General features: G+C 57.6%; 44 protein-coding genes and 3 pseudogenes. 14 read left to right on the top strand and 33 right to left on the bottom strand.

Annotated elements, in window-relative coordinates:
* Positions 1 to 772 precede the first annotated feature (772 nt).
* From HNR55_RS14745 to HNR55_RS14755, 3 genes are all read right to left on the bottom strand, one after another.
* Positions 773 to 997: a hypothetical protein gene (locus HNR55_RS14745; protein WP_166116644.1), complete on the bottom strand. Its 225-nt coding sequence runs from the start codon at positions 995 to 997 to the stop codon at positions 773 to 775.
* An 85-nt stretch (positions 998 to 1,082) separates the two neighbouring features.
* On the bottom strand, positions 1,083 to 1,739 hold the full coding sequence (locus HNR55_RS14750; RefSeq protein WP_166116646.1) for a hypothetical protein: 657 nt from the start codon (positions 1,737 to 1,739) through the stop codon (positions 1,083 to 1,085).
* The gene (locus tag HNR55_RS14755) at positions 1,736 to 2,092 is read right to left on the bottom strand and encodes a hypothetical protein (protein ID WP_166116647.1); all 357 of its coding nucleotides are present in this window, start codon (positions 2,090 to 2,092) and stop codon (positions 1,736 to 1,738) included. Before HNR55_RS14755 ends, HNR55_RS14750 begins: the two co-directional genes overlap by 4 nt.
* A 167-nt stretch (positions 2,093 to 2,259) precedes the next feature.
* Here HNR55_RS14755 and HNR55_RS14760 point away from each other — a divergent pair, with 167 nt between their 5' ends.
* The gene (locus HNR55_RS14760; RefSeq protein WP_166116649.1) at positions 2,260 to 2,649 is read left to right on the top strand and encodes a hypothetical protein; all 390 of its coding nucleotides are present in this window, start codon (positions 2,260 to 2,262) and stop codon (positions 2,647 to 2,649) included.
* On the opposite strand, the gene HNR55_RS14765 is transcribed toward HNR55_RS14760, so the two are convergent.
* From HNR55_RS14765 to HNR55_RS14805, 9 genes are all read right to left on the bottom strand, one after another.
* Positions 2,574 to 3,500 carry an ArdC family protein gene (locus HNR55_RS14765; protein WP_166116651.1) on the bottom strand — a complete coding sequence of 309 codons (927 nt, stop codon included), beginning with the start codon at positions 3,498 to 3,500 and terminating at the stop codon, positions 2,574 to 2,576. The genes HNR55_RS14760 and HNR55_RS14765 overlap by 76 nt on opposite strands.
* 246 nt (positions 3,501 to 3,746) lie before the next feature.
* Complete coding sequence (locus tag HNR55_RS14770) at positions 3,747 to 4,004, bottom strand: DUF2312 domain-containing protein (protein WP_059025006.1); 258 nt, start codon at positions 4,002 to 4,004, stop codon at positions 3,747 to 3,749.
* Positions 4,005 to 4,078: 74 nt separating this feature from the next.
* A complete protein-coding gene (locus tag HNR55_RS14775) occupies positions 4,079 to 4,531 on the bottom strand; it encodes a transcriptional regulator (protein ID WP_166116653.1) in 453 nt (150 codons plus the stop codon).
* A 79-nt stretch (positions 4,532 to 4,610) separates the two neighbouring features.
* Positions 4,611 to 5,957: a DUF1173 family protein gene (locus tag HNR55_RS14780; protein ID WP_166116655.1), complete on the bottom strand. Its 1,347-nt coding sequence runs from the start codon at positions 5,955 to 5,957 to the stop codon at positions 4,611 to 4,613.
* The gene (locus HNR55_RS14785; protein WP_166116657.1) at positions 5,950 to 6,480 is read right to left on the bottom strand and encodes a hypothetical protein; all 531 of its coding nucleotides are present in this window, start codon (positions 6,478 to 6,480) and stop codon (positions 5,950 to 5,952) included. The genes HNR55_RS14780 and HNR55_RS14785 overlap by 8 nt, the downstream gene beginning before the upstream one ends.
* 21 nt (positions 6,481 to 6,501) lie before the next feature.
* Positions 6,502 to 7,164 (bottom strand): HD-GYP domain-containing protein, encoded by a 663-nt coding sequence (locus tag HNR55_RS14790; protein ID WP_166116659.1) that lies wholly within the window; start codon positions 7,162 to 7,164, stop codon positions 6,502 to 6,504.
* 47 nt (positions 7,165 to 7,211) lie between these two features.
* Positions 7,212 to 9,239 (bottom strand): ATP-dependent helicase, encoded by a 2,028-nt coding sequence (locus HNR55_RS14795; RefSeq protein WP_166116661.1) that lies wholly within the window; start codon positions 9,237 to 9,239, stop codon positions 7,212 to 7,214.
* The gene (locus HNR55_RS14800) at positions 9,217 to 9,930 is read right to left on the bottom strand and encodes a hypothetical protein (RefSeq protein ID WP_184382759.1); all 714 of its coding nucleotides are present in this window, start codon (positions 9,928 to 9,930) and stop codon (positions 9,217 to 9,219) included. The genes HNR55_RS14795 and HNR55_RS14800 overlap by 23 nt, the downstream gene beginning before the upstream one ends.
* 103 nt (positions 9,931 to 10,033) lie before the next feature.
* Entirely contained in the window at positions 10,034 to 10,999 is a 966-nt protein-coding gene (locus tag HNR55_RS14805) for a DUF3991 and TOPRIM domain-containing protein (protein WP_166116665.1), read from the bottom strand.
* Between the two features lie 701 nt (positions 11,000 to 11,700).
* Between HNR55_RS14805 and HNR55_RS14810 the strand changes: the two genes are divergently transcribed.
* Positions 11,701 to 11,964, top strand: coding sequence for a WGR domain-containing protein (locus tag HNR55_RS14810; RefSeq protein ID WP_166116667.1), 264 nt, complete (start codon positions 11,701 to 11,703; stop codon positions 11,962 to 11,964).
* A gap of 4 nt (positions 11,965 to 11,968) precedes the next feature.
* Here HNR55_RS14810 and HNR55_RS14815 read toward each other — a convergent pair whose 3' ends face one another.
* From HNR55_RS14815 to HNR55_RS14880, 14 genes are all read right to left on the bottom strand, one after another.
* Complete coding sequence (locus HNR55_RS14815; protein WP_166116669.1) at positions 11,969 to 12,232, bottom strand: hypothetical protein; 264 nt, start codon at positions 12,230 to 12,232, stop codon at positions 11,969 to 11,971.
* A gap of 4 nt (positions 12,233 to 12,236) precedes the next feature.
* Positions 12,237 to 13,217 carry a DNA/RNA non-specific endonuclease gene (locus HNR55_RS14820; protein WP_242005631.1) on the bottom strand — a complete coding sequence of 327 codons (981 nt, stop codon included), beginning with the start codon at positions 13,215 to 13,217 and terminating at the stop codon, positions 12,237 to 12,239.
* Positions 13,214 to 13,450: a hypothetical protein gene (locus HNR55_RS14825; RefSeq protein ID WP_059024887.1), complete on the bottom strand. Its 237-nt coding sequence runs from the start codon at positions 13,448 to 13,450 to the stop codon at positions 13,214 to 13,216. The genes HNR55_RS14820 and HNR55_RS14825 overlap by 4 nt, the downstream gene beginning before the upstream one ends.
* An 83-nt stretch (positions 13,451 to 13,533) precedes the next feature.
* Positions 13,534 to 13,914, bottom strand: a complete 381-nt coding sequence (locus HNR55_RS14830) for a hypothetical protein (RefSeq protein ID WP_166116671.1) — start codon at positions 13,912 to 13,914, stop codon at positions 13,534 to 13,536.
* A 20-nt stretch (positions 13,915 to 13,934) separates the two neighbouring features.
* Positions 13,935 to 14,111: a hypothetical protein gene (locus tag HNR55_RS14835; RefSeq protein ID WP_157065392.1), complete on the bottom strand. Its 177-nt coding sequence runs from the start codon at positions 14,109 to 14,111 to the stop codon at positions 13,935 to 13,937.
* Complete coding sequence (locus tag HNR55_RS14840; RefSeq protein ID WP_166116673.1) at positions 14,108 to 14,380, bottom strand: hypothetical protein; 273 nt, start codon at positions 14,378 to 14,380, stop codon at positions 14,108 to 14,110. Before HNR55_RS14840 ends, HNR55_RS14835 begins: the two co-directional genes overlap by 4 nt.
* A 184-nt stretch (positions 14,381 to 14,564) precedes the next feature.
* Entirely contained in the window at positions 14,565 to 14,870 is a 306-nt protein-coding gene (locus HNR55_RS14845) for a DUF5983 family protein (protein WP_166116675.1), read from the bottom strand.
* 107 nt (positions 14,871 to 14,977) lie between these two features.
* On the bottom strand, positions 14,978 to 15,331 hold the full coding sequence (locus tag HNR55_RS14850) for a hypothetical protein (RefSeq protein ID WP_166116677.1): 354 nt from the start codon (positions 15,329 to 15,331) through the stop codon (positions 14,978 to 14,980).
* 14 nt (positions 15,332 to 15,345) lie between these two features.
* Positions 15,346 to 15,750: a DUF6876 family protein gene (locus HNR55_RS14855; protein WP_242005632.1), complete on the bottom strand. Its 405-nt coding sequence runs from the start codon at positions 15,748 to 15,750 to the stop codon at positions 15,346 to 15,348.
* A 225-nt stretch (positions 15,751 to 15,975) separates the two neighbouring features.
* Positions 15,976 to 16,356, bottom strand: a complete 381-nt coding sequence (locus HNR55_RS14860) for a DUF6915 family protein (protein WP_166116679.1) — start codon at positions 16,354 to 16,356, stop codon at positions 15,976 to 15,978.
* A gap of 16 nt (positions 16,357 to 16,372) precedes the next feature.
* Positions 16,373 to 16,534 carry a DUF6878 family protein gene (locus tag HNR55_RS14865; protein WP_337250300.1) on the bottom strand — a complete coding sequence of 54 codons (162 nt, stop codon included), beginning with the start codon at positions 16,532 to 16,534 and terminating at the stop codon, positions 16,373 to 16,375.
* The gene (locus tag HNR55_RS14870) at positions 16,500 to 16,811 is read right to left on the bottom strand and encodes a DUF6878 family protein (RefSeq protein WP_166116683.1); all 312 of its coding nucleotides are present in this window, start codon (positions 16,809 to 16,811) and stop codon (positions 16,500 to 16,502) included. The genes HNR55_RS14865 and HNR55_RS14870 overlap by 35 nt, the downstream gene beginning before the upstream one ends.
* Before the next feature lie 65 nt (positions 16,812 to 16,876).
* A complete protein-coding gene (locus HNR55_RS14875) occupies positions 16,877 to 17,245 on the bottom strand; it encodes a hypothetical protein (RefSeq protein ID WP_166116642.1) in 369 nt (122 codons plus the stop codon).
* 167 nt (positions 17,246 to 17,412) lie between these two features.
* Entirely contained in the window at positions 17,413 to 19,380 is a 1,968-nt protein-coding gene (locus HNR55_RS14880; protein ID WP_166116685.1) for a ParB/RepB/Spo0J family partition protein, read from the bottom strand.
* 589 nt (positions 19,381 to 19,969) lie between these two features.
* On the opposite strand from HNR55_RS14880, the gene HNR55_RS14885 reads away from it, so the two are divergent.
* From HNR55_RS14885 to HNR55_RS14900, 4 genes and pseudogenes are all read left to right on the top strand, one after another.
* Positions 19,970 to 21,571 carry a B12-binding domain-containing radical SAM protein gene (locus HNR55_RS14885; protein ID WP_166116687.1) on the top strand — a complete coding sequence of 534 codons (1,602 nt, stop codon included), beginning with the start codon at positions 19,970 to 19,972 and terminating at the stop codon, positions 21,569 to 21,571.
* 315 nt (positions 21,572 to 21,886) lie between these two features.
* Positions 21,887 to 22,974, top strand: a protein-coding gene (locus HNR55_RS14890) for an IS3 family transposase (protein ID WP_166116689.1) whose coding sequence is annotated in 2 segments (ribosomal slippage) — positions 21,887 to 22,148 and positions 22,148 to 22,974 — 1,089 coding nt in all. Because the reading frame shifts where the segments join, the coding sequence is not laid out codon by codon here.
* A 65-nt stretch (positions 22,975 to 23,039) separates the two neighbouring features.
* Positions 23,040 to 23,764, top strand: a protein-coding gene (locus HNR55_RS14895; RefSeq protein ID WP_373318160.1) for an IS5 family transposase whose coding sequence is annotated in 2 segments (ribosomal slippage) — positions 23,040 to 23,327 and positions 23,330 to 23,764 — 723 coding nt in all. Because the reading frame shifts where the segments join, the coding sequence is not laid out codon by codon here.
* A gap of 289 nt (positions 23,765 to 24,053) precedes the next feature.
* Positions 24,054 to 24,803, top strand: a pseudogene (locus tag HNR55_RS14900) (IS5 family transposase); the annotation flags it as partial.
* Positions 24,804 to 24,903: 100 nt separating this feature from the next.
* On the opposite strand, the pseudogene HNR55_RS14905 reads toward HNR55_RS14900, so the two are convergent.
* The 3 genes and pseudogenes from HNR55_RS14905 to HNR55_RS14915 form a co-directional block, all read right to left on the bottom strand.
* Positions 24,904 to 25,335 (bottom strand): annotated as a pseudogene (locus HNR55_RS14905) (transposase); the annotation flags it as partial.
* A 32-nt stretch (positions 25,336 to 25,367) separates the two neighbouring features.
* A complete protein-coding gene (locus HNR55_RS14910; protein ID WP_124296705.1) occupies positions 25,368 to 26,705 on the bottom strand; it encodes an IS110 family RNA-guided transposase in 1,338 nt (445 codons plus the stop codon).
* Positions 26,706 to 27,020: 315 nt separating this feature from the next.
* Positions 27,021 to 27,686, bottom strand: a pseudogene (locus HNR55_RS14915) (transposase); the annotation flags it as partial.
* A 205-nt stretch (positions 27,687 to 27,891) separates the two neighbouring features.
* Between HNR55_RS14915 and HNR55_RS14920 the strand changes: the two are divergent.
* Together HNR55_RS14920 and HNR55_RS14925 are read left to right on the top strand one after the other, a co-directional pair.
* On the top strand, positions 27,892 to 29,373 hold the full coding sequence (locus HNR55_RS14920) for a glycosyltransferase family protein (protein ID WP_166116693.1): 1,482 nt from the start codon (positions 27,892 to 27,894) through the stop codon (positions 29,371 to 29,373).
* 397 nt (positions 29,374 to 29,770) lie between these two features.
* Positions 29,771 to 30,717, top strand: a protein-coding gene (locus tag HNR55_RS14925) for an IS630 family transposase (protein WP_231866541.1) whose coding sequence is annotated in 2 segments (ribosomal slippage) — positions 29,771 to 30,110 and positions 30,110 to 30,717 — 948 coding nt in all. Because the reading frame shifts where the segments join, the coding sequence is not laid out codon by codon here.
* Positions 30,718 to 31,210: 493 nt separating this feature from the next.
* Here HNR55_RS14925 and HNR55_RS14930 read toward each other — a convergent pair.
* Positions 31,211 to 32,185: a phosphoadenosine phosphosulfate reductase domain-containing protein gene (locus tag HNR55_RS14930; protein ID WP_242005633.1), complete on the bottom strand. Its 975-nt coding sequence runs from the start codon at positions 32,183 to 32,185 to the stop codon at positions 31,211 to 31,213.
* An 83-nt stretch (positions 32,186 to 32,268) separates the two neighbouring features.
* A complete protein-coding gene (locus tag HNR55_RS14935) occupies positions 32,269 to 37,398 on the bottom strand; it encodes a DEAD/DEAH box helicase family protein (RefSeq protein ID WP_166116697.1) in 5,130 nt (1,709 codons plus the stop codon).
* Here HNR55_RS14935 and HNR55_RS14940 point away from each other — a divergent pair.
* The 3 genes from HNR55_RS14940 to HNR55_RS14950 all read left to right on the top strand — a co-directional run bounded on the left by HNR55_RS14940 (position 37,397) and on the right by HNR55_RS14950 (position 39,133).
* Positions 37,397 to 37,690 (top strand): hypothetical protein, encoded by a 294-nt coding sequence (locus HNR55_RS14940; RefSeq protein WP_166116699.1) that lies wholly within the window; start codon positions 37,397 to 37,399, stop codon positions 37,688 to 37,690. The two genes, HNR55_RS14935 and HNR55_RS14940, sit on opposite strands and share 2 nt — an antisense overlap.
* A gap of 95 nt (positions 37,691 to 37,785) precedes the next feature.
* Positions 37,786 to 38,433, top strand: a complete 648-nt coding sequence (locus HNR55_RS14945; protein WP_025827921.1) for a ParA family protein — start codon at positions 37,786 to 37,788, stop codon at positions 38,431 to 38,433.
* Entirely contained in the window at positions 38,426 to 39,133 is a 708-nt protein-coding gene (locus HNR55_RS14950; protein WP_166116701.1) for a hypothetical protein, read from the top strand. The genes HNR55_RS14945 and HNR55_RS14950 overlap by 8 nt, the downstream gene beginning before the upstream one ends.
* A 47-nt stretch (positions 39,134 to 39,180) precedes the next feature.
* On the opposite strand, the gene HNR55_RS14955 is transcribed toward HNR55_RS14950, so the two are convergent.
* The gene (locus tag HNR55_RS14955; RefSeq protein ID WP_025827923.1) at positions 39,181 to 40,104 is read right to left on the bottom strand and encodes a replication protein RepA; all 924 of its coding nucleotides are present in this window, start codon (positions 40,102 to 40,104) and stop codon (positions 39,181 to 39,183) included.
* Between the two features lie 464 nt (positions 40,105 to 40,568).
* The gene (locus tag HNR55_RS14960) at positions 40,569 to 42,002 is read right to left on the bottom strand and encodes a tyrosine-type recombinase/integrase (protein ID WP_166116704.1); all 1,434 of its coding nucleotides are present in this window, start codon (positions 42,000 to 42,002) and stop codon (positions 40,569 to 40,571) included.
* A gap of 192 nt (positions 42,003 to 42,194) precedes the next feature.
* Between HNR55_RS14960 and HNR55_RS14965 the strand changes: the two genes are divergently transcribed.
* The 3 genes from HNR55_RS14965 (at position 42,195) to ahpF (ending at position 45,812) form a co-directional block, all read left to right on the top strand.
* Positions 42,195 to 43,345 (top strand): IS3 family transposase gene (locus tag HNR55_RS14965; RefSeq protein ID WP_166116706.1). Its coding sequence is split into 2 segments (ribosomal slippage): positions 42,195 to 42,453 and positions 42,453 to 43,345, totalling 1,152 coding nucleotides; the frame shifts between segments, so codons are not numbered across the junction.
* A gap of 202 nt (positions 43,346 to 43,547) precedes the next feature.
* Positions 43,548 to 44,111 carry an alkyl hydroperoxide reductase subunit C gene (gene ahpC, locus HNR55_RS14970; RefSeq protein ID WP_011252874.1) on the top strand — a complete coding sequence of 188 codons (564 nt, stop codon included), beginning with the start codon at positions 43,548 to 43,550 and terminating at the stop codon, positions 44,109 to 44,111.
* Positions 44,112 to 44,240: 129 nt separating this feature from the next.
* Entirely contained in the window at positions 44,241 to 45,812 is a 1,572-nt protein-coding gene (gene ahpF / locus HNR55_RS14975; RefSeq protein ID WP_166116708.1) for an alkyl hydroperoxide reductase subunit F, read from the top strand.
* Positions 45,813 to 46,161 lie beyond the last annotated feature (349 nt).

Genomic DNA, 46,161 nt, shown 5'->3' on the forward strand with positions numbered 1-46,161 from the left:
AAGCATTGTGTTTGAACGGCCGTCCACATAAATCCATAGGAGGGACCCGAGGGCCGTGCGACACGACCGCCAAGAGTCTGGTGGCGCGCGGCCCTTGGGAGGTCCCTGTGGAGTTGTGGGCAGCACACGGGAACACGGTGCTCCATACCCGCGCAAGGCACGCCAGACAGGCGTCACAACCGGTTGCGTCAGACTGCAAGAGCGAGCGGAACTGCCCTCGTACAAACAGAAAGAACAACCAATGATGTCACCGACTGAAACTACTCGCACACCTAAGGAAAACCCTCGTCAGCCTGATCAGGCCGCCTGTATGCGGTCCGCTTCTTCTTCCCTGCGCGAAAGCCTTACAAATCTGATGCGGGGGTTAGTCTGTTTCTTCTTCGAACTCACCGAAATATGTCTCAAGGCGTTTTTCATTTTCCTGTTTGTGATTTTATGCGCTTTATTCATTTTCTTTTTGGGAGATTACATTTTCTGTAATAGCGCACACACAGAGCGCTTCGGTACCATTCTCAGTATTATCGCTCACTGTATAACTGCGCAGGGCGTTCTTTTCTTTGTGGTTCTGTACGGAATTGCATCACGCTGCAGGAGATTCCGGACTGATCTCGACTCAGTCGCCTCAATAACCGTTGGTAGAACCCAGACCCACACCCCGGACTGACCCAGCCGTTGCCGGTGTCCTCTGGACAACCGGCAACACCTGCTCGACCTTTTCCAAACACAGGAGCCAGACATGGCACGACAGAGCGACCTGTTCGGATGGAAGCGGTCACGCAGTGCGCCGCGCATCCTCGCTCACCTGACCGATTGCGGCGATCACGGCTGTGTTTACCAGTCGGGTATGCGCATGGTCGCACTCTTCACCTGCCCCCGCTGTGAGTGGGAAAGCCGCTGGATCGAAATGCCCAGCGTTACAGCCTGTCGCAAAGGCATCGCCTGTGAGCCGTGCAATGCTGAACGGGCCAAAACCCGGAACAGCGTTGGACGGCCTCACGAACCATCTAATAGCGCGCCTGCGCGTCAGCATCCTCTGCGTAGGCCCGCCAGCGCGCGCACCAGTTCGCCAGTTCCGGAAAACGCTAAGGCAGTTCATCCACATCGAGCCACGCCTTCGCTCCGATCCGGCCATACGCGGTAATGTCGCTCATAACCGTCACCTGCGTAGAGACAGTATGAAGCACGATATTGCGGACGGGATCATACAAAGTATTCGGCCGCTCCCGCACCCACGCCTCCAGAACACGCCACGGGCCGATGTCGCGCGGACCCGGCGGGATGCCACGAAGCCCTGAACCCACCCGGGCAAAAGGCCGGATGTCGGCGATGCTGTCATCGGATTCAAACAGCATAACACGGGTGGTTCTGCGCCCCGGCCGGTTCCGTGTCACACCCAGCAGAGCAGCGAAATACCCACTCCTGCACACGCGGCCTGCCTGCCAGATCTCAAGACCCGTTTGCGCATAGCGCGACGTGTCATCAGGGTTATCCCATATCAGGGTATGCACCAGCCGGGGATACCGGCGCGTCAGGCGGGTCATCAGCGGCACATGGAAACTCTGGTGCATGGGCTCCAGCCCGAAAGACAGCAGCGTTCGGGTCGTGCGGATCCCAAAGACCGGGGGTGGCCAGCCCCCCGTATCGCGACACGCCGCACGTAACCAGTCCCGTAATGCCGCACGATCGCGCGCAGGCCCACGCACCTGTACGCGCACATCAGGTAGCCCCATGTCGCTCATACGCTGCCCTCCCTGCGGGTAACGGCAAACCAGTGACAATACCATTCCCCGTCACCCTGCGGCGGGGGCGGGGCATTGCGCTGCACATGCTGGCCCGGCAGGCCGGGAACCGCCTGTTCAACCAGAATACGCATCATGCAGGCCAGTGCTGTACGATTATGCTCGGGTATGTCTCTGCCATAGCAGACACGCACCAGTTCGTCGGCCAGACGCTCCCGCGCGCTCCAGACCCTGTCGCACGGAGCAATCGAAACCGAGATCAGGGCGGCCTGTTGGCCCCTTACCAGCACGTCGGCGGGCATGTTTGAGGGAACACCTCTCCACAGCGGAGTGACGGCGATCTGTTTGTGCATTGTTCTGTTTCTCCTTCACCCCTCTGCCGCTGCATGGGATCGGGGCGGGGGCAACGGGCGCGCGAAGCGCGAGCCTGCGACCGTTGCGGCCGCCCCGATCCCATGCGAGGCGTCACAACGCTTTGTGGCACCCTATTCGCCTGTTCTTTTCTGCTATGGTTTTTCTGATGCTTGTCCTGCGCACCTTTATTGCCCGTACCCGTCCTGTCGTTTTACTCTGCTGGTATGGGGTATCCGTTTTCGGGCTGAGCCTGCTCGTGCTTTACGGCATCCTCGGCATCGGCCTTCAGGCCAGCCTGATGGTTGTCGCCAACACGCCGCGCCTGAGCCTGCCCGCCCTTTACTGGCTTTCGCATCAGAGCAGCGCGCAGCTGCTCGATGCGATTGCCCGCAAGAGCCAGATCATCGACCAGCTCTTTCGCGGGATCAGCGGCGTCATTGCCCTGGGTGCTATGGCGCTGCGCCTCTGGCGTCACCGCCGTCACGCCGCAAGCCGCGTGTCCACGGGCGACGCTTGCGCTGCGGCCAGCAAAAACTCCACGGCAGTCGATGCGTGACGCGCCGCTGTAAAAATAGCCCGCTTGTCCGCCTTCATGATTTTGATCCAGCTCTGAAGATACGCCGCATGACGCGTGGTCGGCGGCACACCCTTCACAGCACAGATCTGTGCCGCAGCCAGTTCGGCGACAAGCTCTTCCATCTGGTATGCCGCATCACCAAAACGCTGGCCGAACGTCCTGTCCAGACGGTGCGCGGCACCTGTCCAATGCGCCAGTTCATGAGACTGAACCCGGAACAGGTCAAAGGCGTTTTCAAAGGCCTGCGGCTGCGGACACTGGATGTAATCGCGTGAGGGAACGTAATAGGCTTCATCGCCCCCAAACCGGATGTCAGCCCCGGTCGCGGCGACAAATGCGTCCAGTGTCGCATTGGCGACAATCGGCGTGCTGATGACATGCTCCGGCACGTCGACCCCCTCGATCTGGTCGAGATTAAAGACGGTGTAACGCTTCAGAAACGGTACCGCACGCGGATCTTCCTCACTCCCCTCGGAGCGCTCACGCTCACTCTGCGGGACATAAGTGGATGCTTTCACGATCATGGTGCCACGTTCACCGCGGCGCACATGCCCACCCACCTGCATGGCCTGTCGATAGGTCATCCAGCGGCTACTCGAATAGCCCTTCATCGCGCCAGAAAGCCACAGCAGGATGACATTGATCCCCGAATACCGGTTCGTCGTCAGGGCGTTTGTGGGCAGACCGGCAGCCCCCGTTGTCTTCCATGGCCGTGTCCAGGGCAGCGTGCCACTTTCCATCTGGGCAAGAATGGTCTGCGTCACCTCGGCATACAGGTCGAGACGTTCGCTAAGGGCATCAGTGTTTGTGGATGTGCTGTTTCTGGCCATGTGTTTTTTCCTTCCTGACGTCGCCGCCCGAAGAGGCGGCTGATACGCAACCGGAAGGGGTCGCCACAGGTAGGCCAATCACGCGCAGCGCCGTAGCGCAGCGAAGGACCGCAGGTTGATTGGCATGCCGGCGGCCCCAGAAGGGCGTGTCAGCCGCCCCTTCGGGCGGCCAAGTCCCTTCTGAGTGTTTCCTTTGGTTTTATTCCCTCTTTTTCCTTGGCATATCCTTGTCGTGAGCCGGATTGCCTACATTCCCAGCGCACGGCGGTAGATATCGAGCAGGGTTTCCTGCTCTTCCACTTCCGAAGGTTCCTGTTTACGCTGGCGGATGATCTGGCGGATGACCTTCACATCGAACCCCGCCGATTTGGCCTCGGTGAAGATGTCCTTGATGTCGCCGGACAGCGCCTTGCGCTCCTCCTCAAGCCGTTCCACCCGCTCGATGATCGAGCGTAGCCGGTCTGCGGCAATGCCGCCTACGGCTGCATCCACACTGGCATCCATGGTGCTGTCCTCAGCATTGTCCTCATGAAAATGTCCATCCAACATGATCTGTCCTTTCGTGTTAACGCGGCCCGTCAGGGCCGCGGATAAAGCCGATGGCCGTCTTCGAGCAGTTCCAGCCACCGGGATTCCCGCGCGTTCAGTGTCTCACCTGCATCCAGACGGCGCCGCAAAGCGGTGCGATGCTCACCCAGATACCCCGCAAGCTGGCGTTCCGACCAGCCGATCACCAGCTGAATCCGCAACACCCCCCACCGCCCCAGAGGTGGCCGGTTACCACCCGGGCGGACAGTGATCGCCAGCGGAGAGGGATAACGGACATGAACCGCCTGCAGGGCGATCAGCCACGCCCGAAACGGCTCAGGCATCCCCCCTCTCCGCATCCACCTCGTAATCTCATGGCGATCATAACCCGAACGCCGCGACAATTGCTGGAGCGGCCAGCCAATCCGCACCAGAGCCGTGCCGATCAGCACAGCATCGCCGTGGCTGACAGGCCGCTCCCCGGGTTTATCCAGAGCGGTCACAACTTGCACACCATTCTGCCCACAGATTCTGGGGATAACTTCCGGTCCCATCCTGCCAGAAGAGGTGAGACGACATGCATTACACATCCTCTTCCCCACCCACGCGCGCCAGCGCTGGCGGGAAGGCGGGCCACCGATCAGGAGACGCGACAGCATCCCAGCTCCACCAATTCTCCTGCCCGTAGACCTCGTCGTAATAGCGCGCCTTTTCTGCCCGGCGGGCCGCATAGGCTTCATCTGCCCGCCCGAACACCTCCATGGGTGTGCCGCGCGGATCTCCGGTATCCCTCAGCACAAAGTCCGGCAGAACCGCATCACGTCCAGCATCGAAACGTAGAGGCCGGATAAAGCTGCGGTGCTCGTCCACCAGTGCTCGGGCAATCGCCAGTTCATGGCCACTCGACACGGGTGTGAGCGTATCAGGCTCGACCTCCATCAGCGCGATGTCATCCGCGCGACAGCGCACCAGTGTGACCCCCCGATCCAATCCCACCCGCACAGTGGCCGTCACCAGCCCCACAACCCGGATAGCCCGCTCTGCGCGGGGTAACGCCAGGGCCGCCATGGCCATCGGATAGCGGCGCGTGAGACGCTCATGCCAGACAGCGGCTGCACTGACCCGCAGATGATAGTCCTGAACCCCATCGAAACGCAGTGAGCAGAACTGCCGGCCCCTGGTCCAATCCACCACTGCGATGTCGTCCACAATCCCCAGCAGCAGAATCCGCCACGTGTCGCCGCAGCTCCGCGCGGTCTCGCGCAACAGCGCAGGACCATCCTCATCGCCATAGCCAATCATGGCCAGCCTGTCTGACAAGGTCTGGTTGCGCGCAGGCACAATCCGCACAGCGGCTCTGTCGAGTGCTTCACGGACAAAAGACCAGCGCCGCCTGGCGCGTCCCAGAGCAGGGCTCCAGCCATTCAGACCAGCCTCCTCCCAGAGCAGATGCAACAGGCCCAGCTCGGTCATGCGCGCCTGTCGCACCGCTCCCTGCCCGCCCCCCTGTCGCGCGGCCTGCGCAGGCTCCGCCGGGGCGGCCGCCACGTCGAGACAACGCAGCCCCCGGCGCAGGGCAATGCCAATCCTGCCATCATCGCGCTCACGGACCACGCCATCGGCGTATCCTCCCCGACCATCACGCCGCGGGTCGGCCTCGTGGAAGGAACAGGCGACAGCGTGCAAAGCCCCCTGATTGCGCAGGCGCGCCAGATGATAGACCTCAACCTGACGACCATCACGCGGGCGCAGACAGCGGTGTACGGACAGCCCCATCGGCTGCCCCTGATAGCGACAGTCGCAGACTGGTCGCTCGTCTCCACCCCATGCCTGCGCCAGGCGGTGCTGCCAGGCGCCTGCCCTCTGCGGGTCGGCGTCCCATGACCGCCGCCCCCGCGTCCCATCAGGGAACGTCACCCAGTCACGCATGACGCACATCCGCAAAAATCCGACCAGATGCGCCGTGCCGCACTTCCATCGCCATCCGGCGGCTGATCATGCGGTAATGACCCGAAGCCTTCGCTTCACAGATCAGCCCGGCTTCCTCAAGCTCCACCAGCGCCGCACGGATCTGGGGCACAGGCAGAAGTAAGTCGTCAGCCAGTTCAGTGGCATCCGCACCTGCGCGACGTTCGCTGGACAGGACACCGATAATGAGGTCAGCCGTCACATCCGCACGCACCGCACTGGTCTGTGGCATCCACGGCACGGCCGCATAGACGCTGTGGCCAAGGGATGCGACTTCGCCCGCATCGAGGAGACTGCGCAGCACCACGGGGAAGGCCCCCTTCATTTCGGCGGGCACGCAGGCACGCAGCTCAAGCGCTGTATGCGGGCTTCTTTTGAGGGCGTCACGCACCCTGGTAATGATCTCGCGACGCGCCTGCTGCTGTTCGGCATCGCTCAGCTTGTCCCACATACGCGGGGTAATGATCTGTTTTTTTCGGGCCATGGGGCGCCTCCTGTCTGTGGATCAGGGCTTGAGTATCGCTGGTTCCGTTGTGACGGCGTGCGGAAGCCCCGCCTGAGCGCGCGCCTGCAGCAGCTCCGGCCAGATCCGTAGAGCGAGATCGGTCAGAATGGGATCAAACTTCACACCCCGCCCCCTGAGCACGAGGGTGCGGACAAGGTCGGGCGGCATCGCCGATTTGTAGACGCGCGGAGACGCCAGGGCGTCGATGAAATCCGCAATGGCGACAAGCCGGGCCAGCAAAGGGATGGCCGCACCGGACAGCCCAATCGGATATCCAGACCCGTCCCAGTTCTCGTGATGGAGCAGCACGCAGTCCGCGACATCCTGAGGCACCTCGTCCAGAGCCCGGCACAGGATCTCCAGCCCCAGAATGGTGTGCAGACGCATGATCGTCCATTCGGCAGGCGTCAGCCGCCGGGGCGCATCGAGAACTTCTGTCGGGATATGACGTTTGCCAATGTCGTGCAGCTGCGCGCCCAGAGCGAGCAGTGCTGTCGAAGGCAGGCCCTGATGAGCGTAACCGAGGACCTGAGCCATGCCGGCGACACGATTACCATGGCCATCAAGGTCAAGACCGGCCTGTTGTGCCAGCGCCCGGAGCTGGCAGTGTTCCGAACCAGGTGACAACTCTACCTTGGTTGCGGACGGGCATATGGGTGTCATGCATACCAGTCTGCCTGAACCCGTTGTGACGCTGTTCTGGAGGTGCGCTAGATCCCCAGGGCCTCATCCAGTGCGGCCCTGTTCGCCAGAGCTTCAGCACGACTTGTCGCCTTGCCCAGCCAGCCCGAATACCGGGCCTGAGGCGGGATGTCGCCGACAAAGGGCGACATGTCGGCCGAACGGCCATTGCGCCACGCGCACCAGCTGATGGACACACGCGCCCGCCCGCGCGTCAGCGCGACATAAGCCAGCCTGCGTTCCTCGTCGAGATTGGTCGGCGACAGACCGGGAAACAGCGTGTCCTCCCACCCCATCAGGAAGACATGCTCGAATTCGAGGCCTTTGGAGCCGTGGATCGTCATCAGGCGGACCCGCCCCTGCCCCGCCTCGGTGGCGGCCGCGGCACCAAGGGCTGCATGATCGAACAGATCCTCGACACCGGTGAACTCCATGGCCAGAGAGAACAGTTCGTCGAGATTTTCGAGGCCGGCACCGCCGTCCTCCCCCGCTGCGCGCAGCATATCCAGATACCCCGAGCGCTCTGCCAGGATACGCATCCGCGTCCCCAGTGCGGTCTCGGTGCTGTGCGCCTCCTCACGGATCATGCGCAGGAATGCACGCACCCGCTCGGCTGTTTTGCTCTGACTGGTGGCATAAATCTTCTCGGCCGCCACAAACAGCGAGACGGCTTCATCCCGGGCCAGCTGCTCAATCCGTGCCAGTGTCCTGGCCCCCACGCCTCGGGCAGGCTGATTGATCACCCGCCGGAAGGCTTCATCCCCCTGCAGGACATCGGGATTGTCGGCCAGACGGAGAAGGGCCAGCACGTCCTTGACGACTGCGCGCTGCCAGAAGGCCGTATCGTTGACCAGTTCGTAGGGAATATGCGCGCGCAGCAATTCCTCTTCGAGCATGCGGGAGAGAAAGTTGTATCGGTAGAGGATAGCCATGTCCTCCAGAGCGACACCGAGCAGCTGGCGACGACCGATCTCGCGTGCCAGACCCTGCGCTTCCTGCTGGCCTCCCGAGAAGGCGACAATCTCGATGGGGGCGCCCTCACCCTGTTCGGTAAACAGGGTCTTGTCCAGACGGTTGCTGTCGCGGGCGACAACGCTGTTGGCCGCGGCGAGGATATGCCCCGTGGAGCGGAAATTCTGTTCCAGCGGGATCATCCGCCCATTGGGGAATTCGCTCAGGAAGTCGCGGATAAAACCGACACTGGCGCCGCGCCAGGAATAGATCGACTGGTCGTCGTCGCCTACGGCAAAGAGCTCCCCGTGATCACGCGACAGGAGTTTCAGCCAAAGATATTGCAGACGGTTCACGTCCTGGAACTCGTCGGCCAGTATGGCGTCAAAGCGACGTGCCCAATCGAGACGGTACTGCTCGTCGCGCAGCATGGTTACGGTCGGCCATAGCAGCAGGTCACCAAAATCAGCGCAGTTCACTTCCCGCAATGCCGCCTGATACGCCGGGTAGAGGGCGGCGGCCATGTGCCAGGCCATCAGGTCCTCATCGGTTTTTGCCCCAAACCGCGCGATCTGGCTGTCCAGCACCGCTTCTGCCTGATCAGGTAGCACCAGACTGTCTTTCATCAGAGCAATCCGCTGGGCAACCGAACGCACGCGGGCACGGAACGTGTCGGCATCACCCGGATCCCATGCCCCGTCATCGGCAGCCCGTTGTAACAGGCGCCTGACGATCCGGCGGCTGTCCTCGGCATCACAGATGTCGAAGCCCGGACGCAGCACCGCAATCTCGGGATCAGCCCGCAACTGGCGACGACCATGCCCGTGGAATGTGCCAATCCACGAGGGGGCAGCCCCCAGACCCAGTACGGCGTTAATGCGCGTGCGCATTTCATCAGCGGCCTTGTTGGTAAAGGTCACCGCCAGAATACGATGAGCGGGCATGCCACGTCGCACGATCCTGTCCACCACGCCGGCGACAAGGGTCTTTGTTTTGCCAGTGCCTGCACCTGCGAGCACAACAACCGGGCCTTCCTGACGGGCGGCCTCACGCTGCATGGCCGTAAGGCCAGCCAGCGCATCCTCAGGCACGCCGCTTGAGGTCATAATGCTCGCCTCCTGTCAGGAACGCCACGGAATCCGCCTGATCGGCCAACAACCCCACCGTTCGGCCAGAGGGTAACAGCAACTCCACGGACTGATCCATATCCCACACTCCGTTTGAATTCAGCGTGCCGTCGATGATCAACCCACGGTAGCATTTATCCTGAAACCGCAACTCCACGAACGTATCAGGCATAGGGCCACACCCATGAATTGCAGAAAATGCTGCCCAATGTGCCCGCAGCGCAGGCCGGGCCGCCCATGCGACGCTGGCAGCCTGCAGCTCTTCGAGGAGCGCAATACAATCGGGACGGCGCGGCCCGACACCCGGCGCCCGGCCCTGTTCACGTGCGGTCACGGTCGCGCCATCGACCTTCAGGAATGTGCCTGGGTGGCGGGCACGCCCCGTGAACAGGACAAAGTCTGTCGTCAGGTCCCACTTCCCCTTGGCAAAACGGCCCGCGACAACCAGCCCCGAGACCTTCCTGCCCGTCCCGTCCGTGAAGGAGGCGATCGTCCAGGGGATTTCGTGACCCAGTCCGGGGGTGCGCTCCAGCCAGCTGGCGAGTTCAGGATGGCTAAATAGTGCCTGCTGGGCCGCACTCACGTCTTCGCCAATGTTGGAGAGGAAATCCAGCGGATCACTGTCGTCATAGGGGTTGGGCTCGTGCGAGCGAGGGGTCATGTTTGGCATGGAGAAGTCCTTGCTAAAGTCGTCGCCTGATCCGGGGCGCGGGACATACGCACCACACCGGATCAAGCGTCAGTATTGATCGTCTGTACAGTTCAGGTGTGTTTCACGCAGCCTGTGCCCGGTTTTTGAGTGTCTGGTTGAAATCTTTGGCGCGATCGGGTGGCAGGCGACGCATGAAGGCGACACCCGCGTCATCAGCCAGACGGTAAAGCGTGTCAGCGAACGCGTTTCCGGCATCATCGTCATCGGTCGCGACGACCAGCACCGCATCCGGCAGGGCTTTCATGGCCGCCAGATGGGTCTGGATTGCGGCAATGGTCTCAGGCCCCATCCCCCCGGCGGTGGAGGCGTAGAGCGTGCCAGGTGCGCGGACCTGATCCAGCGCTGCAAAGGACAGCGCATCGATTGCCGCTTCGCAGATCACCAGACGACGCACCGGCTGAACACTGCCCGGCTGGAAGCGGAACAGGGTTTTGACTGAACCACCCAGACAGATATGGGTTTCAGGCCCACGCAGCTCCGCCCCGCAGACAGCACCCTGCGCGTCCGTATGGGCGAACCAGGCCGCATGATACCCGTCACGCAGGCAGCCCTTGGCGACTGCCGCACGCACGATGGCTTCGGGCAGGCAGCGCTCGCGGATCAGATAGTTCCACACCTTCCCACCCCGGTAGAGCGACTTGCGCTCCGCCCAGCGTTCGCCAGGGCTGCGCTCATCCGTCCGTTCGGCCTTTTGTGCGACATAAACCGCTCCCTTGGGCTCCACACCGACCAGTGCACCGAGTGTCGTGCAGACTTCGTGCCATTTCATGGAGGGGTCGAGGCGGCGGCACAGTGCAAAAACATCGCCGCTGCTATCGGGCGTGCCACGCGGGCTCTGGGGATCCCACCAGCCCTTGCCGCCATGGTTGACGATGATGTGTTCGTCGCCTTTGCGATATTTGAAGCAGCGCTTGGTGCTTTTCTCCAGCACCAGAAGAAAGTGATGGTTTTCGAGCAGGGTTGCGCAGGAGACGCCGTTGACAATGGTCTGACGATCCTGTTCGGACAGTTCAAAACGTTGATACATCTCGGGGTCTCCCTTTACATGGCCATGAACCAGAATTCGTTCTGGTTCATGTGCCTTTACTTCCTTTTTTATAGCACGAATGGCCATGCCCACCAAGGAAAAACGACAGAAAACAGCCATTTTTTTGCGGTTTTTACTATTATTTTCTTAAAGTTCTCCACATTTTTTACTTCGTTTACTCTTTGATACTCATCCGCGACATGAAACCCGAAGTGTTCGCACGCAACCAGCCAATCAATACTGATTTCTGGCAACCCCACACTGGCGCGCAGGCCCGGACACGACGGACGTCCCAACCACGACCAACTGCACGGGAGACAAAATCGCCCCACCCCACTCCTTGCCTCCTGAGCAAAAAGGCCACCTCCCCGGCACAAGGGACTGGCTGCACCAGAGGGCGCGTGGGACGCGCCAGCCGTAGGCCGCCGTAGGCGTCTGGTGAACCCACAGACTGATCGCGCGAAAAGAACACCGCTCAAACCAACGCATCTGGAAAAACTCCGCCTGGATCACACTCTGTCCAGTCTATGGCAGCGCGTTGTGGCGCTCTTTTGCACCCTGCGTCTCTCGCAGCACCCCCTTGAGACCCCGGACGGTTACGGGTCTCATCGGGGACGCTGCATTCCCCTTAGGAAGCCGGTGCTGGTACTCCCCTCAAAGGCACGCTATGCTCAGGGCGTGAGCCGCATGAAGAGCATGGCATGGAACAGATCCCGCTTTTTCCTCTGGAAGCCCGGCTGACGCGCATCGACGCCGCGCGGAACACGTGGCGATTTTACGAGATGAGCATCCAGCATGATCTGTTCGGGGGTGCTGTCCTTGTCCGGCGCTGGGGCAGGATCGGTACCGCAGGGCGCCTGCGTCTGGACCTGCACGCCAATGAAGGCGCTGCCGCCAACGCCCTTGGCCGTCTGCTGCGCCTCAAGATCAAACGCGGCTATCGCTGGGCCTCAGCGGCCTCTTAACCCCTCAGGTAAAGGGGTTGGTCATCGAATGGGTCCTGGGGGCGACCTGCGCGTGATCAGGCAGCGCCGGTTCAGCCTCCAGCCGCGTGACAACCGCATTAAGCAGGACCGCCAGCGCGCGGGCATTGTCCAGTCCGGCCCGGTCACGCGTAATATCCAGACGCCCATACACGCTAACACGCGCAGGATCATTTTCCACGGTCATCTGATCAATGGTCTGCACCTGTGAGTCAGGTCCAAAGGGGGTGAAGGCGTTAGATGACGGCATGACCTTACTCCTGCTCCTGTTTGAGCGCATCTCTGAGCGCCTTCATGCTGGCACGCGCAAGTTTGCGTTCCAGACGTTTCTGCAGACGCTCCCACTCACGGTTCTCCTGCGAGCGGGGCGCATATGGACTGGCCTGAGGCTCGGGCAGCGCCATGGCCTGCGCTTTCACAGCCTCTCCGAGACCGGGGAACGGGTCAATCCCGATCCGGGCTGTCAATGACGCGACACTCAGCGTCTGACAGGTAGGATGATCCGTATTCTGGCACAGATAGGCCCCGGCTTCGTGCCTTACGGGATCGTAGACCGCTTTCCATGTCGCCGTTGGCACCAGCACATTGTCACCGATGGCGCGGCGACTGCCGGTAAAATCCGGCCCCGTCACCACGTAGACCCCACCCTCGCGCAAGGCCATGATCCGCACAGCCATTTCCACCCCCGTCCAGATCCCTTCATTAAGGGCTGCGGTCTGGGGCACGACATTGGAGAGCGTATAGGTCTGTTCCTGCGTCTCAACAGTCCCCGCATCGGCCGATGGCGTCATGTGCCCACGGTCAAAGCCTGAGCGTCGGTAATCCGCAAGCGTTGCACCATCTCCTGCTGGCAAACGGTCATCCGCCACAAATGTGTTTGTCGTGCGGCCAATTCTACGTCCACCCCGCACGGCCGCCGCATCGAGATACTCCGCCGACCAGAGCGGTTCATGCACCTGCCCGGAATTGAGCACGGCATAGGCTGCATTACACAGTAACGTCGTGCGGGGCTGAAGTTTTTCGTTCACAAGCGCAGGCAGTGCATTCTCCGGCCCGAACTGGGAGCAGGTCTGCGCGGCACGAACGGGAGCGGCCGTCAGGATCGTCAGACCTGTGAGCAGGGCCACTCCTGACACACGCAGCGGTATGCGGAACACGATCTTTCTCCATTGAAGCCGACTGTGACCGGTATCATGCCGCGCCTGGGCCATAGGTACAAGGGCGCGCGCGCTCATGCGGCCAGATCCTGCAAAAGCGTGCGGGCCACACGCCCAGCCCGGGCCGCCCGGCGGCGCAGAGCCGCACGCTCGGAAGCCCGCAGAAACCCCTCGCCCGCATCGCTCTCCAACTGCGCCTGCTCACGCAACAGAAGCCGCGCGGGTTTCATGCGCGAGAGCGGCTGTGCGCGATGCATCTCCCGCGGCCCAAATTCCACAAATGTCACATTGGAGAGTGTCTGACGCACCATACTCTTTTCTCCGTAAAGCAATAAAACTGACAAGCCGCACAGTCCCCGCCCGCATGGCAGGAACGTGGCTGCCAAAGACAGGCCTAAGCCGCCTGCCGGATCCGAAACTCCCGGTGCCAGCGCACCACATCGGGCAGCGACGGTCGCACCAGCTCTGCCGTCTCATCATCCACGGCAATCAGGCTGCGCACAGCCACCTCATGCACCGCGCCATCGGCAAGGCGACGGATCAACGCGCGATCCGAACGCCCCGAGATCACCCGGTCTTCCCAGCGCCGTGTCACCGGATTGAACCGTGTGGCTGCACAGACCCCGTTGAGGAAGGCCAGCACCTGCCAGCGCACGGATCGTCCATGGTCGAGATATTCGGGAAGACGATAGAGCGCACCCGCAGCAATCGGGCCAACACGCAGGGGGTTGTCACGGGGCGCAAACCAGCGCCCCGCATAATACTGTCTGAACATCTTTTTCTCCGATGAGCACGTCAGCGCAGAGCCATGAAGGCCTGTCGCGCCATGGCAATGGGATGATCAGCGGCAATGGCGGCCAAAATGTCAGGGCCCACCAGTATTCCGCATATCACCACGACCAGACTGAATGTTCCGAGCACGAGCCCGACCACGTCTCTGATGTCCTGTCGGGTCTGAGGAGAGAGCTTCATGCGCCTTCTCCTTTGCGAACGTCCTTTGCAGACGAAACACATTTGCCGCGACTGGCCCGGGCCAGTGGTAAAAACTCGTTGGCGCTGGTTCCGGGGAGGTCAGGCAAGGGCACAACCTGCGTCTCGTTTTCTGCCCGGAAGATGTGGGGGTGGTTTGCAACCCGGAACTGGTTAAGTCCGACCTTTTTGTATGTTTTCCCGTGTGGCGTGGCCGCAAACCGGAATCGTGTTCCCACCAGAAGGCTCTTGAAAGTGACAGGATCAGACATCGTTTTCTCCTTTTGGATTTTTTTCTGACCCTTTCAGCCACCTCATAGTCCGGCGCGCAGGTTAAGGGCGGCGCTTGCGCCGGGAGCCTGCGACGAACCCTTAGCCTGCGTGACGGACTATGAGAGGCGTTTTTTTCTTCTGTGTTTTTGTTTTTCTGTTTTTATTTCTTTGTTTTTTCATGTTTTATTTTCTCTGGACGTCATAAGTCTGAATGCCGTCAATCTGCAGGCCGTCACGGTCGAACAGGACATAGGCACAATCCTGTGCGCGCGCCGCGTCGAGAATGGCCGCAAGGCCAGGCGAGGCGTGTTCCGCCGCCTGAAGCTCCGACGACGCGTAAATCAGCCACCCATACGGCCCAACGAGACAGGACAGACCATCCGCGCCCCCTGTCTCGATATAACGCTCGAGAAGCGCTCGGTCCCTGGGCGAGAGATGGGCGGTGCTCACATCGGCAAAGCGCTCAACTGGCAGGTCAGGTGTCGGCATGACCGGAAATCCTCATTGCAAAAGGACAAAGCCCCGCGTGAGCGGGGCAGACCGCAGGGCCACCCGCTTAGGCCCTGCATTGGACAGGAAGCCCCTGCCCGTTCCCCTCAGGCGGCGAGATCCCGCGGCGACGCGCGCAGGGCGTCCTGTGCGACACGCCGCGGATGGTGGCCCTCGGCGTAAGCCGCACGCAGTCCCGCAACAGTGGCAATATCAAGGAGCGTATAGGTGGACTGGCTCAGGCGCTGCACCCGCGCATTGGTCGCGCGCAACCAGCCATAGAAGCCGACATGGCCAGCGGCCGGGGCCAGAGCTTGCCTCTGGTGGCGGCCTCCCAGACGTGGCAGCGGGTTTTGCTGTTGTGTTTTGGTGTTCTTCTTTGTGTGTGGCGCTCTCTGCGCGCAGCCCACCGAAAGACCACGGGAGTCAGTGCGTGTCTGTGTCCATTTTGGCGCACGCACTGACGTGGCCTCGCTCAGTATTCGGATGTGAGCATGACAACTTTGCCGAGATCGCTATCGGCCACAACGTAAAGCTTCAGTTCCGCCAGCGGGAAATCCGTATAGTCCAGATGCTGGCGATACAGAATGTTGGCCTCGCGCTCGCCATTCCCATCCGTGCACACAACCTCGGCGCACTGTTTGGTGAGGTCCACCCTGAGCGTCCAGCATTCGAATTCGGCACGCCTGACAGCCGGAACAAGTCGCGCGCTCGCCACGATGTCCAGCAGCCACGCAGCACCATTACGAGCCAGATATGCCGCGCCATCGGTCAGGATCAGACCCATCGTGTAGCGATAGTACCGGGTCGTGCCGATAAACTGTGCTAGGGCCGCGCCCGTGATCGTTTCAGGTTGAGTGGCAGCCAGTGTTGCAGACATGTCTTTATCCCTGTGTATTTTTTGACACCCAGCTCCCTGTCAGGACGGTGGCCGTGCGCTCAAACGCGGCGCGCAGCGCCGGGAGCGAAGCCCCACCGTTTGAACGCACGGTCCCGTTCTGGCAGGCGCGTTTTGCTGTTTTCGTGTGTTTTCTTCTACTGTTCTGTTCTGCGCGTTTGTGTCCATTTTTGCGCGGGCAGTCGTCTGACCACGCGACACCAACCATTACGCAGCGATGGGCAGCAGCCCCGTTGGCGAAACCGACGGAGTGGAGGGCGCGTGCGGCGACACACGCACCATCCATCGTGCGGGTTCAATCGCCCGCGCCCAGTCCGCGAAACTCGGGATGTGGCCAAGGTCATCCAGAACATGCTGTTCACCAATCAGGCGCACCGGAACGGTGCGCCCGGCCGAATTTGTCATGGTGACGCCAAAGACCTGTTCGGCCATGAAAATACCTTCGGCATGATGGCGAAGTGCTCTGTGCCGCATGTCAGCCAGAATGGCTTTCGAGCCGTCAAACCAGTCATGGATTGCCTGATAATCCTCAGGAACGCCGCCCCATTTTTTTGCTGTAATGGATGCGTGGAAATAACTATGCGCCATATCCGCCTCCCTCGCCTCAATAGGTATGCATGAAGTCTTCATGCGAAATATAGTTTTCGGTATGAGACACCGTGATCGTATCTGTAACCGGATCAAAGGTGACTTCACCGGAGCCGCCTTCGTTGTTTTCCCAACCACTATGCTCAACAGCCACATATTGCATGGCGAGCGTCTCCATTACCTCCCTTAAGGGTGCTGTGTGACTGATGGTCTCTGCCAATGCCCATGAGTTTTGTCTGCACGGGTACCGTCAGGCTTTCCTGTCCGTGCCCACCTTCAACGGTGCACGCCTCCACGCCACCGGAATCACCATAACCATCGTAGCGGATAACGACTTTCGTGATGCCACACGCTTTCAGAGCCGCCATGACGGTCGCTCTGTCCTCGGCCCGGGTTTCACGCTGGAGCTGATTATAGCGATCCATCTGTTCAAGAATTGCCGTTGTTTCGGTCATATTTCCTGTTCCTTGTCCTGTTTTTTCTGATTGCAGGCGAGCGGTCGGGCCTCCCTGCATTGGATTTAGGCAGCAAAACGACGGGCTGGAGGCGCACCACTCAGCACCGCGCGAGCGTCACGTGTTCGGCTCAGAGAAAGCTTCAGGGGCTTGTCGTGGCGACCATCCCAGCTCAGCCCTTCACAGGGGATCAGCACCCCTGCCCTGCGCGCATCCTGATCACGCTGGAAGCACACACGCTCGTTCCCGCCCTCAGGGCGGCAGCAGGGCTGGCCCACAGATGCCCCGCAGCCACGACATGCCATCTGGTAGGCCGGATCGCCATCAGGCCATTCGTGATGGCAGCGCCGGCACGTTACGGAAGCATCGACACAGGCCCAGCGTGACGGAGCGGGCATTTTGGGCGCAGGAGGCAGGAAGGTAATCGGACGCATGGCATTCTCCTTTTCTGAATACCTGCTGCCTGCCGGGACGGTGGACGCGCGCTCAAACGCGGCGCGCAGCGCCGGGAGCGAAGCCCCACCGTTTGAATGCGCGGCCCCGTTCTGGTAGGCGCGCTTTTTGTCTGTGTTTTTGAATTTTGGACTGGAACCGACCGCCGTCAGGCGGCGATCCGCACCACCTCAAGGTGACTATCCAGATGGGCTTTGACCGCGGCCCGCGCGTCAGGATTGGCATCATCGGGCACCAGAACCCTGCCTGCCTGTTCAAGCAGGGCGTCTTTCACCTCAGCTGAGTCTTCTTCCCGTCCCTCTGGGTCATGGGCCTCGCCTGCGTCAGCGGTTTCTGTCGGCGTAGTTTCAGCCTCGTCCGGCCCTTCCTGACCAGTTTCATACAGTTCTTCTTCAACGGTAAGCAGGTGATCAAATTCACCCTCTTCCTCATCGTCGGCCTCATGACCACCTCTCATAGAGGCCAGCCTTTCAGCGTTACGCACCATAGCGGTCAATTCCGCTTTCCACTCATCGATCGCAGGACCGAACCCTGCCTGTTCGGGCACCCAACGACCGTCCGCTCCCACATGCGCCATGATGGCAGTCCGCATCTCCTTGCCAGTGTTGCGGGGCAGGAGTTTCAGCGCCTTACCCGCCTCCATGATGGCAGGTTTGCTGAAGCATTTGAGGAAATCGTCGAACGCCATATTGGGCATCTGCGCATCGGCGTCGAACAGCAGCCCCATGAGCTGGGCCGTTAGACCACTGCCGCTGTGCTGGCTGATCGTGCAGTTTGCGACGTTCTTGAGCACGGCCACTGCTTCCTGTCGTAGGAGTGCAGGCTCGCGGATCAACACACCTTCGGGAAAGAGCGTGGCCAGGGCGGTCTCCCGCCGGGTCATCTGACCATAATGTTCTTGTTCAGGGGTATGCACTTTGACATTCTGCCCCCCAAGGGCGAGCAGCAGGGCCGCAACCAGATCCCACGGGTCTACGTCCTCAGCAACCGCATCGAGTGCCGCATGCAACGCCTGTGTGCGGATCTGGCCCAGCATGGTCAGGCCTGTGCCAGAAATGGCCGCACGCTCTTTGGGAGCCGCGACGCTAGCAGGCGCAATGCTGCGCGGGGGCACAGTCCCTTCCTGTTCTTCCAGCGCCTGCGGCCGCAACGGGATTTCGTCAATCTTCAAGGTGTTGGGGTTGAGGAAATACCCCATCAAATCGGTTTCTTCAGCCGCCATCCAGTGCAGCACCCGCTTGTAGCCATCTGGCGCCGCCGCCTGCCCGTAGTCTCCGACCTCCATCCTGACCCCGCCCTCGGGCAGACAGTCGGCCAGCCACTGTTCCTGTGCGGCGGCATAGGCCGAGCCATCCTCGGTAAAGCGGTTGTCCTTCCCGCCTTCACCAAACAGGTCTTCAGTCCACACCACGCCACAGGCCTTCGCCGTAGCCTCATCAAAGCGGGCATCCACCGCCATATAACGTGCCTGTTTCAGGAAGCGGGCAAGCTCACGCCAGGGCACCGTGTCCTCGGGGTCTTCGGCGTTCAGACGATATTCTGCCGGGTCGGCATCCTCCTCGGCCATCTCCGCAAACATCTCAGCCCATGCCGCGCGCTGTTCTTCCACCGGGGCTGCGGCAATCACCTTCAGGTCATTGAAATCCGGGCCACGGCCCATATCGATGGCGTGCAGGATTGGGTCATGCAGCCCCGCCAGAAGCGACAGGCGTTTCAGATAGGCAGGTGTGACCATCAGCGCGCGGGAAATTTGTGCGTCTGTATACGCTTTTTCGCGGCGGGCCTTATCGACAAAGCGCCACTGTTCACTCTGCGTCATCGCCTCGCGGATAATGTTTTCGGAACCAGCCGCCAGCCCATCCAGTTTTTCGTCAGAGGACGTCACGATGACGTGCATTTCACGCATCTTGGCAAGGACACATGCCCGGCGGCGGCGATGGCCTGCCACGATCATGAGTTGGCCGTCAGGCAGTTCGCGCACCAGCGGGGCCTGCAGGAGACCCACCACCTTGATGTTATGGGCAAGGCGTCGGTCGGCTTCGACATTAGGGGCTGAGGTGCGGGGATTTTCGGGATTGTCGAGAAGGGTTTTCGGGTCGACGACGCGCAGTTCCATGGAGAGGCTCCTGATCATGGGGAAAACTGGCAGGTGATTGCGTCGGAGCTGATCTGCTCTTTTTATCAATCACCTGATGTTTTTCGCGCAGTCGCAGCTTATGCGGGCGGGCAAGGCCGCGCCGCCAGGCGCGCAACGCTTGGCGCTTGCCCGCCCGCATAAGCTGTGGCAGCCGTTCTTGCTTTTTTGCCTCTGTCGTTTATTTCCGTTTACGCCCTCATTCACGACATGCAAGCAGCCAAGCTACGATCCGAATAGCTGACATGGAAATCTGATTCTCCATTTTGCTCCAACTGATCAAATTCAGCGATTCACCGTAAAGATGGCAAATAATACTGCCCTATCGCCATTTCAGAATATTCTATCTATAAAGAGTCGTTCCCTTGTCCGAAGGGGCACATGCCTATCCTTCGCCGGGAAGCTGGCGTGCAGAGCTTCCTTGGCCGACGCCAGCAGGAAAAAGGCATATTCTGCGTCTCCCTTCCCTGAAACTAAACAAGGCCCGAGTGTGGTCCGGCACGCTCTCGATCAAGGCGATAGTCTCCCGCCCTGATCGCGATCAGCTGTTTTATCTGAGGATTTCTCCCTGATGACCGACAGCTGCAAGATCCTGATGATCTTTCCGCTTTTCAACTCGGGTTCGTTCTGGAACTACAAGGAAGCCTGTGAACTGACAGGAGCACGCTATCCGGCTGCACCTCTCGGTCTGATCACCGTGGCAGCACTGCTGCCGAAGACCTGGAACGTCAAACTGGTCAATCGCAACACGGAAATTCTGACGGAAGAAGACTTCGCGTGGGCCGACATGGTGATGACCGGGGGAATGCTTCCCCAGCGAAATGATGCTCTCCATATCATCGACATGTGCCGCGCCAGCGGCAAGCCAGTGGTGATCGGTGGGCCTGACGTCACCTCAAGTCCTGACATCTATCAAGCAGCAGATTTTCAGGTTCTCGGCGAAGCCGAGGAAATCATGACCGACTTCATCTCCGCGTGGCGTAGCGGCGCCACGCAGGGTGTTTTCGTAGCGCCCATGGGGAAGACTGATGTCACGAAAAGTCCTCTGCCGCGTTTTGATCTGCTGAAGCTGGATCAGTATCTGCATGTCGGGATTCAGTTTTCGCGTGGATGCCCGTTCAGTTGCGAATTCTGCGACATCATCGAACTGTACGGCCGCGTGCCACGCACCAAGACGACCGCGCAGATCATGGCGGAACTGGATGCCCTCTACGCCCTCGGCTATCGTGGACATGTCGATTTTGTCGATGACAACCTTATCGGCAATAAAAAGGCTCTCAGGAAATTTCTGCCTGACCTGAAGCGCTGGCAGGACGAAAAACGTTTTCCGTTCGAGTTTTCGACCGAAGCCTCAATCAATCTTGCCGATGATGCCGAACTGCTGAACGACCTTGCTGACAGCAACTTTTTCGCCGTGTTCGTGGGGATTGAAAGCCCGGACACCGACACGCTGGTCATGACGCAAAAAAAGCAGAACACCCGCCGGAGTCTGCAACAAAGCATCGAGACCATCCATGGCGCCGGGATTTTCGTGAATGCCGGTTTCATTGTGGGCTTCGACAGCGAAAAAGGCAGCGTTGCTCCCGGCATGATAGAGTGTATCGAAGACACGTCGATCCCCGTCTGCATGGTGGGCCTGCTTTACGCTCTTCCGATAACACAGCTCACGCGTCGACTGCTGGCTGAAGGGCGTCTTTTTCTGGATGACGGTCAGACGCAATCGGGGGACCAGTGCACCGCCGGACTGAATTTCGAGACAAGTCGTCCACGCCGGGATGTACTGGACGATTACAGAACGGTACTCAGGACAATCTACGAGCCGACTGCCTATTTTGGCCGTGTGCGCAGGCTGGGTCGTATGCTCAAACGCAAACGCGCGCATCGAATGATCAAAGGGGATCTTCGCAGCTTCTTCCGACTGCTCTTCCGCATCCATCGTGCAGGCCCGGGCACGGCTGGGCAATTCTGGCGGATGCTGGTCGACTGCGCGGTGCATAACCCAAAAGCACTGCCTTACGTGGTCATGACAAGTGCGTTGTATCTGCATCTTGGTCCGTTTGCACGGCAGGTCGTCGAAGAAATTGATCAGGAAATCGCCAAGCTCGATCAGGGGCTCTGGCAAGCCCCACCTTTCCGGGAGAAGCCTGTTGAAATAGTAATTCAGCCTGCCTGATTGCACTGTGAATTCGTGTCGTTCAGAGAGTTATCTGAACGCAGATGCAGCTCCTGAATCAATATGAGGCAACATCTGTCCGGTGAGGCTCTTCAGAAATAAGATCGAAATCCTATCTTTCTGTAAGGCTGACAACCAGCTTTCCTCCAAAGCCGCCTGTCCGCCATGTGTTAGGCTCAGGACCCATTGATTTGATTGCGGAAATCTGATTCAGCCTCTGTGAGGAGACTGAAGATGAGTGACCTGGTAATCCCCCCATAAAAAGAGTGACTTTTGAATGAGAATTTTCTCAGCGTAAGAATTGAGGAGATTCTGATGAAGAGTGATCGCTTTACTGACGCCCAGATCATGGGTGTGATCCGCCAGGCTGAGGGCGGTGTCCCGGTTCCTGACCTGTGCCGGGAGCATGGGATCAGCAACGCCACGTTTTACCGGTGGCGCGCGAAATATGGCGGCATGGATGCTTCGATGATCAGTCAGATGAAGGCTCTGGAAGAGGAGAACCGTCGGCTGAAGCGCATGTATGCGGATTTGAGCATGCAGACGGATATCCTGAAGCAAGCCCTTGGAAAAAAATGAAGCGGCCAGCCCAGCGCCGGGAACTGGCCGCACAAGCTGTGGCGCATCATGGGGTCAGCATTGCGCTGGCCTGTCGGATTTTTGGGATATCCGAGACCTGCTTTCGCTATCGTCCGCGACTGGCAGCGGAGAACGACAGGATTGCCGCTCTTCTGGTGGGACTGACCCAGGCTCACAGGAGATGGGGATTTGGTCTGTGTTTCCTGTATCTGCGCAATGTGCAGGGACAGCTCTGGAATCATAAGCGGGTTTATCGGATCTATCGGGAACTGGAACTCAACCTGCGGATTAAACCCCGCAGGCGTCTGGTTCGCGAAAAGCCTGAAAAGCTGTCGGTTCCGGCCCTTCCCAACAGGGTCTGGTCCATGGACTTCATGGCGGACAGGCTGATGGATGGACGTGCTTTTCGGCTCCTGAACATTCTGGATGACTTCAATCGTGAAGGACTGGCGATCGAGGTTGATTTTTCCCTGCCAGCCTGTCGGGTTGTCCGCTGTCTGGAACAGGTTATGGAGTGGCGTGGCAGGCCAGAAGCCATCCGAATGGATAATGGCCCTGAATATGTCAGTCATACGTTGGTTTCATGGGCCGAAAAGAAGGGGATTACCCTGATCTATACGCAACCGGGTAATCCGCAGCAGAACGCCTATATTGAACGCTACAACAGAACTGTCCGGCAGGAATGGCTGGAGCAGTATTTGTTTGAAAGCATTCAGGACGTGCAGGAGGTCGCAACACAATGGCTCTGGACATATAACCATGACAGACCCAACATGGGGAACAGCGGGCTAACCCCCGCCCAGAAACTAAAAACAGCTGCCTGAAGTCTCATTCAATGCCCCACTAAAAATGGGGGGATTACCACCTGTATTGGCTGACCGAGGAACAGATGGATCGTCTGCGGCCCTTTTTCCCGAAGAGCCATGGCAAACCTCGCGTTGATGACCGTCGTGTGTTGAGTGGGATCATTTTCGTGAACAGAAATGGTCTGCGCTGGCGTGATGCCCCCCGGGAATACGGTCCACACAAGACGCTCTACAACCGCTGGAAGCGCTGGAGTGCTATGGGGATCTTCATCCGCATGATGGAGGGATTGGCTACTGGCAAGGCAGAGCCTCAGACAATCATGATTGATGCGACCTATCTCAAGGCCCATCGCACGGCTTCGAGCCTGCGGTTAAAAAAGGGGGCCCAGGCCGTTTGATCGGGCGGACCAAAGGCGGGATGAATACGAAGCTGCATGCTGTCACTGACCGGAACGGACGTCCGCTCAACTTCTTCATGACAGCAGGTCAGATCAGTGATTATACTGGTGCCGCTGCCCTTCTGGACAGTCTCCCATCAGCCGAATGGATGCTGGCAGACCGGGGCTACGACGCTGACTGGTTCAGAGAGGCCCTGGAGGAGAAAGGGATCAAACCCTGTATTCCTGGTCGAAAATCTCGCGCAAAACCGGTCAAATACGACAAACGGAAATACAAAAGACGCAACCGTATCGAGATCATGTTCGGCAGGCTCAAGGACTGGAGACGGGTCGCAACACGCTATGACAGATGCCCGACCGTCTTCTTCTCCGCAGTCTGCCTCGCCGCAACCGTCTTGTTCTGGCTATGAGTCCTGAGCCTAGTCATAGATTAAAGTCCATCATCAGCGATGGCAATATCCCCAGATCGTTCCGATTAATGTGAGGTGCCGCCGCATTACGGGAAAGTCAAGAGAGATGGCTCCATTCATTCATACAAATTTATAATTGGAACAGGATTTGACGTGGAGGGATCGAAGAACCCTTGATTGAGGTGCCTAGGTTCTGTTGACAAAAGACCTTTTCAGGTTGTTGGAGATGTGATTCAAAGCTGGTCTTTGCGGAGACCTTTGAATGCGTGGCGACCTGACGGGACGAAGAATGGGCGATTATTGGCAATCTGCTGCCGCCTGAACGTGGCCGCTGGTCCCGACCAGCACAGGATAATCGTCTGTTTCTCAACGGAATGCTTTATGTCCTGCGTGTCGGTTGTCCGTGGCGGGACATGCATGAGCGCTACGGAAAATGGAACTCGGTGTATGTGCGGTTCCGTCGATGGGCAGAGCAAGGCGTCTGGGACGCTCTGCTGGAAATGCTGGTCGAACTCGGCCTGACCGATGACTGGCAGCACATGATCGACAGCACGGTCGTTCGGGGTCACAGCCAGGCGGCTGGCGCAAAAGGGGGACTCATAAGGAAGGCTTTGGTCGAAGCCGCGGCGGCTTTACGAGCAAGATCCACGCCCGTTCTGACGGTCAGGGACGCCCTCTTGGCTTCGACCTGACGGGTGGTGAAGTTTCTGATTATTCCGGTGCTGATGCCCTGATGGACCTGCCGGTCGTGACACCGCGCCGACTTCTGGCCGACAAGGGGTATGATAGTGACAGGATACGGGAGAACCTGCTTTTTCGAGGTATTCTTCCCGTAATCCCGCCACGTTCGAACCGGACACAGGACATTCCCTGCGATTTCCGCCGATACCGTGACCGAAATCGTATCGAAAGGATGTTCAACAGGCTCAAGCAGTTCCGCCGTATCGCCACCCGCTATGACAAAACGAGGAAATCCTTCCTCGCCTTTCTCAATCTCGCTGCCGTCAAGCTGTGGCTACCATCTTTTGTCAACAGAACCTAGCCGGTAATTTCTGGGTTTTGGCGATTTGATTGACTACTTTTGGGTTCGTTTTCGATCTGCGTTTTGAGCAGATCGAGTGCTGCCCCCCGCTGGATTGCTATGCATTCGCGCTGATCCGCTCCAGGAAGAGGAAGCGGCGCATATTATAGACGATATTGGCCAACCCGATCCTCATGGTGGCCCGCGTTATGCCGACGGTTCGGACGAACAGCCCGGTCTGTGATTTCTGATCAGCAAAGACATGCTCGACACGCGAGCGGATGACCGACTTTCCAGCATTTGATTTCTGGATATGCCGGGGCATAGGCTTGAGATGCGGCTTTTTGCGATGAACCTTGGAGACAAAGCCCTGCTTTTCCATGAAGTCTTCGTTGGCTTTTGAGCGATAGGCCGTGTCGGCCCAGACACTTGAGGCCGTATTGGTTTTATCCAGAAGCCCCTCTCTCAATCGCGCGCCATCACTGGCGGCGGCATGCGTTGTTTTCCATTTCCGGATGAACCGGTATTTCCGATCGATGGAAACATGATCTTGTACCGGGAGCGCAAGCGATTTTTGCGGTTTCAGGGAGTCTTCTCAATCCGATTGGAACGACGTCCTGCTCTGATGTTTTCTCCAACGGTATAGCGCTCCAGAATGATGGCTTTTGCTTCAGAGAGGGTGATGCTGTTTCCCTCCCTGTCGCGCACTTCGTAAGGCTTTCCTCGTTTGAGAACGCTGAAGATCCGGTTCACAATACGATTGGCAACGGCACATAAAGCCTGTTTGTGATGATGACCTTTCACTGTCATCAGCCTCCAATAAAGTTCTGCCAGTTCAGGATCTGTTTTTCGTGCCGTATCAGCAGCAAGATAAAGGGCTTGTTTGATGCGGTTATTGCCACCCTGGGTCAGGGTCTGGCCCGCTCGCTCCACACCACCACTATCAGCCCTTCTGGGAAACAGGCCACAAAAACCCCGTAAATGTTTTTCAGAATGAAACCGCTCAATGTTCTGCAAGATACCAATCAGGGTCGGCGCGAGATGGCGGCCGACACCCGGAATACTGAGCACAAGACCCTGTGGGTCGAGGTGTTTGTAGAGGTCAGCAATATGCCGCTCAAGATCTCCAACAGTCTGAATTGTCGCCAGAACATTCTTAATTTCCATCGCGATCTCGAACTGCAGTTCCGAAAAATCAATGTGTGTCCCATGAAGGTCCTGAGCGTATTGCGCCGCTTCACGCAACCCTGTGATCAGCGTTTCCACAAAGGGCCCACTGCGCGGATGGTTCCCTCCCGCATGGGCTGCAACATATTTGGCGAGTGTCGTACGACGCGCCTTCAAAACATCCGAGGGGTGAAACCATTTCTGCAACAGGGCCAAAGAGAGCCGCGTTCCTAAGTCGGGCAAGACTGCTTCAAGCCTGGGGGATGCCCAACGAATGAGATCAAGCAAACGCCGCCTGGCATCCGCGATCTCGTTCTGAAAGCGGCTTCTCTGTTTGGTCAGACGTTGAAGAGCGTGGCTTCGTGGATCCGGAATATGGACTGGATCAAGGCGTGGTCCACCAAATGATGGCATGGCCGCCAGGATCTGGGCATCAGCCATATCTGTTTTGGCGTGTTCGGAAAGGTAACGGCGTAGAGCCTTGACCCGCTTTCCCTTGACGCGGGCTACGGTGACGCCAGCATCCGCAAGGTGGTGGGCAACAGGAAACCAGCTCATACCGGTTGGCTCCATGATGGCCTGAATGTGGTCATCCGCCCTCAGCCCCATCACGGCAGTCTGAACAAAGGCGGCAAGTGAGGGCTGATCATGCCTGAAACGAATTGCACGGCCATTAGGGCGGCCATCGTCATAGATCTGAGCGAGGTGATCTCCGCGAATGGCCAGATCAATACCAATGGTACGGAATGTCATGGTCGGTCCTTTCTGGTGAGGGAACCAACGCTGCGGTCACAGTCAGGTGTGTCATTCGTGGCCGATCAACTTCACTCAAAGCAGACGCCACAATCATGTTACTCTTGCCCCGTCAGCGCGGCCGGGCCGGGTTCATGCTTCACGGAGACGAGACGATCGGCGGATCTCTCAGGGATTTTAGCCCCGAACCGGCCTGGTTCATCCTGACAGTATAGACCCGGTTCCCGGCATGCCGGGAACCGGGTCTGATCCACAAGCACGTTTTCGAAGCCTGCGCTTCTCTGACTTTCTCCATGGCATCAAACCCGGCACCGCTATCGATACCTGCGATTTATAGCCAAAGAACGGGATGGCGAGATCGCTGGATGGCATGGTTCCATCATCCTGCCGCTTCGCCTTCGTGAACTTCAGTGTCCAGCGCGCATGACGATCCTTGTGCGACAGCTTTGCGGGTCTGTCCTGCCAGTCTTCAGGAATACGTCCTTCCCGAAGATCGGCTTTCTCTGCATTGGTGTTCCGCTGCTTCGGAGCTGCTACCAGCGCGGCATCCAGGATCTGGCCTGACATCGGCAAATATCCGGCGTTGCGCAGGATCGCATCAAAGCGGTTGAACAGCCCATCGATCGCACCCGCCTGGGTCAGACGCTCGCGAAACAGCCAGACCGTTTTGGCATCCGGCACCCGATCTGAAAGTCCCAGCCCAAGGAAACGCATAAAGGAGAGGCGATCGTTGATCAGATATTCCGTCCGCTCATCAGACAGATTGTTGAGCGTCTGGATCACCAGAATTTTGAACATCAGCACCGGATCAAATGGCGGTCGTCCACCTTTGCTTCCGTCAGAACACGCCAGAGCCTTCTCCAGGTCAGGGCGGAAGACTTCAAAATCCACAGTCCGGGAAAATGCTTCGAGCTGATCACCAAGCCCGCTCAACCGGGCAAGCCGCTCTTCAACGTCAAAAAATCCCGCCTGCTTCATGATCCATACTCCAATCAACGCAAGGAAAATGGAATCACAGAGCAGACCTCAATACCAGAGGGTTTTTCGAACCCTCCAGCTTCATCTTCTATCTTAAAGAATGTGTCCTGAGCATAGCTGTTTACATAGACAGTGGCATATAGGAAAAATTAGTCGTATAAATTATGATGCGTAACACATTGCAATATTGGGTTGTTTTGGATAAGTGATGGTTGAGAAATTGGAAAACACAACAGGGAAATGGTCGTATTTAGATAACAAGTATTGGTTAATATTGCCAATATTTACCTTTTTTATACTTTCCATTGAAACTGTAAGTCATAATAATCCAATAAGCTTTTCTGTTGATGATGCATGGATTACCATTGCAAATGCTGAATTAATACTCCACGGAGGAATGGACAACTACGGAAATACCATTCCTTCGGGAGCAACCAGTTCTGTTCACCTATTCCTTGTAACGCTGTTAGCACCATTATTTGGAGGCCCACAAGCAAGCTTCTTGTTGGGGGTAGTGTGTGCCGCTCTCTATGCCGTCGGATTATGGCGCTTGCTTTTCAGTGTGTGTAGAAGTCCGTTTCTTTCGGCGTGCGGTACAGTTGTTGGTCTGCTTGCGTCGCTGACATGGTGGCAACTGATGAACGGTCTTGAGACCGGACTCGCAATGGCTGCTGTGGCTTGGGCAGTCTATTTCCTTCAAAGCCAACGGAATAGGCCGCTTGCTTTTCTCATCGGTGCGATGCCTTTCATTCGTCCAGAGCTTAGCGTTCTTTCATTGTTCCTCATTTTCTATCTGTCATGGACGCTTCGTCATAATTTTTCAGAAATAGTCAAGCTTATTAGCTCATTACTCTCAGTGGCAATCGTACTTGGTATTCTAACATGGTATTTTACTGGTCATATAATATCTCCAACTGCAACTGCAAAAGCAGCCTACTTTAATGAGGTTCAGCCAAATTTTAATAAGCGGCTTACGTTAGCGTTTAACTTTGTTACAGAAAGCCGACTTTCTTATTTTCTGGCCGGAATGGTGATGCTGCCGACTTTACGCGGTGGTTGGATCTATCTCGCATATTTTATCGTTTTTCTAATTGTCTCAGCGATTACGTTGCCTGTTGCATTATTCCATAATGAATACCGATATCTATACACATTCGTACCTTTTGGCCTTTTGGGCTGGTGTACAATGGCGACATATGCTCGGCAGATTGTGCCCGTATTCGCTATTGTCATGGTATGTGTTGCAATGATTTTTCCTACTCAGGGGTGGGTTGATTATCTTGCAGCGACTAACTGGAATCGCGCACAAAAGCCGGTTGCTGAATGGGCTGAGCAGAACCTGCCAGATGGAGCAAGGATCCTCATCCATGATGCGGGTTATTTCGGCTGGCATTCGCGTTATGTTGCAACTCCCCCGCGAAAGTTTGTCATTATAGATGTTGTTGGTCTCAAAACTCCCAGCGCAATCCATTATCATGAGCAGATAACAGCTCCTTCACGTGGCCAGGACCGTTGGAAGGCGGTTGACCGCATTGCGCGCGACAACATGGTGCAATATGCGATCATTGCGAATGTTGGCTTCTGGGGTGATATAGAACAGTATTTGCGCCGTGCTGGCTGGACGGTTGAACTGATCTACCCCAATCGCGTTGGCTATCAAATTTTTAAGCTTACGCCACCGCAGAAGTAATCTTACAAACATCTCCTGATATCGTTACCATCTCGACGGGCTACTCACGTTTGTTCGCATAACACTGATCAACGTTTGTAGCCCACGAATGGTTTGGTTATCACGCGCACGCTGCAGTCGTCGCTGCCCCAGCTATGAATCATAGCCTGCATCCGGCCTCGCAATTATTCCCGATCCGCGATCAGACGGATACGATAGCAATAAAATCAGACAGTCTCTCGCAGACCGAAACATCACCGCCTGTATTCCACCAAAGAAGAACAGGAAGTCAAAGCCACCTGGAGGGATCGAAGAACCCTTGATTGAGGTGCCTAGAGCACGTCCACTGAACGATGAATTGTGTGGGGTGACATGGGGCATAGATTGTGATTCACCGTTTCCATTGATGGAGATGGTGATGGCACGAGCATTGAGTGACGATCTTCGGGTGCGCGTTCTGGAAGCCGGAGCAGCTGGCGGGTCAGCCCGTTCAGTGGCGAAGCGGTTCGGGATCGGGATTTCGACGGCGATCCGGTGGCTCCGGCGTGAGCGTGAAAGCGGAGAACGGGCGGCGCGGCGTCCGGGTAAGCCACGCGGCTCAAAGCTGGACGGACATGAAGCCTTTATCGTCGGCATGATCGAAGCGCAGAAAGATATCACGCTCAACGAGATGGTAGCGCGCCTGAAGGATGAGCAATCCGTCGGGATCGGCCGCAGCATGCTCAGTCGATGGCTGCGTCAGCATAGGTGGACATTTAAAAAAAGACCGCACATGCATTGGAGCAGGAGCGTGAAGATATCCTGAAACGTCGGCAGGACTGGTTCGACGGCCAAGCTGACCTCGATCCGCACCGTCTGGTCTTCATTGATGAAACCTGTCTCTCCACGAAGATGGCCCGTCTGCGTGGTCGTGCTTTACGCGGAGAACGCTGTCGGGCAGGCGTTCCTCATGGCCATTGGAAAACCACCACTTTCACCGCTGGCCTGCGCCTCACGGGCATGACCGCACCCTTCGTCCATGATGGCGCCATGAACAGCGAGATTTTTCAGGCCTATGTGGAGCATGTTCTCGTGCCGACGCTGAGCCCAGGCGATATCATCGTGCTGGACAATCTGCCCGCCCACAAGGTTCCTGGAGCGCGGAAGGCCATCGAACGAGTGGGGGCACAGATGATGTTCCTGCCTCCCTATAGTCCCGATTTCAACCCGATCGAAATGGCATTCGCCAAACTCAAAGCCCTTTTACGCGCCAGGGCAGCAAGAACCGTCACAACCTTGTGGGATGCCGCCGGATCAGTCCTGGATGCTTTCACTCCTGACGAATGCGCCAACTTCTTTACAGCCGCTGGATATGAGCCGGAATAAAGTGGACGTGCTCTAGATTCAGTGTCACTTTCATCTGAAACGGATGCACGCTCTATAGAAGAAAGTGGAATTTTCCATGTTTGCCAACGAAAAAGATATGAATGTTTATCAATCCAATTTTCAGACATTCCAGATTTCAAGGAATTATTAAGAATTTGCCTATCCTTTCCGCGTTCCGAAAATAGAGGCATAGCAATACAATAATTATTCACTCTATCAACATCAATCACAAGGAAGTAGTGAGCATCTGAGACTTCGTGACCAGTCTTTGTAGTGGCTTCACAACCTCCAATATTCTTAAGGATTGTTGGATCCAAGTGAATAACAATTCCTTTTATAACTTCATCATCGCGAACAGCGGTCATTATTATATTCCTATTAAAAAATTACTCTATCTTTATAGACTGATCATATTACATCAGGAAGCGTTTTTTGAAACATAAACTCCATTTCGTTTAGCTAGCGGACCTTCCGCTCCCCCCCCCATAGCAGCCTACCCCGGCCCCGCAGTTTCCCCAAACGCTCCGGCGGGCATCCTCCATCGTGAGGTCACAACCGGCCCGTGCCACTGATGGTCCAGTGCGCGGGCCACCAGATCCGGCCGGGCCAGTGTCGCTGTATAGACTGTTCCCCTGTCGGCATACTGGTTCAGGTCGCATTCACGTTTCATGGTACAGCCAAACTGCCGCTCCAGCGAAGCCAGTGCGGCGAAACGCTCCGGCATGATGTGGCGCAGGGTTGCTGCCTGATCCACACTCATGAACACGCATAACGCGCAGGAAAGCCGCCCGAAGCCGAGCTGGTAAGGGAGTGCCGGAATAACACCATATCTTTGCAGGATGGCCCAGATTTCTGCTTCGCTCCATGCATGTACCGGCCTGTAATGATCAACATGCCGACACCTGCGCCGACTGTCGCGCGTGTCCGTGCGATGCGGGCCAAACACCGCGTAACGGGCACGGTTCGGGCTTTCCTCGGCCCGCTCCCCGGTCACAAACAGCGTGCGGCTTCCCAGAAAGCGGTCCTGCCCCCTCAAGGCCATGTCGGCCACATCGATCTTGGCGGTCGCACTGCAATAGCGTGTGCTGAGGCTGGCACTCACCTGCGGAAAGCGCAGGCGGGTACCGACTGGGCCTGCACCGCCACGGCGCACCAGCCCTGTGGGGGTCTCACACAGCACGGCGGCGGTGGGCACACCATCGCGCAGGATCTCGCCCTTCAGCCCCCCCTCACGCCAGGACAGATAACAGGGTATCTCGAAATGGTTGGCCACGGCGTGGACATAGGGTGTGGTCGAAGGCCAGTCCATGAAGGAAGGCCCCTGCCCGTCTACGTCATGGTGCCACAACTCCATGCGTTCCACCGACGCACCGCACTCCAGAAGATGCAGCAAAGCGGCAAGACTATCCTTGCCACCGCTACAGGCGATGATAATCCGGTCATAGCTGGTGAGATCGATCCGCTCCATTCTCTGGCTCCTCTGTGGGCGTGTCATCCATAGCTGTTCCCAGTCTGCCGCCCGGCGTTGTGACGCCGGACGGCCCATGTGGGTCAGGCCGCTTCCTTCAGAGCGTTGGAAGCCTCGTCTTCCCCTGCTGAGGGCGGAATATCATCGTTGGCCGGAGCCTCCTCCTCCCCTTCCCTGCTGGTGGCGGCAAGATCGGCTTCCAGCTCGGCCAGCGCGTTGCGTTTCTCATCGAGGAGCGCCTGATCACGGAACGGCACACCCAGTCGGGCCTGATAGGCGGGCAGCCGTCGTGCGGCTTCATCACGGGTTTTCTGGGCATCAGCCAGTTCCCCATCAAGACGCAGCACGAGGTTTTCGATGCGCGCGACCAGTCCCAGAGGTTTCGTGTCCTGATCCACGGTAATGTCCACCGTTCCATGCGCGAACGCCACGGACAGCCCCGCGTCGGTCACCACCTTGTCCTCAGTGAAACGCTGACGGTTGACCGCATCCAACGTCACGACAAACCCGCCGATACGGCCCAGCGTCCACCGACCTTCCTGCGCGTTCCTGACCGCCAGACGGAGCTGGGCCAGCAGGAACGCCCCCGCCTTCTCACGCTCGGTGATCACACCGCGTTCAGTCTCAAAACTGAAGGCCTCACCACGCGTGGCGACACGGGCCGCCAGATCAGCCTCGATCAGCGGGATCCGTGCCTGCGCCCATGCGATCTCGCGCTCGGCCTGCTGGACAGCACGGCGCACGGCGAACTGGTCATCGTAATGGGCCGCATAGAGGCGTTCGAGCCGTGCGAGCTCCGCCTCCAGACCGGCTTTCTGCATGAGCCGCATATCGCCAGAGGCCAGCGCCTTGGCCATGGCGAACTGGTTGCCATCGCTATCCAGATCTTCCACACGCCGGATGGACCGATCACCAGACATGGCCATGGCGATGAAGCGCAGCTTGCGTTCAAGCAGCTGCCAGTTGGTAGCATCCACAGACCCTTCCTGCGCATAGGCGTAAATCCGTATTTCGGGGTGCTGGTTGCCCTGTCGCTCGATGCGCCCTTCACGCTGGATGATGTCGGAGACCAGCCACGGCACATCCAGATGGTGCAGGGCCAGAAGCCGCTGCTGGGCATTGACCCCCGTGCCCATGGTCTGGGTGCTGCCAATCAGGATACGCTTGCGTCCGGCGTTGAGGTCGCCGAACAGACGCTGCTTGGCTTCGGCCTTCTTGTAGTCCTGCATGAAGGCGATCTGCTCGCGCGGCACCCCCATGCGCACCAGCTCGTCACGGATCCACAGATAGGCGGAGAAGCCCCGCTTACCTTGCGCCCCCACGGTGCCCAAATCCGAGAAAATCATCTGCACCGCACCGGGCTGGACGTAGGGTTGGCCAGTCTCGGGATTGGTGTACCGGTTCTGGGCACTCTCTTGCCAGATGGAGAAGACGTTGCGGATCATCAGATCGAGCTTGCTGTCCTCCCCCTCCCCTGCCCGGCCCCAGCCGACAAAGCGCAGATCAAGAGCCGCATGACGGGCATCCCCCATGACGGAGAGCAGGATGTCATCCCCTTTCTGGGGTTTGCCCTTGCGACGTTCGATCGCGGTGATCCGCTCGGCCAGCGTCTTCTGATAGGCACGGAAGCGGGCATGAACTGGTGCCACCACAATCTGGCGGTGCCCACCGCGCACGGCTGGCAAATTGACATAGCGGCGCAGATCGTCCTGCTGGACCACATCGGCGAAGTCACGATAGAGCGCCATGAGGTCGGCGACATTGACGAACTCGGTAAAGCGCGTGACGGGCTTGTAGAGGCCACTGGGTTGCAATTCGAGTTCGGTCCGGGTCTCTCCGAAATTGGCGGCCCATGCGTCAAACTCATGCAGCCCACGACTACGCAGGGCATCAAGAGCCATGTAGTGCTGGACCGAATACAGCTCGCCCAGTGTGTTGGTAATCGGGCTGCCTGACGCCAGCACCAGCGCGCGACCAGGATTGATCTGCTCCAGATACCGGGCCTTGACGAACAGATCCCACGCGCGTTGCGAGCCTTCTGGGGCCACCCCCTTGAGATCGCCCTGATTGGTGGCAAAGCTCAGTTTGCGGAACTGCTGGGCCTCGTCCACGAGGATCTGATCAATCCCCAGTTCCCCCAGATGCAGCATGTCATCCTTGTGGGTCGCCAGCCCTTCGAGCTTCGCCTCCATGGTTTCCTTCATGTGCTCGATGCGCTTGCGCGACAGCCGGTCGTCTTTATTCATTTCGCAGAGCAGCGTGTCATAGGCCTCGATCTGCTCGTCGATCATGCCGCGCTCAAAGGCGGCCTCTACGGCAATGAATTTGAAGGCGTCATGGGTGATGATGATCGCATCCCAGTTGCCCGTGGCTGCGCGGGCCAGAAACCGCTGGCGTTTGGCCTTCGCGAAATTCGTCTCGTCCGCGACAAGAATTTTGGCTGTCGGGTAGAGCATCAGAAATTCACGGGCCATCTGGGCCAGACAATGCCCAGGCACGACGATCATCGCCTTGCTGATCAGCCCCAGCCGCTTCTGCTCCATGACGGCGGCGCACATGGAGAAGGTTTTGCCCGACCCCACGGCATGGGCGATGTAGGTGCTGCCCGCGGCAATGATCCGCCAGATCACCCGCTTCTGGTGTTCGCGCAGGGTGATGACCGTGCTTGCACCGGGCAGCCGGAGATGATCACCGTTGAATGTGCGCGGCACGAGATTGTTGTAGGTGTCGTTATACAGCCGCACCAGCCGGTCAGCCCGCTCGGCATCCTGCCAGACCCAGTTCTGGAACGCCTGTCGAATGGCTGCGAGCTTCTCCTTCGCCGCTTCGGTTTCCTGCGTGTTCAGCACCCGGCTGTCGTTGCCGTTTGAATCCCTGATCGTGTCCCAGATTTTTGGAGAGGCCTGTGTGAGCGCGTCCTCCAGCAACTCCCCGGCATGACGACGCTCGGTGCCCCAGACTGACGTCGCTTCGGCCCGCCCCAGAAAAGCACGTTTCTCGACGCTCCAGCAGGCCACCTCGGCGGTATGGTGGATGACAGCCTCAACCCCCAGCACCTCGCGGGTGAAGGCCATGATGTCGCTCACTGGCAGCCAGGGCGCACCCAGACGGGCCGTAATGTCGGATGGCCTCAGATCCTCGGGCTGGGCCCGTTCCAGCGCTGCCGCCGTGCGGGCCAAACGCGGGTCGCTCTGCGCTGCCTCACGGGCTGCCGCAAGTTTGGTGCGCACGGCCCCTGAGAGCAGTTCGTCCGTTGCCACCCACACATCGCGCCCCGGGCACGAAGCCTCGGGATCGAGATAGACGGCCTCGCCCAGTTCGTTCAGGGCTGCCTCTACGGTGCACCCCGTCAGCTCGGCGATCAGGGGCAGATCCACACGGCCCACGTCATGCAGGCAGACCGCCAGCGCGTCATGAGCGGAGTGGATTTCGGGCTCGACCGGTGCATGGATGACGCGCTCGGTAAACAGCGGCCCCGGCCGGGCGGTCTGGGTTGCCTCGTCATACTCTTCAATGGAAGAGACCAGCCAGACATCGGGATCATCAGAGAACGGCTGGAGGTTGGGCCTGCGGCGGCTTTCGGTTTCCTCACCGGTGGTGGCGTTAACCCGGACCGTGGTGTTGGTGAGATTGATCGGCCCGAACTGGCGGGTAAAACTCAGCCACGCCTGTCGCAGCCGATGCTGGTGCCGCCCAAAGGACTGATTGTCCATCTGGGCGCGCAGCACAGCCTTTGCCGCATCCCGCACGGGGATCATGGCTTCAATGATGCGCGCGTGCTTCTGGAACAGACCTTCTTTCTGGTTACCCTTGCGGATGGGCACTTCCTGGCCTGCGCCACCAATGATCTGATGCAGGATGCGGTTGTGCAGATAGTAGCTGCCTTCCTTCAGGTCAGCGCCTGATGCCGCGGTGCCCACGCGCAGGCCATCCAGTTCTGGACGCGTAATGCGCTGCTCAACAGGTGGAAGAAACCAGCTCTCGGGGGGAATGCGGGCCAAAGCTTCCGGTAAAGTAGTTTCAAGGTCCACGCCCGATACCGGCAGGCAGCAGTAATCCAGTCCGAACTGGCTGCTGGCCCAGCCATGCCGCCCCAGAACCTGAGCGGGGTTGTCGAGGAAATAGCGGTTGATGCTCAGCGGACCACGACCTTCATCGCTGTCTGGCACGGTCCCGGTTTCCAGCCAGCCCTGATCACCGGGTAGATCGCCGATCATGCGCTTGCGGAACACCAGCAGATCAAGCACGACTTCGGTACCGGCATCCGCACTCATTGCCCCTGCGGGCAGACGCACGGCCCCCAGCAGGTCAGCGTCTTCGGCGATATGCTGACGGGCCTTCTGGTCAGTCTTGTCCAGCGTATGGCGGGACGTGACAAATGCAGCGAAGCCGCCTGGGCGCAGGGCAGCGATTGAACGGGCGATAAACCAGTCGTGGAGACTGAACCCCCGCAGCTCACGGTGATCCACTGCATTGACCTGGCGGTTGGAGAAGGGGGGATTGCCGATCGCCAGATCATAGGTGGTCGCCAGAACGGCCTTTGTGAAGTCTTCGTGCCTGATCCACTGCTTGGGAAAGAGCTTGCGGGCAATCCGTGCGGCAATGCTGTCCATCTCAATGCCCGTGAAGGCGATCTGACCTTCGAGACGCTCGGGCCTGAGGGCAATGAACTGGCCAACACCACAGCCGGGTTCCAGGACTGACCCACCCTGAAAGCCACGCTTCATGAGCATGTCCCAGATGGCGGTGACGATATATTCCGGCGTGTAATGGGCATACTGGGTGGAGCGGGCGAGGGCGGCATGATCCGTCTCGCTGCAGGCAGCCTCCAGAGCCTTGCCGAGACTTTCCCATCCTGCGCGGTAAGGTTCTCCCGCACGGGGGAAAAGGGCGTTGGCCAGTTCACCCGCCCCAAAGCCAATGAAACGGCTCAGCACAGCCTGCTCGTCGGGGGTTGCATTACGGTCTTCGGTTTCAAGCGTGTCCAGCAGCTTGATTGCCGCAATATTGTCCCGCGCACGGTCTTTCCAGCTGGTGGCAAGGCCACGGGTGCCCATCAGGCGGAAATCAGTCTGGGGGATGACCAGTGGGGTTTCTGCGACGGGGGAGGGGAGGGGGCTGTCTTCGCCTTCAAGCTCACCCCAGAACATGTCTGCGGCACCGCTGAGGGAGGAGGAAGAGAACAGGCTGAGCTGGTCATCGAACAGGGACATGGAAGGCTCCGGACAAACGCCGAACGCCGCCTGCGTCTGGGACGAGGCGGCGTTCGGGGAGGATGGACAACAGCAGGGAAGGGGACTGATCGCTGTGTTGCGTCAGATTTTCTTCTGCATGCTGTCTCCGGAACCGGGCCTGGGTGGCGCGGGCAAAGGCGGCGCCTGCGCCGGGATCGGGCTGGCGTCAGACAGACCGACCCACCCTTTGCGCGGGACGATCAGGGCTGGTCGGAGTTTTGTTTTTATTTTACGCGTAGCTGAGCATTTTCTGGAAATTAGACATGTCTAATAAAAATTAACAGGTTGATCGGGCAGTCTGGAGGATGTAATCATTGCGCGGTAAACGTAATTAGACATGTCTAATTTATATAAGGCGGTAGCTACATGACAAAAATCGTTTTAGTGTCGTCGCCCAAAGGTGGAAGTGGGAAGTCAGTGGTCACGAGGCACCTTCTTGTCGCAGCGGCACAAGAAGGCCAGAAGGTCATTGGAATAGACTTTGATCGTCAGGGTACCATCGACAAGTGGGGAAAGCGACGGCAGGCGCTCCGGTCTAAAATGCCTGAGTTTATCGACGTTCCGATTGTTGGCGCGCAACTTCAGGATTGGCGAGGCGGTCTCAGTCAAGCAAAAGGTTATGACTTAGCCGTTATTGATACGCCTCCCAGTGTTGAAGATCACATGTCAGCAATCACTGGCTTGGCGCAAGCTGCTGACATCGTAGTTGTTCCTTGTGCCTGCACTCAGGACGATGTCGATAGCATCGCCCCTTGGATCGATGTTTTAAACCAGGTTACCAACAATACCGTTGTCGTGTTGAATAGAGCTAATCGCCGCACCAATTCATTTGCTAGAGTTCGCGGGCGGCTCATCAAAGTGGCCGATGTTATTCCAGTAGAGCTTCCTCAATTAGAGGATGTGCATGTGCCCAGTGGTAAAGGACTAACCCTTCTCGATTTCACAAAAAGTCGAGGTCAGGAGCCATTTGAAGAACTTTGGGCATTCATAAACAGGAAAATCACCAATGTCTAAAACACACCGGGTATCACGCACCTCAATCATGTCCGTAATGGAAGAAGATGATAGCCTGAGTGTTAGTGATAACCGTGCCGAAATGTTAATAGAACGAGTTGTCATTGATGATAACGTCATGACGACAATAGAAGACGTGTTTGCAGGTACTTCTGTAATTTCCGATACTGAAAAAGTCTCACGTATTTTGGCAGTTCGTGCCGAGGTCAATCAGAACTGGAGTCAAGCCCGTGATTCATTCCTCGCCATTGGGCGGGCTCTTCTGGATTTGGAAAATGTCCTGTCAAAAGCAGAATATATTAAATTAAGACAGGGTTCTGATCGTCTGTTCCCCTTTTCTGACGCCACGGCAACTCAATTAAGGCGGATCGCGAAAGCCGTTTCGGATGGGGTAATCCCTTTGGATGCATGTCCTGGGAGTTACGGAACCGCGTATCAAATTACTCTATTGAATGAACATCAACTGCGGGTAGCTAAAGAGCGTGGCCTAATTCGTCCAGATGTAACGCGTCGGGAGATTGCCAGCCTTCGTAAAGAGACGGTTATTAAACCGGAAATCTCCGGTCGAGTGGACGTCAATGTATTGAAGGAGGAGTATAGAAAACTTCTACGGTATCGAGAAAAGCTGGAATCTGAAATGACTGTCGTTGATTCCAAAATACAGGATATTAGGGGACTCTTGGGGGATTTAGTAGAGTAACTGGTTGACAACAAAGATACCCCGCTAGAGTTCGCGCCATGGGGACTCTAGCGGGGTATCCCGTGAATCTTAGGGGCAATGGGCGCCCTAGACGGATGTAAGATAACACCAGTTTTTGTAACTTCAGTTTTAGCCGCAGGATATACAGCTAGCGCTATTTTCAAGTTGTCTATGAACTTCGGTCTGAAATGGTCTAACCGCACGACACCTGCACCAAACTGGGCTTTCAAAGCAGACCATGTGATTGCTGTTGGTCCTTTCAATGCGTGAAGCCGATAAGCAAGCCAACAATAGATGTCGAGCGCTTGGCTATGTCCGTTTAATGCGCGGATTGCAGCTTCTTCGATCGGAATCGGATGTTTTTGCAGTTGATCGTAAAATAGTTCGGAAAGCTTAGCTCGCTCTAGGAACTGTTGTTTGCCGTTATCTTTATGATCATCCGTAAATATGGCGGCATCCACAATATTTTGATTTATCAACCCGCTAGAGTTCCCGGATTGGAAATGAAACGAGATTCGGCATCTGAAAATGCGCTCAGCTTGCTCTTTAACGTCTTTAATAGATTTTCCACCTTGCGGAATGCCCATTCTCTTGAGCCAATCTCTCAGAGATTTTCCTAGTTCAATTTCTCTATTCTGGGTTTTTATGGCTTCTGTTTGTAGGTAAAGCATGATTAATCGTGCTTTACTTCCGTAGGGTACTCCTACAGATACTGGATTTGCACCACGCACTGCCCGACGACCGGGTTCAACAATCATCACTGCTCTGTCTGTCTCAATTTGCCAGACAAGATCGTCAGCTAAGCGTTTATGTGGCAATCCTACATGAGCGAACCCACTATATAGAAAGCCGATGCCTGTATCTTCATAAGCCATATAGTCAGCGGCAATTTCTATGATCTTTCGATCTTCGTCAAAGGACAGAGCCCCTTGTTTACCGTGTTCTTCTATGAGCTTGTGAATGGTTCCCACTAGAGAACTCCTTTGAGCAGGATTGGTGAACACTAGCAGTAATTTTGCGCTTGAGAAGTGGGAACTTTAGCGGGAAGGCACCGTACGAGGCGCGCTAATATTTGAAGTATTATTTAAAATATTAGTTTGTCACGCCAGAGTCCTCGGGGTAACTCCAAAAAATCAGGAATATCCAGCATTTTTATCCGCTAGAGTTCCCAGACAATCCCGCTACAGTTCCCATTTTGCCCCGCTAAAGTTCCCGGGGTTCCGCCAGAGTCCTCGGGATAATCTAAATATTTTTCCCTCTAAAGTTCCCACCTTATTTTCAAAGTGGACGTCACCGATCCGAGTCTCTGTGACTGCTACTGTGTCTCAGCCGCTTTGTTGTTTAAAGCCATGAAATCTAAATAACTTTGTTCTGGGAACTCTGGCGGGGCGGTGGTCTCTACCGTGATGAATCATTAGACAGATTTATTTTTGAATTAACGGTTTAATGCATGTTCTTCAAAAGGATCACCTAGCTCCAGATAATCGCCCAGCGCTGCATACGTTGCGTGTCGTGCAAGACGCTTGAGTTTGACTGGGTGCGCTCCCGCATCCATCCCGGTTGTAAGCGCCCCCCGTTTCAGGCTGTGGCCCCCAAAAGTTTTTCCATCCAACCCGGCAGCACTGGCACGGCTCTGGATGATGCGGGCGATCGAGCGATCCGTCAGAGGCTGCTGTCCGATTTCACGACCGTCTCCGTGAGAGGCAGCTGTGCTTTCCTTGCGGACACGTCGGAAGACAGGGCCGGCCTGTATGCCAGATATAGCTAACCAGGCCCCGTATGCCTTGACTGGGCAATACTGATCATAGGTGTAGGGGAGGGCGATATCAACGCCTTTGCCTTGTCTGTCTCCCTTTGAATGGGGAAGGGTGACAAGCAGGCCTTTACTGACCAAGGTTACGTGGCGAACATCGATGCTGGCCAGTTCAGAACGCCTGAATGCACCGTAGAACCCCATGAGGAGCAAAGCCCGGTCCCGCATCCCGGATAACTTGCTCAAGTCTATCGCATTGATGATTGTTGCCAGAACGTCCTGCGTTGCGGCAGCTTTGCGGCGCGGTGTACAGCCTTCCTTCGCAGCGGTGCGCCTGATTCCGGTCATGGTCTCGCCAATAGCGGCGTCAGCGGTGGGTACGGCGCAACCCGCCAGACGGTGAAGATAGGTGATTGCAGCTCGTCGCAACTCCAATGTCGCGGGCGCAAGGCCCCGACCTCTTTCGTCTGCCAGAAATGCGGCAATGTCGGTCGAACGAGCAGGGAGGCAGGGAAGCGCATGACGATCAGCCCAGACACACCATGCCCGGACACCAGCACGATAGGCTTTGCGTGTGTTATCTGCCTTGGCCTGCAAAGCGTAGGCTGAGGCACTATCACGCGCGGTTTCAAGAGAGCCATCGCGTTGAGGAACGGCCCTTGCAAGAGAGGCGTCAAACCATCGGATAATGACGCCGGGCGTCTGGCCCGCAGGAGAGGGCAGGGGAGGAGACGCGTCAGACTGTGCGATAGTGTCCCTGTGTGCTTGCCTGTAGCGCGCTAGAAAATACGGAACTGAACTGAGATGCAGGACGAGAGTCAGTGAAGGGTCATCTGGAGTCACACCGATCCGCTCTGCGGCCAGTGCACGGGCACGGGAGACGAACGGCACATCATTAGCAATCAGTAGATTGTCAGTCTTATTCCCTGAAAGGGAGATACCAGACAAGCGCAGTTCCAATCCCGGGGAGAAACGGGCCGCAGCAAGAACTCCCGGCAGAGTGTCAGATGTTGAACCGGCCTCGGCTAGACGGTGTCGGGTGGTCCGGTCACACCGCTCGAACAGAGCCGCGAAAACCCGATCTTTTCGGCCGTGGACAACAACTTCAACCTGCATGAACGGTGCCTCGCGCTTGCTGTTATTCTGAGCGTCAAACTCTCAGTGTAGTCGTTTGCGGCGCTGAGTAGGACCCGTATTTTTTTCTCATAAAGATATTCTTGATGACCGACTTGGGGGGATGAAGTATGACGTGCCCCCCGGAAATGTAACCATTTAAAAGTAGAGTCCGATCGAGAAGGATACGGACGAATGAAACGCAGTCGTTTTACGGAAGAGCAGATCATAGGGATCCTGAAGGAACAGGAGGCTGGTCTGAAAGTCTCTGATCTTTGTCGCAAACACGGGATCGGTGACGCGACCTTCTACAAATGGAAGACCCGCTATGGAGGTCTTGAAGTTTCCGAGGCCAGGCGGCTGAAGGCGCTGGAAGATGAGAACAGCCGGCTGAAACGTCTTCTGGCGAATGCGATGCTGGATAATGCTGCGCTGAAGGAAATCGTTGGAAAAAAGTGGTGACGCCTGTCGCAAAGCGGCAGGCGGTCCGACACATTCAGGAGGCTCTGGACCTGAGTGAACGCCGTGCCTGTGCGCTTGTTGGTCTTGCGAGGCGTGTCGCGCGGTATGTTTCCACCAGGGCGGATGATGCTGCCCTACGCCAGCGCCTGCGGGATCTGGCAGGGCAGAGACGCCGTTTTGGCTATCGCCGTCTGGGCTATCTTCTGGCGCGGGAAGGGTTCAGACCCAATCACAAGAAGCTGTTCCGCCTCTATCAGGAAGAAGGTCTGAAAGTCCGCCATCGGGGTGGCCGCAAGAGGGCACTGGGAACGCGCGCTCCCATGACCATTCCACAGGAGCCGGGGCAACGCTGGAGCCTGGATTTTGTGTCTGACGCGCTGATTTGTGGTCGCCGGTTCCGCATTCTGGCTGTTATCGACGATTTCAGCCGCAGGAACCTGGCATTGGTTGCCGACACGTCCTTGTCAGGCGGACGTGTGGCGCGGGAATTGACGACCTTGGTGAAACGCTATGGCAAACCCCTCATGATTGTCAGCGACAACGGCACGGAATTCACATCCCATGCCATCCTGAAATGGGCGGATGAGATGAAGGTTGAATGGCACTATATCGCCCCAGGGAAACCGCAGCAGAACGGCTTTGTCGAAAGCTTCAATGGTCGGCTGAGGGATGAATGCCTCAACGAAACACTGTTTACGTCCCTGACGCAGGCCCGCCAGATTCTGGCTGACTGGCGGGAGGACTATAATACGGTGCGCCCACACTCCCAACTGGATGGCAGGACACCGGATCAGGTCGCCAGACAAGAGCCTCGGGGGCATGCCCCCGAGGCTCTTGTCATCCCATCAACCCCAAGACATAAAAACAGGGAACTCTCCTTTTGAATGGTAACAAAAAGGGGGGCACGTCAGGTTCTTCCTGTCAGGGAAAAGATCTGCGCAGTTTGATCGGGCGTTTTGATATCTTCATCTTGTCAGTTCGGTTTTGACGATCAGTCATATTGACAGGAACCGTTTCCTGTCTCTCTCTTTCTGTGGGACACAGAGTCCGCAACATAACACCAACCCAAGGTCAGGAGACAGTCTGATGGTACGCATCAACTCCCCGTTGAAGCCCTTCTCAACCGATGCTTTCCGCAACGGTGAGTTCCTCACGGTCACGGATTCCGACGTTCGCGGCAAGTGGTCCGTTTTCTTCTTCTATCCGGCCGACTTCACGTTCGTCTGCCCGACGGAACTTGAAGACCTCGCTGACAACCAGGCCGCTTTTGACAAGCTGGGCGTGGAAATCTATTCCGTCTCCACGGACAAGCATTTCACGCACAAGGCTTGGCACGACACGTCCCCGGCCATTGGCAAGATCAAGTACACGATGCTGGGTGACCCGACGGGCACGATCGCACGCAACTTTGATGTGCTGATCGAAGAAGCCGGTCTGGCCGATCGCGGTACCTTCTTGATCGATCCGGAAGGCAAGATCCAGTACATCGAAATCACCGCCGGTGGCGTTGGTCGTAGCGCTGCCGAGCTGCTCGACAAGATCCAGGCTGCACAGTATGTCGCCACGCATCCCGGTGAAGTCTGCCCGGCCAAGTGGAAGGAAGGTGGTGAAACACTGAAGCCGTCCCTCGACCTCGTCGGCAAGATCTGATCCGCTCCCGGGTCTGATGATGGTGGGGCTTTCGCGTTCCACCAGCCTCCGCCTCCTTAACTGGAGGCGGCTTAGCCGGACAGTCTTCCAGTTCAATAATTCCCAAGTCCAGAAATCCGGAGAAAAAAAATGCTTCAGGACGACCTGAAAACTCAGATGCGCACCTATATGGAGTACCTGCGTGATGCGGTCGTGCTTGAGGCGACCCTTGGCGCGGATGACCGTTCGGCAGAAGTGCGCGGTCTGTTGGAAGATATTACCAGCCTGTCGCCGAAGGTGACCTTTTCGGACAAGGGGCAGGGCTCCCGCACGCCGTCTTTCGTCATCCGCCGCCCCGGTACGGATATTCAGGTCTGCTTCGCGGGTCTGCCGATGGGGCACGAGTTTACGTCTCTGGTGCTGGCGCTGCTTCAGGTCAGCGGCCATCCGCCGAAGATCGAGGCGGATGTGGTTGCACAGATACGCGCGCTGGACGGGGAGTTTCATTTCGAGACGTATTTCTCCCAGTCCTGCCAGAACTGCCCGGACGTGGTGCAGGCGCTCAATGCCATGAGTGTGCTGAACCCGAAGATCCATCACACCGCCATTGATGGCGCGGATTTTCAGGATGAAGTGGAGCGCCTCGACATCCGCTCGGTCCCGCAGGTCTATCTGAATGGTGAGCCTTTCGCGTCGGGCCGGATGGATGTGGCGGATATTCTGGCCAAGCTGGATACGGCCTCGGTCGCGCGGTCGGCGGAAAAGCTGAACGATATGGCCCCATTTCACGTGCTGGTACTTGGTGCGGGGCCTGCGGGCAACGCGGCGGCGATCTATTCCGCCCGTAAGGGGCTACGGACGGGTCTTGTGGCGGAGCGGTTTGGTGGTCAGGTCATGGACACGGCCGGGATTGAGAACTTCATTTCCGTGCAGGAGACTGAAGGACCGAAGCTCTCGGCAGCGCTCGAAGCCCATGTGCGTCAGTATGACGTCCAGATTATTGCGTCCCAGCTTGCCGCCAAGCTGATCCCGGCTGAGGAAGTCGATGGTCTGCACCAGATTGTTCTGGAGAGCGGGGCCACGCTGCGTTCAAAGACGGTCATCATCGCGACGGGTGCGCGCTGGCGGCATCTGGGGGTGCCAGGTGAGGACGAGTATCGCACCAAGGGCGTGGCCTACTGCCCGCATTGCGATGGCCCGTTCTACAAGGGACGTCCGGTTGTCGTGGCCGGTGGCGGCAATAGCGGTGTGGAAGCAGCAATTGACCTTGCCGGCATCGTCTCGCATGTCACGTTGCTGCAGCGCGGTGCGCACCTGAAGGCCGACAAGGTGTTGCAGGACAAGCTGCTGAGCCTATCAAATGTCACGGTCCTGACCAACGCCCTGACCACGAAGATCGAAGGTGACGGCAAGGAAGTCACTGGTCTGACCTATAGCGATGGCGATGGCGGTCTGCATCAGATCAGGACGGACGGCGTGTTCATTCAGATCGGCCTACTGCCCAATTCGGAATGGCTGAAAGGCGCGCTGGAACTGAGCCCGTATGGCGAGGTCGTCATCAACGATCATTGTGCTACCTCCATCCCCGGCGTGTTCGCGGCGGGAGATGTGACGACTGTTCCTTACAAGCAGATCGTCATTGCTATGGGTGAGGGGGCGAAGGCGTCCCTGTCCGCATTCGATTACCTGATCCGTCTACCGGTGGCTGCAAAAGCCGGATAAAGAAAAGGAGATTGGGGATTTTCAGGATGGGATGTAGGTTTCGATCATCCATCTTTACCTGATTCCCCTTCTCATTTTCGCGGTGGCTGCAGCCGTATCCACAAAACCTAGGTCAATTCAATGCTTTCCATCAGATGTCGGTCAAAGGTCATCTGTAGAAGATAAAATCTGACCTTTCGCTATATAGGTAAAACTTGCCTTGATCGACGATTAGATAATTGTGACTCTCAAGGCACTGCCAGCAGTGTTCAAGATGGAGGGATCGAAGAACCGTTGATTGATGTGCTTGGCGGGTAATTTCTGGCTTTTGGCGATTTGATTGACGGTTTTTGCGATGGCATCCGGTCTG

Source organism: Acetobacter lovaniensis (genome assembly GCF_014207635.1).
Taxonomy (GTDB): Bacteria; Pseudomonadota; Alphaproteobacteria; order Acetobacterales; family Acetobacteraceae; genus Acetobacter; species Acetobacter lovaniensis.

What these genes read in the sequence shown, in the direction of transcription:
- HNR55_RS14805 (WP_166116665.1), bottom strand. Translation starts at nt 10,999, where the DNA reads ATGTATCAACGTTTTGAACTGTCCGAACAGGATCGTCAGACCATTGTC.
- HNR55_RS14935 (WP_166116697.1), bottom strand. Translation starts at nt 37,398, where the DNA reads ATGTCCCTGTTCGATGACCAGCTCAGCCTGTTCTCTTCCTCCTCCCTC.
- HNR55_RS14750 (WP_166116646.1), bottom strand. Translation starts at nt 1,739, where the DNA reads ATGAGCGACATGGGGCTACCTGATGTGCGCGTACAGGTGCGTGGGCCT.
- HNR55_RS14930 (WP_242005633.1), bottom strand. Translation starts at nt 32,185, where the DNA reads ATGGAGCGGATCGATCTCACCAGCTATGACCGGATTATCATCGCCTGT.
- HNR55_RS14760 (WP_166116649.1), top strand. Translation starts at nt 2,260, where the DNA reads ATGCTTGTCCTGCGCACCTTTATTGCCCGTACCCGTCCTGTCGTTTTA.
- HNR55_RS14830 (WP_166116671.1), bottom strand. Translation starts at nt 13,914, where the DNA reads ATGTTCAGACAGTATTATGCGGGGCGCTGGTTTGCGCCCCGTGACAAC.
- HNR55_RS14870 (WP_166116683.1), bottom strand. Translation starts at nt 16,811, where the DNA reads ATGACCGAAACAACGGCAATTCTTGAACAGATGGATCGCTATAATCAG.
- HNR55_RS14815 (WP_166116669.1), bottom strand. Translation starts at nt 12,232, where the DNA reads ATGCCGTCATCTAACGCCTTCACCCCCTTTGGACCTGACTCACAGGTG.
- HNR55_RS14780 (WP_166116655.1), bottom strand. Translation starts at nt 5,957, where the DNA reads ATGCGTGACTGGGTGACGTTCCCTGATGGGACGCGGGGGCGGCGGTCA.
- HNR55_RS14960 (WP_166116704.1), bottom strand. Translation starts at nt 42,002, where the DNA reads ATGCAGGTTGAAGTTGTTGTCCACGGCCGAAAAGATCGGGTTTTCGCG.
- HNR55_RS14860 (WP_166116679.1), bottom strand. Translation starts at nt 16,356, where the DNA reads ATGGCGCATAGTTATTTCCACGCATCCATTACAGCAAAAAAATGGGGC.
- HNR55_RS14795 (WP_166116661.1), bottom strand. Translation starts at nt 9,239, where the DNA reads ATGACCTCAAGCGGCGTGCCTGAGGATGCGCTGGCTGGCCTTACGGCC.
- HNR55_RS14790 (WP_166116659.1), bottom strand. Translation starts at nt 7,164, where the DNA reads ATGACACCCATATGCCCGTCCGCAACCAAGGTAGAGTTGTCACCTGGT.
- HNR55_RS14950 (WP_166116701.1), top strand. Translation starts at nt 38,426, where the DNA reads ATGTCTAAAACACACCGGGTATCACGCACCTCAATCATGTCCGTAATG.
- HNR55_RS14785 (WP_166116657.1), bottom strand. Translation starts at nt 6,480, where the DNA reads ATGGCCCGAAAAAAACAGATCATTACCCCGCGTATGTGGGACAAGCTG.
- HNR55_RS14810 (WP_166116667.1), top strand. Translation starts at nt 11,701, where the DNA reads ATGGAACAGATCCCGCTTTTTCCTCTGGAAGCCCGGCTGACGCGCATC.
- ahpF (WP_166116708.1), top strand. Translation starts at nt 44,241, where the DNA reads ATGCTTCAGGACGACCTGAAAACTCAGATGCGCACCTATATGGAGTAC.
- HNR55_RS14835 (WP_157065392.1), bottom strand. Translation starts at nt 14,111, where the DNA reads ATGAAGCTCTCTCCTCAGACCCGACAGGACATCAGAGACGTGGTCGGG.
- HNR55_RS14840 (WP_166116673.1), bottom strand. Translation starts at nt 14,380, where the DNA reads ATGTCTGATCCTGTCACTTTCAAGAGCCTTCTGGTGGGAACACGATTC.
- HNR55_RS14865 (WP_337250300.1), bottom strand. Translation starts at nt 16,534, where the DNA reads ATGGAGACGCTCGCCATGCAATATGTGGCTGTTGAGCATAGTGGTTGG.
- HNR55_RS14845 (WP_166116675.1), bottom strand. Translation starts at nt 14,870, where the DNA reads ATGCCGACACCTGACCTGCCAGTTGAGCGCTTTGCCGATGTGAGCACC.
- HNR55_RS14910 (WP_124296705.1), bottom strand. Translation starts at nt 26,705, where the DNA reads ATGACATTCCGTACCATTGGTATTGATCTGGCCATTCGCGGAGATCAC.
- HNR55_RS14765 (WP_166116651.1), bottom strand. Translation starts at nt 3,500, where the DNA reads ATGGCCAGAAACAGCACATCCACAAACACTGATGCCCTTAGCGAACGT.
- HNR55_RS14880 (WP_166116685.1), bottom strand. Translation starts at nt 19,380, where the DNA reads ATGGAACTGCGCGTCGTCGACCCGAAAACCCTTCTCGACAATCCCGAA.
- HNR55_RS14940 (WP_166116699.1), top strand. Translation starts at nt 37,397, where the DNA reads ATGGAAGGCTCCGGACAAACGCCGAACGCCGCCTGCGTCTGGGACGAG.
- HNR55_RS14755 (WP_166116647.1), bottom strand. Translation starts at nt 2,092, where the DNA reads ATGCACAAACAGATCGCCGTCACTCCGCTGTGGAGAGGTGTTCCCTCA.
- HNR55_RS14920 (WP_166116693.1), top strand. Translation starts at nt 27,892, where the DNA reads ATGGTTGAGAAATTGGAAAACACAACAGGGAAATGGTCGTATTTAGAT.
- HNR55_RS14855 (WP_242005632.1), bottom strand. Translation starts at nt 15,750, where the DNA reads ATGTCTGCAACACTGGCTGCCACTCAACCTGAAACGATCACGGGCGCG.
- HNR55_RS14770 (WP_059025006.1), bottom strand. Translation starts at nt 4,004, where the DNA reads ATGGATGCCAGTGTGGATGCAGCCGTAGGCGGCATTGCCGCAGACCGG.
- HNR55_RS14825 (WP_059024887.1), bottom strand. Translation starts at nt 13,450, where the DNA reads ATGGTGCGTCAGACACTCTCCAATGTGACATTTGTGGAATTTGGGCCG.
- HNR55_RS14820 (WP_242005631.1), bottom strand. Translation starts at nt 13,217, where the DNA reads ATGAGCGCGCGCGCCCTTGTACCTATGGCCCAGGCGCGGCATGATACC.
- ahpC (WP_011252874.1), top strand. Translation starts at nt 43,548, where the DNA reads ATGGTACGCATCAACTCCCCGTTGAAGCCCTTCTCAACCGATGCTTTC.
- HNR55_RS14875 (WP_166116642.1), bottom strand. Translation starts at nt 17,245, where the DNA reads ATGCGTCCGATTACCTTCCTGCCTCCTGCGCCCAAAATGCCCGCTCCG.
- HNR55_RS14885 (WP_166116687.1), top strand. Translation starts at nt 19,970, where the DNA reads ATGACCGACAGCTGCAAGATCCTGATGATCTTTCCGCTTTTCAACTCG.
- HNR55_RS14945 (WP_025827921.1), top strand. Translation starts at nt 37,786, where the DNA reads ATGACAAAAATCGTTTTAGTGTCGTCGCCCAAAGGTGGAAGTGGGAAG.
- HNR55_RS14800 (WP_184382759.1), bottom strand. Translation starts at nt 9,930, where the DNA reads ATGCCAAACATGACCCCTCGCTCGCACGAGCCCAACCCCTATGACGAC.